General features: G+C 62.2%; 49 protein-coding genes and 1 tRNA gene (2 of these 50 cut by a window edge). 23 read left to right on the top strand and 27 right to left on the bottom strand.

Going from position 1 to position 57,671, the window contains the following annotated elements; all coding sequences use genetic code 11:
* Window positions 1–868, top strand: partial view of an acetyl-CoA carboxylase carboxyltransferase subunit alpha gene (locus BV071_RS05300; RefSeq protein WP_035603160.1) — the 3' portion only. Its footprint begins 86 nt before the window's first position; only the last 868 of its 954 coding nucleotides appear in the window; its start codon lies beyond the left edge, outside the window; the stop codon is at window positions 866–868.
* A gap of 266 nt (window positions 869–1,134) precedes the next feature.
* On the opposite strand, the gene BV071_RS05295 is transcribed toward BV071_RS05300, so the two are convergent.
* The gene (locus tag BV071_RS05295; RefSeq protein ID WP_052572922.1) at window positions 1,135–1,662 is read right to left on the bottom strand and encodes an NUDIX hydrolase; all 528 of its coding nucleotides are present in this window, start codon (window positions 1,660–1,662) and stop codon (window positions 1,135–1,137) included.
* Between the two features lie 63 nt (window positions 1,663–1,725).
* On the opposite strand from BV071_RS05295, the gene BV071_RS05290 reads away from it, so the two are divergent.
* Window positions 1,726–2,907, top strand: coding sequence for a 3-dehydroquinate synthase (locus BV071_RS05290; protein WP_035603156.1), 1,182 nt, complete (start codon window positions 1,726–1,728; stop codon window positions 2,905–2,907).
* A 61-nt stretch (window positions 2,908–2,968) separates the two neighbouring features.
* Here BV071_RS05290 and BV071_RS05285 read toward each other — a convergent pair whose 3' ends face one another.
* Together BV071_RS05285 and BV071_RS05280 are read right to left on the bottom strand one after the other, a co-directional pair.
* Window positions 2,969–4,558, bottom strand: coding sequence for a PDZ domain-containing protein (locus tag BV071_RS05285; RefSeq protein WP_035603154.1), 1,590 nt, complete (start codon window positions 4,556–4,558; stop codon window positions 2,969–2,971).
* Window positions 4,559–4,569: 11 nt separating this feature from the next.
* Window positions 4,570–6,057: a trypsin-like peptidase domain-containing protein gene (locus BV071_RS05280; RefSeq protein WP_035603153.1), complete on the bottom strand. Its 1,488-nt coding sequence runs from the start codon at window positions 6,055–6,057 to the stop codon at window positions 4,570–4,572.
* Between the two features lie 122 nt (window positions 6,058–6,179).
* Here BV071_RS05280 and BV071_RS05275 point away from each other — a divergent pair, with 122 nt between their 5' ends.
* The 5 genes from BV071_RS05275 (at window position 6,180) to BV071_RS05255 (ending at window position 10,587) form a co-directional block, all read left to right on the top strand.
* Complete coding sequence (locus BV071_RS05275) at window positions 6,180–6,692, top strand: hypothetical protein (protein WP_035603151.1); 513 nt, start codon at window positions 6,180–6,182, stop codon at window positions 6,690–6,692.
* 148 nt (window positions 6,693–6,840) lie between these two features.
* Window positions 6,841–7,107 (top strand): nickel-binding protein, encoded by a 267-nt coding sequence (locus BV071_RS05270; RefSeq protein ID WP_035603149.1) that lies wholly within the window; start codon window positions 6,841–6,843, stop codon window positions 7,105–7,107.
* Between the two features lie 192 nt (window positions 7,108–7,299).
* Window positions 7,300–9,006 (top strand): Hsp70 family protein, encoded by a 1,707-nt coding sequence (locus BV071_RS05265; protein WP_035603147.1) that lies wholly within the window; start codon window positions 7,300–7,302, stop codon window positions 9,004–9,006.
* A 16-nt stretch (window positions 9,007–9,022) separates the two neighbouring features.
* A complete protein-coding gene (locus BV071_RS05260) occupies window positions 9,023–10,354 on the top strand; it encodes a hypothetical protein (RefSeq protein ID WP_035603145.1) in 1,332 nt (443 codons plus the stop codon).
* A complete protein-coding gene (locus BV071_RS05255) occupies window positions 10,351–10,587 on the top strand; it encodes a hypothetical protein (protein ID WP_035603143.1) in 237 nt (78 codons plus the stop codon). Before BV071_RS05260 ends, BV071_RS05255 begins: the two co-directional genes overlap by 4 nt.
* A gap of 16 nt (window positions 10,588–10,603) precedes the next feature.
* Here the strand turns inward: BV071_RS05255 and BV071_RS05250 are convergent, their stop codons facing one another.
* The 3 genes from BV071_RS05250 to BV071_RS05240 are packed head-to-tail and all read right to left on the bottom strand — an operon-like array spanning window position 10,604 to window position 14,474.
* Entirely contained in the window at window positions 10,604–11,272 is a 669-nt protein-coding gene (locus BV071_RS05250) for a phytanoyl-CoA dioxygenase family protein (protein WP_035603142.1), read from the bottom strand.
* Window positions 11,266–12,291: a zinc-binding alcohol dehydrogenase family protein gene (locus tag BV071_RS05245; RefSeq protein ID WP_035603140.1), complete on the bottom strand. Its 1,026-nt coding sequence runs from the start codon at window positions 12,289–12,291 to the stop codon at window positions 11,266–11,268. Before BV071_RS05245 ends, BV071_RS05250 begins: the two co-directional genes overlap by 7 nt.
* Before the next feature lie 8 nt (window positions 12,292–12,299).
* Window positions 12,300–14,474, bottom strand: coding sequence for a sulfatase/phosphatase domain-containing protein (locus BV071_RS05240; protein WP_035603138.1), 2,175 nt, complete (start codon window positions 14,472–14,474; stop codon window positions 12,300–12,302).
* 130 nt (window positions 14,475–14,604) lie between these two features.
* Here BV071_RS05240 and BV071_RS05235 point away from each other — a divergent pair, with 130 nt between their 5' ends.
* Both BV071_RS05235 and BV071_RS05230 read left to right on the top strand, forming a co-directional pair.
* Window positions 14,605–15,042, top strand: coding sequence for a hypothetical protein (locus BV071_RS05235; protein WP_035603136.1), 438 nt, complete (start codon window positions 14,605–14,607; stop codon window positions 15,040–15,042).
* 37 nt (window positions 15,043–15,079) lie between these two features.
* A complete protein-coding gene (locus BV071_RS05230; RefSeq protein ID WP_035603134.1) occupies window positions 15,080–15,601 on the top strand; it encodes a hypothetical protein in 522 nt (173 codons plus the stop codon).
* A gap of 4 nt (window positions 15,602–15,605) precedes the next feature.
* Here BV071_RS05230 and BV071_RS05225 read toward each other — a convergent pair whose 3' ends face one another.
* The 6 genes from BV071_RS05225 to BV071_RS05200 are packed head-to-tail and all read right to left on the bottom strand — an operon-like array spanning window position 15,606 to window position 21,798.
* Window positions 15,606–16,847 (bottom strand): thymidine phosphorylase, encoded by a 1,242-nt coding sequence (locus BV071_RS05225; RefSeq protein ID WP_052572921.1) that lies wholly within the window; start codon window positions 16,845–16,847, stop codon window positions 15,606–15,608.
* Window positions 16,844–17,236, bottom strand: coding sequence for a type II toxin-antitoxin system death-on-curing family toxin (locus BV071_RS05220; protein ID WP_035603132.1), 393 nt, complete (start codon window positions 17,234–17,236; stop codon window positions 16,844–16,846). The genes BV071_RS05225 and BV071_RS05220 overlap by 4 nt, the downstream gene beginning before the upstream one ends.
* Before the next feature lie 2 nt (window positions 17,237–17,238).
* Window positions 17,239–17,466, bottom strand: coding sequence for a hypothetical protein (locus BV071_RS05215; protein WP_035603129.1), 228 nt, complete (start codon window positions 17,464–17,466; stop codon window positions 17,239–17,241).
* A 23-nt stretch (window positions 17,467–17,489) separates the two neighbouring features.
* Window positions 17,490–18,590: a phosphopentomutase gene (locus BV071_RS05210; protein ID WP_035603193.1), complete on the bottom strand. Its 1,101-nt coding sequence runs from the start codon at window positions 18,588–18,590 to the stop codon at window positions 17,490–17,492.
* Window positions 18,591–18,637: 47 nt separating this feature from the next.
* Window positions 18,638–19,780, bottom strand: a complete 1,143-nt coding sequence (locus BV071_RS05205; protein WP_035603127.1) for a hypothetical protein — start codon at window positions 19,778–19,780, stop codon at window positions 18,638–18,640.
* Complete coding sequence (locus BV071_RS05200) at window positions 19,777–21,798, bottom strand: sigma-70 family RNA polymerase sigma factor (protein WP_035603125.1); 2,022 nt, start codon at window positions 21,796–21,798, stop codon at window positions 19,777–19,779. Before BV071_RS05200 ends, BV071_RS05205 begins: the two co-directional genes overlap by 4 nt.
* 199 nt (window positions 21,799–21,997) lie before the next feature.
* Here BV071_RS05200 and clpB point away from each other — a divergent pair, with 199 nt between their 5' ends.
* The gene (gene clpB / locus BV071_RS05195; RefSeq protein WP_035603123.1) at window positions 21,998–24,574 is read left to right on the top strand and encodes an ATP-dependent chaperone ClpB; all 2,577 of its coding nucleotides are present in this window, start codon (window positions 21,998–22,000) and stop codon (window positions 24,572–24,574) included.
* 83 nt (window positions 24,575–24,657) lie between these two features.
* Here clpB and BV071_RS05190 read toward each other — a convergent pair whose 3' ends face one another.
* Together BV071_RS05190 and BV071_RS05180 are read right to left on the bottom strand one after the other, a co-directional pair.
* Window positions 24,658–28,701 (bottom strand): autotransporter-associated beta strand repeat-containing protein, encoded by a 4,044-nt coding sequence (locus tag BV071_RS05190; protein ID WP_035603120.1) that lies wholly within the window; start codon window positions 28,699–28,701, stop codon window positions 24,658–24,660.
* Between the two features lie 366 nt (window positions 28,702–29,067).
* Window positions 29,068–31,365 carry an exo-beta-N-acetylmuramidase NamZ domain-containing protein gene (locus BV071_RS05180; protein ID WP_265594097.1) on the bottom strand — a complete coding sequence of 766 codons (2,298 nt, stop codon included), beginning with the start codon at window positions 31,363–31,365 and terminating at the stop codon, window positions 29,068–29,070.
* A 329-nt stretch (window positions 31,366–31,694) separates the two neighbouring features.
* On the opposite strand from BV071_RS05180, the gene BV071_RS05175 reads away from it, so the two are divergent.
* Entirely contained in the window at window positions 31,695–32,798 is a 1,104-nt protein-coding gene (locus BV071_RS05175) for an acyltransferase (RefSeq protein ID WP_052572920.1), read from the top strand.
* 14 nt (window positions 32,799–32,812) lie between these two features.
* On the opposite strand, the gene BV071_RS05170 is transcribed toward BV071_RS05175, so the two are convergent.
* Window positions 32,813–33,430, bottom strand: coding sequence for a hypothetical protein (locus BV071_RS05170; RefSeq protein ID WP_035603116.1), 618 nt, complete (start codon window positions 33,428–33,430; stop codon window positions 32,813–32,815).
* Between the two features lie 320 nt (window positions 33,431–33,750).
* Between BV071_RS05170 and acpP the strand changes: the two genes are divergently transcribed.
* The gene (gene acpP, locus BV071_RS35180) at window positions 33,751–33,987 is read left to right on the top strand and encodes an acyl carrier protein (protein ID WP_035603190.1); all 237 of its coding nucleotides are present in this window, start codon (window positions 33,751–33,753) and stop codon (window positions 33,985–33,987) included.
* Window positions 33,988–33,997: 10 nt separating this feature from the next.
* Here the strand turns inward: acpP and purN are convergent, their stop codons facing one another.
* The 3 genes from purN to BV071_RS05150 form a co-directional block, all read right to left on the bottom strand.
* Window positions 33,998–34,618, bottom strand: a complete 621-nt coding sequence (purN, locus tag BV071_RS05160; RefSeq protein WP_052572919.1) for a phosphoribosylglycinamide formyltransferase — start codon at window positions 34,616–34,618, stop codon at window positions 33,998–34,000.
* The gene (locus BV071_RS05155) at window positions 34,591–35,631 is read right to left on the bottom strand and encodes a DUF4272 domain-containing protein (protein ID WP_265594096.1); all 1,041 of its coding nucleotides are present in this window, start codon (window positions 35,629–35,631) and stop codon (window positions 34,591–34,593) included. The genes purN and BV071_RS05155 overlap by 28 nt, the downstream gene beginning before the upstream one ends.
* A 68-nt stretch (window positions 35,632–35,699) precedes the next feature.
* A complete protein-coding gene (locus tag BV071_RS05150; protein ID WP_035603111.1) occupies window positions 35,700–36,494 on the bottom strand; it encodes a histidinol-phosphatase HisJ family protein in 795 nt (264 codons plus the stop codon).
* Between the two features lie 83 nt (window positions 36,495–36,577).
* Between BV071_RS05150 and BV071_RS05145 the strand changes: the two genes are divergently transcribed.
* The 3 genes from BV071_RS05145 (at window position 36,578) to BV071_RS05135 (ending at window position 39,763) form a co-directional block, all read left to right on the top strand.
* Window positions 36,578–37,654, top strand: a complete 1,077-nt coding sequence (locus BV071_RS05145; RefSeq protein WP_052572918.1) for a phosphate acyltransferase — start codon at window positions 36,578–36,580, stop codon at window positions 37,652–37,654.
* A gap of 182 nt (window positions 37,655–37,836) precedes the next feature.
* Window positions 37,837–39,579, top strand: coding sequence for a sulfite reductase subunit alpha (locus BV071_RS05140; protein WP_035603110.1), 1,743 nt, complete (start codon window positions 37,837–37,839; stop codon window positions 39,577–39,579).
* Between the two features lie 109 nt (window positions 39,580–39,688).
* A tRNA-Thr gene (locus BV071_RS05135) sits at window positions 39,689–39,763 on the top strand.
* Window positions 39,764–39,854: 91 nt separating this feature from the next.
* Here the strand turns inward: BV071_RS05135 and BV071_RS05130 are convergent.
* Complete coding sequence (locus BV071_RS05130) at window positions 39,855–41,264, bottom strand: tyrosine phenol-lyase (protein ID WP_035603109.1); 1,410 nt, start codon at window positions 41,262–41,264, stop codon at window positions 39,855–39,857.
* A 305-nt stretch (window positions 41,265–41,569) separates the two neighbouring features.
* On the opposite strand from BV071_RS05130, the gene BV071_RS05125 reads away from it, so the two are divergent.
* From BV071_RS05125 to BV071_RS05095, 7 genes are all read left to right on the top strand, one after another.
* A complete protein-coding gene (locus tag BV071_RS05125) occupies window positions 41,570–42,133 on the top strand; it encodes a CAP domain-containing protein (RefSeq protein ID WP_081885800.1) in 564 nt (187 codons plus the stop codon).
* 7 nt (window positions 42,134–42,140) lie between these two features.
* The gene (locus BV071_RS05120) at window positions 42,141–42,764 is read left to right on the top strand and encodes a ribonuclease HII (protein ID WP_035603108.1); all 624 of its coding nucleotides are present in this window, start codon (window positions 42,141–42,143) and stop codon (window positions 42,762–42,764) included.
* Between the two features lie 10 nt (window positions 42,765–42,774).
* Complete coding sequence (locus BV071_RS05115) at window positions 42,775–43,131, top strand: YraN family protein (RefSeq protein ID WP_035603106.1); 357 nt, start codon at window positions 42,775–42,777, stop codon at window positions 43,129–43,131.
* 229 nt (window positions 43,132–43,360) lie between these two features.
* Window positions 43,361–43,612 carry a hypothetical protein gene (locus BV071_RS05110; RefSeq protein WP_035603104.1) on the top strand — a complete coding sequence of 84 codons (252 nt, stop codon included), beginning with the start codon at window positions 43,361–43,363 and terminating at the stop codon, window positions 43,610–43,612.
* Between the two features lie 67 nt (window positions 43,613–43,679).
* The gene (locus tag BV071_RS05105; RefSeq protein ID WP_035603103.1) at window positions 43,680–44,249 is read left to right on the top strand and encodes a DUF1802 family protein; all 570 of its coding nucleotides are present in this window, start codon (window positions 43,680–43,682) and stop codon (window positions 44,247–44,249) included.
* A 56-nt stretch (window positions 44,250–44,305) separates the two neighbouring features.
* Window positions 44,306–45,043, top strand: coding sequence for a lectin-like protein (locus tag BV071_RS32525; protein ID WP_265594095.1), 738 nt, complete (start codon window positions 44,306–44,308; stop codon window positions 45,041–45,043).
* 508 nt (window positions 45,044–45,551) lie between these two features.
* Window positions 45,552–48,362: a hypothetical protein gene (locus tag BV071_RS05095; protein WP_265594094.1), complete on the top strand. Its 2,811-nt coding sequence runs from the start codon at window positions 45,552–45,554 to the stop codon at window positions 48,360–48,362.
* Between the two features lie 136 nt (window positions 48,363–48,498).
* Here BV071_RS05095 and sucD read toward each other — a convergent pair whose 3' ends face one another.
* From sucD to sucC, 3 genes are read right to left on the bottom strand one after another with little or no spacing between them, the layout of a single operon-like run.
* Window positions 48,499–49,395: a succinate--CoA ligase subunit alpha gene (gene sucD, locus BV071_RS05090; protein ID WP_035603096.1), complete on the bottom strand. Its 897-nt coding sequence runs from the start codon at window positions 49,393–49,395 to the stop codon at window positions 48,499–48,501.
* A gap of 37 nt (window positions 49,396–49,432) precedes the next feature.
* Window positions 49,433–49,834, bottom strand: a complete 402-nt coding sequence (locus tag BV071_RS05085) for a VOC family protein (RefSeq protein ID WP_035603095.1) — start codon at window positions 49,832–49,834, stop codon at window positions 49,433–49,435.
* Window positions 49,835–49,855: 21 nt separating this feature from the next.
* The gene (sucC, locus tag BV071_RS05080) at window positions 49,856–51,037 is read right to left on the bottom strand and encodes an ADP-forming succinate--CoA ligase subunit beta (protein WP_035603093.1); all 1,182 of its coding nucleotides are present in this window, start codon (window positions 51,035–51,037) and stop codon (window positions 49,856–49,858) included.
* Window positions 51,038–51,221: 184 nt separating this feature from the next.
* Here sucC and BV071_RS05075 point away from each other — a divergent pair, with 184 nt between their 5' ends.
* Window positions 51,222–51,596 carry a DUF2752 domain-containing protein gene (locus BV071_RS05075; RefSeq protein ID WP_052572915.1) on the top strand — a complete coding sequence of 125 codons (375 nt, stop codon included), beginning with the start codon at window positions 51,222–51,224 and terminating at the stop codon, window positions 51,594–51,596.
* 7 nt (window positions 51,597–51,603) lie between these two features.
* Here the strand turns inward: BV071_RS05075 and BV071_RS05070 are convergent, their stop codons facing one another.
* The 5 genes from BV071_RS05070 to BV071_RS05045 all read right to left on the bottom strand — a co-directional run.
* Complete coding sequence (locus BV071_RS05070; RefSeq protein WP_035603092.1) at window positions 51,604–52,494, bottom strand: hypothetical protein; 891 nt, start codon at window positions 52,492–52,494, stop codon at window positions 51,604–51,606.
* A complete protein-coding gene (locus BV071_RS05065; protein WP_081885799.1) occupies window positions 52,491–53,069 on the bottom strand; it encodes a DUF4339 domain-containing protein in 579 nt (192 codons plus the stop codon). Before BV071_RS05065 ends, BV071_RS05070 begins: the two co-directional genes overlap by 4 nt.
* Before the next feature lie 19 nt (window positions 53,070–53,088).
* A complete protein-coding gene (locus BV071_RS05060) occupies window positions 53,089–53,874 on the bottom strand; it encodes a type II CAAX endopeptidase family protein (RefSeq protein WP_035603087.1) in 786 nt (261 codons plus the stop codon).
* A 103-nt stretch (window positions 53,875–53,977) separates the two neighbouring features.
* Entirely contained in the window at window positions 53,978–55,348 is a 1,371-nt protein-coding gene (gene xseA, locus BV071_RS05055; RefSeq protein ID WP_052572925.1) for an exodeoxyribonuclease VII large subunit, read from the bottom strand.
* A 761-nt stretch (window positions 55,349–56,109) separates the two neighbouring features.
* Window positions 56,110–57,671, bottom strand: the 3' portion of a protein-coding gene (locus tag BV071_RS05045) for a hypothetical protein (RefSeq protein WP_035603084.1). 883 nt of this gene lie beyond the right edge of the window; 1,562 of the gene's 2,445 nt are visible here — the last part of the coding sequence; the start codon falls outside the window, past its right edge; the stop codon is at window positions 56,110–56,112.

The following is a 57,671-nucleotide window of genomic DNA, read 5'->3' as shown; positions in this document are numbered from 1 at the left end:
CGACATGTCGGAGGAGATCGCCAACATGGAGTCCAAGCTGGCGGATACCCGGCAGTATATCTACGACAACCTGACTCCTTGGCAGCGCGTGCAGATCGCCCGTCATACCCAGCGGCCATTCATGCTCGACTACCTGGTCCACGCCTTCACCGATTTTTGTGAACTGCACGGCGACCGGCGAATCGGGGACGATCACGCGATGCCCGGCGGCTTCGCTCGCATTGGCGGCCGTCGCGTGGTCGTGATCGGCCACCAGAAGGGCCGCGACACCAAGGAGAATCTCAAGCGCAACTTCGGCAGCGCCCATCCGGAAGGCTATCGCAAGGCCCTGCGCCTGATGAAGCTGGCGGAGAAGTTCGGCCTGCCGGTGATCACTTTGATCGACACTCCCGGAGCCTATCCCGGCATCGGTGCGGAGGAGCGCAACATCGCCGAGGCGATCGCCTTCAATCTGCGTGAGATGATGCTGCTCAAGGTCCCGGTGGTTGCCGTGGTCTTGGGCGAAGGTGGCTCGGGCGGTGCGCTGGGCATAGGCGTCGCGGACCGCGTGCTGATGTTAGAGAATGCCTACTACTCCGTGATCAGCCCGGAAGGCTGCGCCGCGATTCTCTGGAAGCACCGCAAGCACGCCCCGGAAGCCGCGGAAGCGATGAAGCTCGCCGCCCCGGATTTGCTCAAGCTCGGCCTGATCGACGGCTTCATCCCGGAGCCTGCCGGTGGTGCCCATCACGATCACCAGGGAACCGCCGCCGCGCTGAAGGAGACCATCCTCAAGCACCTCGACGAACTCGCGAAGCTCAGCACCGAGCAACTGCTGGAGGCGCGCTACCAGAAGTTCCGCGCGTTTGGCGAGTGGGAGGGGAAGTAGCCTTTGATCGCCTCCCTCTGACAACCTTGAAGAGGTTGCCTCATATAGCCCAAGGTTGACGCGCCGAAGGAGCGGCTACCTTGGGATAGTGCCGTAGCGAGAACGAACCTCGAAGAGGTTCCCTCGGGCCGGATTCAGTGAGGATTCCCCGCGACGAAAGGCCTGAGGCAACCTCGTTGAGGTTGGTCAGTCATTGGCCGACTACCCAAGGTAGGCCTCCTGCGTCGGCCAACCTTGGGCTATAGGAGGGAACAGCGTTGCCGTTCTCAGAGCCCAGCCGCCCACAAGCTCGCGTGGATCTTGAAGTCGATCAGGTGGCCCTCGGCCTCCTTCGCCTTCAGCCACGCCCGCAGCTCACTCCGCGGCACCAAATGCACCTTGATGTCCTCGTGCCCGGTGCCGCCGCCGGCTCCCACTTTCGTTAGATCCGTGGCCAGGAAAAGGTGGGTCAGCTCGGAGGTCATCCCGGCTGAGGTGGGGGTGGAAAGCAGTAGCTCGATCTTGCCCGGCTGGTAGCCGGTTTCCTCCACCAGTTCCCGCGCGGCGGTGCCATCCAGAGGCTCGTCGCGGAACTCCTCCTCATCGCCCACCAAACCCGCAGGGATCTCAACCACAGTGCGTTGCATCGGGTAGCGGTACTGCTCGATCAGCACCACCTCATCCTCCGGCGTCACGGCTAGTATTCCTACGCAGTGGTCGGAACTGGGGCGCTTGGCGAAGTCCCAGTGGCCCAAGCGGTAGAGACCGAGCCAGGGGCTCTGGTAGAGCGTTTCAATCTCAGGCTGCTGACTCATTGGCATGAAGAATGGTTGGCCAACGGGCGTATCAGGGCCACTCTTTCCCTGCACCCGCAAGCGATGTCGCGTCACGATTTCCAGATTCCGATTACCTTCAAGCACCGCGTTTGTTTCACCCGCAATGCCTTCGGTGCCACCAACACCCTGCTAGGGGAAATTCTCACCGAAGGCGAGGGCCGTCGCGTGCTGGTCGCGCTGGAGGACAGCGTGGCTAGGGCTTGGCCGGACCTGCCTCGTCAGATCGAGTGCTATTTCGCCGATCTCGGCTTTGACTGGCGCGGCCTGCAGATCCTCCCCGGCGGGGAGGCGGTGAAGCGCGACGACGCGCTGGTCCGGAAGATTTGGGAGACCATCGACCGCGAACACATCGACCGCCATTCCTACCTGCTGGTCATCGGCGGCGGGGCTTTCCTGGATGCGGTGGGCTATGCCGCGGCGACCGCCCACCGCGGGGTGCGCTTGGTGCGCTTCCCCACCACCACGCTCTCGCAGGATGACAGCGGGGTAGGGGTGAAGTGCGCAATCAACGGCTTGGGCAAGAAGAACTGGATCGGAGCCTTCGCGGTGCCCTTCGCGGTCATTAATGATTTCACCTTCCTCCACAGCCAGGACGAGGAGACCCGCCGTGCCGGCCTGATCGAGGCGGTGAAGGTCTCACTGGTGAAGGACGGCGACTTCTTCCGCTGGATCGAAAGCCAGGTCGAAAACCTCGCCGCGCTGCAAGCTCCCGCGCTGGAAGAATGCGTGGAGCGGAGCGCCCTCCAGCACGCCCGGCACATCGCGCAAGGCGGCGACCCCTTCGAAACCGGCAGCAGCCGCCCGCTCGACTTTGGTCACTGGTCGGCCCACAAGCTGGAGCAGCTGAGCGGCTTCACCCTCAGCCACGCCCATGCCGTGGCGATCGGTGCGGCGCTCGATACCCTTTACTCCGCCCGCTGCGGTTTGCTTCGCGATTGCGTCGCGGAGCGGGTGATCGATGTGATCACCGGCCTCAAGCTGCCGCTCTGGCACCCGGCGCTCGACCTGCGCGATGGCAACGGCCGTCGCCTCGTCCATGCCGGCTTGGAAGAATTCCGCGAGCACCTCGGCGGTGAGCTCACGGTGTTGCTCCTCCGCGACGCGGGAGTCGGCCAGGATGTCCATGCCCTCGATGAAGGCTTGGTCGATGCCTGCCTCGATTCACTGCGCGACCGGCAGGCTCTGTTAGATGGTGCCAAGCCCGCGCCGCGGAGCTGTTCGTAAGTTTGCCGCAAAAAAAGAGGCGGACGGCAAACTGCCGCCCGCCTCGGGTAAAACTCGCCGCTTACTCCGCCCTTGAGAGCGGGCTCAGGCCGCGCTTCACGAACTGCTCATCGACCATGTCGGAGGTGTTCTCGTCGAGGCTCAGGCTGAACTTCTCGTCATCCAGTTCGATGCGATGCATGCCATCGCCATTCGGTGCCCGGAAGGCCTCGATCAGGGACTTCATGTCCTTGATGTCCTTGCCGTTCACCTTGGTCACGATGATGTCGCGCAGGGTTTCGTAGCCCACGGTGGCGGGAGTCGGAATCACTCCGGTGAGGACCACGATACGGCGTCCGCGCGACTCGTACTTCTGGGGATTCTCATACACGTCCAGCAGCCCGAGCGGTGCTTGCGCCTGCCAGTTCTCGCCGTAGGTCTCCAGATAGGGGCGGGTCAGCTCCTGGAAGAGCAGGCCGCCCTTGACCAGATAGGCCGGACCCTTGCCGAAGGTGTAGGCCGGCACGAGCTGGTCCTTCTCATCGCGGCGGTCGAGCACGACTTCCAGCTTCTGCGGCTGGCCATCGCGGATGACGTTCATAGTGACCTTGTCGCCGCTGCTCTTCGCGCCGCGCACCAGATGGCTCCAGTAGAGGCGGCCATAGTGCTCGTCATCGAAGTAACCGAGTCGGTCGATGTCGTGGCCGTCGATCGAGTCAATCACATCGCCCTTCTTGAGGCCGGCCTTCTCGGCGGCGCTACCAGCGCGAACGCTCGAAAGATAAATGCCGCCGCCATCTTCCGGCAGCTTCAGCCAGGCGCGGAAGTTGGTGTCCTCGGTCCGGCTGATCGAAATCCCCAGCGAAGGGAAGCCCGCGTAATCGCCATCCGCCGCTTCGCGCACGAAGCGTTCGATGATGTCGGTGGCGGTCACATCGCTGATCTGGTCCTTGGCATCGTAGCTGGTCAGGATGCCGGCCAGCTTGTTGCCGCTCAGCACCGGCAGCGAGAAGCTGTTGGCCGCGCTCTGCATGGAGGCCTTCACCTCATAGGTCAGGAAAAACTGGCCCGGCAGGAAGTTCGATACCACATCAATGCTCTGGATTCCGCCGGTGGTCACCAGCGGGCTGCCATTCTCCTCGACCTGCAGGATGTCCAGCTTGTCACCTGGCTTCGGCCGCTGGGCGATCTGAAGCGGCTTGGCGCCAGCGAAAAACTTGTCGTTCGCCTCATCTTGCAAACCGAGCAGGGCGACATTCGCCTCATAGTCCACGGCCACCACCTTCGCCGGAGCGATGCGCTTGCCGTCGGGCGATTCGAGCTCGATGTAGGTCGCATCCACCGCCATCTCGGCGGTGGTCAGCACCTTGTTGCCATCCACGATCACGCCGAGCGAGCGGCGCTTGGTCGGCGACAGTTTTTCCCACGGCTGGCGCTGGTTCCAGGCCTGCTGTGTGGTGGTGATCCGGGCCACGGACTTGAGCAGCTCCTTCGGCGCCGGCACGGCATTGTCGGAGACCTCCACGATCACCTTGGCCTCTTCCTTTTCGGGCTTGGTGCCCTCCGGGGTAGTGCGCTCAGTCGTGGCTCGTTCGGGAGTGCTGGCCCTGGGTGCCCGCTCTTCCTGAGCGGTAGCGGCAAGGATCAGCGGGAGAAACAGCAGGGGACGCATGGCGGATGGCTTCACTCGGTGAGATTGGAAAGGCGTTCGATCGAATAGGTGCGGCGGACCCGCTCATTCGCGGCAGCCACGTCCTTGCCCGGGATCACAATCGGGCGGTTGGCTCCGAAGAGCTCGATCACGAAGTAGTCCGGCGCGGTCTCGGGATTCAGCAGCTCGTGCGCTTGCTTGAGGCTCTTCACCATCGTGCCGTTGATCTTGTCCACGGCCAGGCCGTCGAAGCCGCCGAGCTGGCTGTTGAGCGGATCACTCTCGATCCGGGTCAGCACCACGATGTCCTGGCGCTCGGTGAAGAGGCCCTTCGGCACGTAGTCGCTGTAGAGGCGGCGGACGTTCACGTCGTCGAACTTCGAAGCCGCGAAAAGATTCGTATCGAGCGGCTGGAACACCAGACCGGCGAAGACCGTGTAGCGCGGCTTCTTCTCATACTGGATCGCATACATCCGCGACGGCGGCAGGGTCTTGAGCGCGATCTCCTTCGCGATCACATTGCCAGCCCGCTGCCACTTGAGCGCCACAGTATCACCCGCGAACTTGCGCTCGACCACTTCGTTGAGATCCACCTTTTCGCCATCGAGCAAGATCTGGCCGCCGCTGTCCACGTCATGGCCGTCGATCGAAAGCAGCACGTCGCCGGGCTCCAGGGTGCCATCACAGGCACCGGTCTTGGTCACATCGGTGACGAGCACGCCCAGACCGTTGTCTTCCATCTTGAGCGATTTGCGCATCGCCGGATTGAAGAGCGGGAAGGTCGCCGCACCCAGGTCCACATACTGGTCATAGCTGCCGTCCTCGATGTCCTTGAGGAAGCGGCGGATCACCGGCGTGGGGATGATGTAGCCGGTGTTGTCGGCCTGGCGCAGCCCTTGGAAGGCGACCCCCACGACCTTGCCATCCTGCACCACCGGACCGCCGGAGTTGCCCGGGTTGATCGCCGCATCGATCTGCACGATCAGGTGCTGGTCGGCGCGCGAGTGAGAGTAGGACGAGAAGTCGATCCGCGAGACCACCCCGCGCGTCACCGAGAGCCGCTCGCCGCCGATCGGGTAGCCGATCACGCGGACCTGGCTTTCAAGCTGCGGCACATCGCCGAAGCTGAGTTTCGGGACCTTCTTGAAGTCGCTGAAGTCCTCAACCTCCAGCAGGGCCAGATCGCAGTCATGGGCCACGAACTTCACCCGTGCCGGGTATTTCTTCGAGCTGCCGTGGATCGTGATCAGCAGGCGGCGCTCGTTCGAAATTACGTGCGCGTTGGTCAGGAACTGGTTCTCCCCGATCAGGAAGCCGGTTCCGATGCCGCCGCCGAAGCGGCCGCTATTCCACGGCGTGGTGTAGTCCGGCACCTGCACCGCCGCTTCGATCCGCACCGCCGAGCGGTAGATGTCGGAGGGGGCACCGGCCGGGGTTTTCGGGATGGGAGGGGCTTCCGCCTGCGCCAGCAGCGATGCCGGGGCGGCGAGAGTGAGGGTGGCGATAAGTCGCGCGAGCATCGGAAATGAGGCTAGGAGGGAATGCGCCGCACGCAAGGGGAATGGAAGGCCGGGCCGTGGGGATTTCCGGGCTGTGATTGGAGGATTGAGCGCCCCCGGGAATCTGCTAGGGAAGGGGGGGAATGAACTCCGCCATCACCCGTCGCTGCCTGGTCCTGCTTCTCGGTCTCGCGGGTATGGCGGGAGCGGACGAGATCCGGATCTACCGCGTGAAGCTGAAGGGGCCGGCACCGGAACTCCCGCAACTGCGCGCCGGCCTGGATCCCAAGACCGCTTTTTCCGGCAGCATCGGCGCGGACGGCAAGTTCGACATCGACCAGACCGACCCGACTGTGGCCAGTCCCGACCCCGAGGCCAAGGAACCCCGTCGACTCGGAATCCGGATCACCGGCCAGCTTTCCGCGGTCGAGCAGGACCCTCCAAAGACCCGGATCCGCATGCGTTTCCGCGAGTGCCGGATCGTCCAGGACAAGTACGCGAAGGGCGACAAGTTGTGGTATCCGCGCTGGACCGAAAACATGCAGGAGGAACTGGGCCGCCTCGACGAAGATGGCTGGGTGCTCTTGGATTCGCTGGGTGAGGACGGCAAGGCGCGGGAGGCCTATGTGGTCGCGCTGCTGCGGGAGCCTCATTGAGGTGGTCGGGACATGAGTTGCCAGGGGCAGATGGCGTGACGTTTTCGTCTGGCACTCAGTCGGCGGACCGCTATGCTGGGCGGTTGCCGTCGGCCGTGTGTATCGGCGCTCACCCTCGTCCGGCATTTCCCCTGAACCCCAGAATGCCATGAAGAAGTACATGAGTAGTCATACCGTGCCCGCGGGCGCGATCTCCCCCGGCCAGATCGACCAGATCGCCGCAGCGGCGAAACAGGATCCGGTGGTGAAGCCCTACAAGAGCTTCATGAATCTCTCCGAAGGAAAGATCTTCTGTGTGATGGAGGCCCAGGATGAGGCCGCCCTCGCCGCGTGGTTCCAGAAGATGCAGATGCCCTGTGACTCGATCACCGCCGTGGAATATGAAGGCGAGTGCGGGATGGTGCACGGGGCTTGACGGCGCTGGCGGGGAGATCATCCACCTACGGATCTCAAGCAATCCTTGGTCATCGGGGCCGGACCGGGCATTCCGTAGCATTGCTCTATCTGGCAATGGACGACAGGAGACCCGCCGTGGCTGCCTGGCGGCTTCTGGGAGATAGGTGGACATGCTATTGTCATTTGATGCGGGCTCCGGCAGCCTCCGCTCGTGATCGGAATCGACCTTGGCACCACCAACAGCCTCGTGGCCGTGTTTGAAAACGGGCACCCTCGGGTGCTCGCAAACGAGCTCGGGGAGGAGTTGACTCCCAGTGTCGTTGCTGCGGCGGAGGACGGCCGCATTCTGGTTGGGCGGGCTGCGAAGGATCGCCTGATCGTCGATCCCGGCTCGGGCATGGCCTGTTTCAAGCGGGACATGGGGACGGCCGCTCGGTATCGCTTCGGTGGCAAGGACTGGAACCCGGTGACTTGCTCCGCGATGATCTTGGCGGAGATGAAGCGGATTGCCGAGATGCAGCTCGGCAGTGCGGTCACCGAGGCGGTGATCACGGTGCCGGCCTATTTCCACGATCAACAGCGGCAGGCGACGGTGGAGGCTGCGAAGATCGCAGGCCTCAAGGTGGAGCGCATCATCAACGAGCCGACCGCCGCCGCGCTGGCCTATGGATACCGCAATCCCGAGCAGGAGACGCAGGTGCTCGTTTTCGATCTGGGCGGAGGAACCTTCGACGTGACGCTGTTAGAAATCTTCGACGGTGTGGTGGAGGTGAAGTCCTCCGCTGGCGAGAGCCGCTTGGGCGGCGAGGACTATACCGATGCCCTCTGCGCTTGGCTGGAGAAGAAGCATGCCTGGAGCCCTGAGCGATCTCAGGCTGGCAACTGGCGCCAGCGCGTGGAGGTGGCCAAGCGCATGCTGGCCGTGCATGAGCTGACCCGTGTCTCAGTGAATGGGAGTCTGGTCGATGTGACCCGGGATGATTTCAAGGACGCGACTGCCTCCATCACCGCGCGCCTGCGGCCGGTGGTCACGCGATGTATGCGCGATGCCGGCATCGCTGCTTCTGATCTCAATGACGTGCTGCTTGTCGGTGGTGCCAGCCGCATGAGTGCGGTCCACGAGTTTATTCATGATCAGCTCAAACGGATTGCAACCGCCAAGCTGGATCCGGATCGCGTGGTCGCGCTCGGTGCGGCGGTGCAGGCCGGCCTGTGTGCCAATGATGCGGCGGTGGGGGATATCGTCCTAACAGACGTCTGCCCGCACACCCTGGGGATCGAGATGGCGAAGGAAGGGGGGAGCGGACGGCCGGAGTCCGGCTTCTTCGCGCCGATCATCGATCGCAATACCACTGTGCCCGTTAGCCGCAGCCGGGTCTTCAATACCATGCACCCGCAGCAGGATATCGTGGAGGTAGAAGTCTTCCAAGGTGAGGCGCGGATGACGAAGGATAACCAGAAGATTGGTCAGGTCGCGGTGAATGGTCTGCGCCATGTGCCGGGCCAGAAGCATCCGGGGGAGATCGACATCCGCTTCTCCTACGACATGAATGGTATCCTCGAGGTGGAGGTCACTGTGCTCTCCAGCGGCCAGAAGAAGCGACTGGTGATCGAGCAGCGCCCGGGCTCGCTTTCGAAGCGCGAGATCGAGGAGGCGATTGCCCGCATGCAGCCGCTGAAGCTTCATCCGCGCGACCTGCTGCCGAACCGCGCCCGACTGGAGCGCGCCAACCGCGTGTATGCCGAATTGGTCGGTCACGCACGCGATCACCTGGATTCGCTGACCAACCAATTCGAGGCCGCACTGGAATCCCAGGATCCGCATCTGATCAAACCCAGCGCCGCGGTTCTGGATAGCTTCCTGCGCAGCTACTTCGAGCATGAGGGCGAACGCCAGCCCGGATCCGCCGACGCCTAACAGAATACCCCGCGCCATGCCCTGGACCACTCTCGAACTCGATCCCGCGCAAGCCACCGAGCGCGACGTCAAGCGCGCGTATGCCAAGCGCCTGAAGAACTGCCGGCCCGACCAGGATCCGGAGGGCTTCCGCAAGCTGCACGACGCCTACACCGCCGCGCTCCAGGAACTCCAGTGGCGGGATCTAACAGGGCGGGTGCCGGCGGCGATCGACGATGCCGGTCTTGATACAGTGGAGGAAGACGCGTCGGCGGGGATTGAGGCTGCGATTCCTGTTGCTGAAGAGCTTCCGGCGGCGCAAGCCGTCGAGCTATCCCCGGGCCTGCAGGCGATCACGGCGGTATTCGACAGGATCGATGCGGCGATCAAGGACCAGCAGCCGGGCATCGCCAGCCTGATGCGCGAGGTGGAGGCTGCGCTCTACCTCCATCCCGCGGAGATCATGCGCTGGGGTGAGTTCATGCATGACTTGATCATCCGTCACTCCGATCATCCGGAGGTCCGCCTCAGGCCGGAGGCGATGCTCTTCGAGCTTGAGCATGGAGGGGCTGCCGCCACTGTCGCGATTGTCGATCGGCTCGACCGCCAGGGGAGTCCGCAGGGGATCTCGAACCTGGCGAACTTGCTCTTGCAGAACCAGCAGCGGATCGCGAATCCCGGGGCCGGCTATGTCGCGGCCCGGCTTGCGGGTGCCGCGGCATTCTGGGTGTCGCGGCATCAGGGACCGCTGGCCGACTTCGCCTATCAGCATTTGGCTCGTGGGGAACGCGACTACCACATGCAGTTCATCGACCGCCATGAAGCGATGGCGAAGCTGCTCTACTCTGTGCCTGACCGCTTCAAGTCGTACTGGCGCCAGCGGCTCATGAATACGCCGGGCAAGGATGCCTGGGCCGATGAGGAAAGCCGCGAAGCCCTGAGGTGGCTGAGCAATGGCCTCACGCGCGGCAGCCAGACCTTCCTGGTGCTCTTCTCGCTCTTGCCAGATGAGGTCGCGGCCAGCTTCGACTTCGAAGCGCCGCGTTCGCCCTTGATGACAGGTGATCCGGGCACTGCCTCCTCCGGCAGCGGCGAGACGATGGCTTGGACGCAGGGATCGGGAAGCTCTGGTTCGCGGTCTTCGGGCGGCTCGTCCTCGCGCCGCCGCAAGCTGGAGCACCCACAGTACGATGATCGGGCGCCCAAGAAAAAGCGCCGAGCTGAAACGGCGAGGTCCGGTGGCTCCTGGTGGTCCGGGCGACTTATTTGGATCCCGCTCTTTTTTGTGATCAGGTTCGCCATGATCACGGGCGCGAGTAATGATCCGCCCCCCCCGCCCGAGCGTACCCCCCCCTCTATACGCCCATGACCAAGGAGGAGCAGGAGGCGTTCGAACTCAAGGCGAAGGAAAGAATGAAGAAATTCGCTGAGGTCAAAGCCAAGCGCGACGCCCAGAAGCCTGGTGAGAAGATTCCTGGCCCCGTGATCTTGGAATCAGAGGAAGCGCCGGCCCCCGTGCCGGAGAATCCGATGCTCAAGGTTCTGGGAACTCCGGAAACGCGTCTTTCGCCACCCCCGCGTGTCGAGGACCCGGTGCGCTAGAAGCTTGCATTTCTTCTCACAGCTTCCGGTGCCAAGCTTCCGGAAGATCTTCGCCCGAATGATAGACGAGGTGAAGTACCCGCCGATGTCTCGGCCTGCTTGCCGGTGAGGACGCGTGAAGGAGCAAAGGGTGCATTAGCAATGCTTCGCCCTCCTTGGCCAGACAAGGGTGTTCGCCGAGTTCGGCGGCCTTCGTCGAGCAATCACGGGAAGGGATGAGTCCTTGGCGGTGGCTGCCTGGACTCACTCGCAGGGGACCGTTGGTCTCATCGCAATCGTCGAGGTGCAGGCGCACTGCCAAGAGTTGCTCCAGGACGGGTAGGGGAGGGCGGGCGAAGTCGACGCCATCCTTTTTTGACGGGAGGTCGTAGCCGGCAGCCTGAACGAGCCGGGCGAAGGGGAACATCAAGTCTTGGTGCCAGGCGACTTTCCAGTTCGTGTCGGGGGTCTTGTCGAAGGCGATGGCTTGGATGGCGACCGCGGCAGAAGGAAGAATTCCGGCGGTCACCAGTTCTGATCGCAGGTCCCGGGCTGCGGCCTGAACTTCGGGTAGATCGAGCAGACAGCGCGTGCCCGCGGCTCCCGGCGTGAAGATGGAGTCGCGAAGCAGGGCCAGAGTCGCCGCGGCGATTCCGCTGCGGTGGATGGCCCAGCCTTGCCGCTGGAGATGGTCCTTCGCTACCACGCGACTTCGAGCACCTGCTTGCCGATCACCTTGCCGCCTTCCTGCTCGCGGTGGGCGGTGGCCAGGGTTTCGGGGGATAGCACGCCGCCATTCACCTTCATCGTGCTGCGGATCCGCCCCGCATCCACCAGCATGGCGACCTCCTTGAGGATATCGTGCTGCGCCACTATGTCCGGCGTCTGGAACATCGAGCGGGTGAACATGAACTCCCAGATGAAGGCCACGCTCTTGCTCTTGAGCAGGCCGATGTCAGGGATCTCCGCGGACTCGACGATGGCGGTGATCTTGCCCTGTGGCACGATCGCCTGTGCCATCGACTTCCAGTGCGCGGTGGTATCCGCGAAGCAAGCGATGTAGTCGACCGTGGGGTAGCCGATCTTCGCCAGCTCCGCCGGCCAATCGCCGCTGTGGTCGATCACATGATGAGCGCCCATCTTGTAGCACCACTCGACCGTCTCAGGTCGCGAGGCAGTGGCGATGACCGTGAAGCCAGTAAGCACCGCCGCGAGTTGAATGCCGATCGAACCCACGCCGCCCGCACCGCTGAGAATCAGCAGGGTCTTGTCCTTGCCCTGTGCTAGGTCTCCCGGGATAAGTCCCAGTCGATCAAACAAGCATTCCCACGCCGTGACTGCCGTCAGCGGCAAGGCAGCAGCCGCCGCGAAGTCCAGGCTCTCCGGCTTCTTCGCCGCGATCCGCTCGTCGACCAGTTGCAGCTCGGCATTCGAGCCCGGGCGGGTCACGTCGCCGGAGTAATAGACCTCGTCGCCGCGGCGGAACATCCGCACGTCACTTCCCACGGCTTCCACAATGCCGCTGCCATCCCAGCCGAGGATCCGCGGTGCGGTGTCGCTTTCGCCGCGCGCCTTGCGCTGCTTGTAGTCCACGGGGTTGATGCCGATCGCCTTGACCCGCACCAGCAGGTCGCGCGGCCCTGGCTCCGGATCGGGCAGGTCGACGGTGACAAAGCAGGACGGATCTTCGAGCGGCAGCTTCTGGGTAATGGCAACGGCTTTCATGTGGAGAACTAGGGGATTTCAGCAGTTCCTGTGAGGGCCGCAATCTTGCTTTCCATCGCTTTTGCCCAGATCTCGTAGCCGGGACCCTGCGGGTGCAGGAAATCCGGCATCAGTTCCTTCGGCAGGGTGCCATCGGGGGCCAGGAAGCTGCCAGTCATATCGAGCCACTGCACCTTGTCGCTGTCCGCGAAGCCCTTGATCTTCTCGTTGATGCCCTGGTTGATCTGTCGGAGGGGGGCGTCGGGCTTCTCGGCGCGCGGGAAGACGGACAGCAGCAGAATCTTGGCATTCGGCTTACGGTCCTGAAGGAGTTCGATGATCAGCTTGATCGCTTCCGCCGTCTGCTCGGGCGGGTCCTGGCGGTGACCGGTATTGTTGGTGCCGATCATGATGACGAAGGCCTTGGGATCGACGTTCTCCAGTTCGCCGTTCATCAGACGCCACAGCACGTGCTCCGTGCGGTCGCCGGAGAATCCGAGGTTCAGTGCCTTGCGCCCGGCATAGTATTTGTCCCAGGTCGCCTTGCCATGGCCTTCCCAGCCCTGGGTGATCGAGTCGCCGATGAAGACGAGGTCATGGCCCCCCTGCTTGGCCAGTGCTGACTTCTGCTGGTGGCGCTGCTTCCACCACGGCTCGGTCCGGTTCCCAGGCAAGGTCGCGGCACTCATGTGATAGCGGGCCCGCTCCTCGGCGTAGCGCTTCTTCATGTCCTCGAAGACCGTGGCATAGGCCGGGTCATCATGGACGGATTTCATTTCGTCCGGGTCCTTCTGCAGATCGAAGAGGTTCCACTCCTTGGTGCCGGGGAAGTACATCAGCTTGTGGGTCTCCGTGCGGATGCCGTCGTGGGCCGCCACGTGGTGAGTCGCCTCGCCACTATAAAAGTAGTAGATTTCCTTCCGCCAGTCGGCCGGCTTCTGGCCCTTCAGCACCGGCAGCAGGCTCTTGCCCTGCACCGTCGCCGGGATCGGCTGCCCCGCCGCCTCTAGGAAGGTCGGCGCGTAGTCGATGTTCTGCACCAGCGCGTCGTTCTTCACCCCGGCGGGAGCCACGCCCGGCCAGCGGACCAGGAAGGGCATCGACAGGCTCTGCTCGAACATCCAACGCTTGTCGAACCAGCCGTGCTCGCCCAGGTAGAAGCCCTGATCGGAGGCGTAGACCACGAGCGTGTTCTTGGTCAGGTCGTTCTTGTCCAGATAGTCGAGCATGCGCCCCACATTCTCGTCCACCGCCCGCACGCAGCGCAGGTAGTCCCTCATGTAGCGCTGGTACTTCCAGCGGGTGATGTCCTTGCCGGCGATCTTCCCGGACTTCACATCCTCGATGAAGGCGGCGTTCTCAGCGTCATGCGCCGCATCCCAAGTTGCCTGCTGCTCCGGCGTCATCCGCAGATACTCGCCGTTCTTGCCCTCATTGGTGAAGTTGTCGGGGAAAAGGTTCTCGCCCTTGAATTTCATGTCCGCGGCCCAGGAGAAGTTCTTGGCGATACTCATCTCCTGCTCCTTCAGCGTCCCGCTGCGGTTCGCGTAGTCGTCGAAGAGCGTGGCTGGTTCCGGAAAGGTCACATCCTTGAACAGCTCCAGGTGCCGCGGGGCAGGGGCCCAGTTGCGGTGCGGCGCCTTGTGCTGGCACATCAGCAGGAAGGGCTTGCTCTTGTCCCGGCCATCCAGCCAGGCGATGGCCTTGTCCGTGATGATATCCGTGCAATAGCCTTCCACCCGGCTCTTGCCTTTCGCGGAGAGGAAATCCGGATTGTAGTAGGTGCCTTGGTCCAAGAGGACTTCCCAGTTGTCAAAGCCCGTGGGCTCGCTGACGAGGTGCCACTTGCCGATCATGGAGGTCTGGTAGCCGGCCTTCTGCAGCAGCTTGGGGAAGGTGGTCTGGCTTCCGTCGAAGCGGGCGTTGTTGTTGTCCAGAAAGCCGTTGATGTGGCTATGCTTTCCGGTCAGGATTGTCGCCCGGGAGGGCCCGCAGATGGAATTCCCGCAGTAGGAGCGGGTGAAGATCTCGCCCTCCTTGGCGATCCGGTCGATGTTAGGCGTCGGTGCCAGATCCTTGAGGGGCCCCCCATAGGCCGAAATCGCGTTCAACGCGTGGTCATCCGAGAACAAAAACAGGATATTCGGCCTATCTTGTGCAGACAAGTGGGGCACCAGCAGAGCGAGGAGCAGAATCGGGCGCATGCACCCAGCATACGCGCTCCCCGCCCGTCCCTTGCAAGGACAAGCGCCATGATTATACCGTTCAAAAGCGTCAATATTGTTCCAGCCTCCAATTGACGCCAGCCGGGAAAGCGGGTCTGCTTCTCAAACTATGAAAATCGTTCCTCTCATCAGTTCCGGCACCGCCGGCCCGCTCGGCGTCCTCCACCTGCCGCGCCTTTGGCTCAAGGCCTCCCTGGAAGCCCGTGGCCAGCTGGCCGATGGCTATCCCGGTGCAGGCCAGGGCTACGACCAGATGGTGATCGATGGCCTCGGCCTGAAGCGGGACGCGGTGCTCGACTACATCGCCACCAGCCGCCCGACCTACCCCGAATTCGAAGCGTGGGTAAAGGCCAACGGGACCTCCGTGGATGCCGCCTCCATCGCCAAGCTGAACGCCGCGATCACCGGCTACATCCACAGCGATGCCACCCGCCAGTCCGTGCTCTCCGCCTGCGGATTGCCGGATGACGACTGTGCCTGCAAGGACGCGGTGAACCTGAACAATCTGGACGATTGGTACGAGTTCCACGCTGCGGTATTGAAGTAAGCACCGCTTTCCGCTTCACCCGGACAAGCGGGAGACGATGGATCAGGAGCCGGACGAAATACAAGAGGCACCCGGCGGGAGAATTCCGCTGGGTGCCCGGCTGAGCTTGGGGTTTCTCCATGCTATCACCATCATCCTCACCTTGCCGACCGCTGGTGTGGCTATGGTCTGTCTGATTGGAACCTTCAAAACGGCGGCAATCGGCGAAGAACCTGGTGCAGTGCTTGCGGGCATTGCGGCTTCCTTGGTGATGCTGGGTGCCTTCTGCGCCTTGTTCGCGATCTTGCTTGGCGCCGGCTGGATGATTCAACTTACACGTGCGCCTCATGATGATCCCAGGCGTGCCCGCTGGCCGGATCATCCCTTGCGTGTCGTTGCGAAGCCCTTGCTCGTTGTCGGACAGGCCTATTCAGTCTTCGCGATCGGGGCTTGGCTCACTATGCTAATGGTTGGAGTGGGCGCTTGGAGTTCTTGGGCTTGGTGCTGTTTCTGGGGGGCTTTCGGGATCGTCTGCTATTTCCTATCGAGCAAGATTGACCGCTTTCAAAGCGCTCCCTGATGCTCTAAGGCTCGATCCGGATGGCCTTCTCCAGCATCGCCTCTGCGATCTCGAAGTCCACCGCAGTGCGGGCATGGATCCGGCATAGTGCGTGGCCTTGGTGAATATGCTCACCGACCTTCACCAGGCTGTCGAAGCCGACGGCGTGATCGACTCCGTCGGTGGCGCGCGCGCGACCGGCACCAAGTTGGACTGCGGCTTGGCCGACCATTCCGGCATCGGCACGAGTCACGGTGCCCGTGTTGGGAGCGGGGAACTCGCGGATGATCGGCGTGTGATGGATGCTTCCGAGCTTTGGCAGATCGGAGGGCTTGCCGCCGTGGGCTTTCACGATCTCGTCGAACTTCTTCCGTGCCGAGCCGTCGTCTAGCAGCTTTTCCAGCTCGCCGCGGGAGACGGGGCTGATCTTCTCGGCGAGGTCGAGCACCAGCTTGCGCAGGTCTTCAGGGCCGCCGCCTTCGAGACACTCGAGCGACTCGATGACTTCGAGCGAATTGCCGACCGCCCGGCCGAGCGGCTCGCTCATGGGATTGAGGATGGCATGCACCTCCACGCCCATTTCATGGCCGACCGCGATCATCGAGTCCGCCAGCACGCGGGCCTCCTTCTCGGTCTTCATAAAGGCACCACTGCCGAACTTCACGTCCAGCACCAGCTTGTCGAGCGACTCGGACAGCTTCTTGGACATGATCGAGGCGGTGATCAACGGGATCGAAGGCACCGTGCCGGTCACGTCGCGCAGGGCATAGAGCTTCTTGTCGGCCGGGCAGAAGCGGTCGGTCTGGCCCATCATCACCACGCCGATTTTCTCCAAAAGGTTCTGCGCCTCCGGAATGGTGATCCCGACCTTGAAGCCGGGGATTGACTCCAGCTTGTCGAGCGTTCCTCCGGTGATGCCAAGGCCGCGGCCGGAGACCATGGGCACCCAGACTCCGGTGCAGGCCACCAGCGGGGCGAGGATCAGGGAGACCTTGTCGCCGATGCCGCCGGTGGAATGCTTGTCCACCACCTGCGGATGCCCGTCGCGGTGGTGGAAGACATCGCCACTCGCCATCATCGCCTTGGTCAGTGCTGCCGTCTCCACGGCATCCATCCCCTTGAAAAAGACCGCCATCGCGAAGGCTGACATCTGGTAGTCGGGGATTTCGCCAGAAGTGTAGCCTTCGATGAGCAGCTTGATCTCCGCCGGATCGAGCGTTTCGCCTTCGCGCTTGCGGGCGATGAGAGTGGGGACGTGAAGCTTCATGAAATGGGTGCGGTGTTCGCGCGAAGCCAGGTGGCGAATGCTTCTTCCTCCAGTTCGCCGGCGGCGAGGCCGAGGGCGGTGGAATAGCGGTCGTCTTGTTGCGCGGTGGCGGTGATGCCATTGCGCAGGAGGAAGAGCCGGTAAACGACGAAGGCGGTGCGCTTGTTGCCGTCGATGAAGGGGTGATTCTTGGCCAGGCCCTTGGCGTAGGAGGCTGCGAGGGCACAGAGGTCTGCCGAGGAGTCGTAGGTATAGCGTTGCTGCGGGCGGGCGAGAGCCGACTCTAACAGGGTCTCATCGCGGATGCCGGCATCGCCACCGTGTTCCTCGACCTGGCGTTGGTGCAGCGCGAGAACAACCTCCTTGGGAATCCAGACGGGCATGTTCATGGCTACTGGGCGAGAAGGTGGAGTACGTCGCGGTCTTCACGCATGATCTCCTCCGCCAATCTCATCTGGCGGGAAAACTCGTCCTCTGCGGCGGAGAGCGCGAATCCGCGGGCGGTTTCAGTGAGTGTCAGCGAGTCGCCGAGCACGAGTCCGAGCTTCTCCAAAAGAGAGTCGGGCAAGACGATCCCGAGCCCGCTCTCCACCTCGACTACTTTCAACTCCGTGCTCACGTTCTAACGCTATTCCGAATCACTCAGGCGTCCAACCCGAAGTGAGCTGCGACAAGCCTCGCAACCTGGGTGAAGTCATCACTTGCAACAAGAGGCCGGGGCGCATTCAAGGTCAGCAGCGGAACCTGCTCGCGGGTGTGGTCGGTACCGCTGTGGTAGGGGTCGTTCCCGTGGTCGGCGGTGATTAGAAGGAAATCCCCGCCGACCTGCGGCAAGAAATCCCCGAGCCATGCATCGAACTCCCGCAGGCAGTTCGCGTAGCCGGCCGGATCCCGTCGATGGCCATAGAGCATGTCGAAATCCACTAGATTCGCGAAGATCAGATGCGGCCTCTTTCGCGGGTCGGCCCATAGCTTTCCGATCGTCGCCATCCCATCCGCATTCGACTTCGTCGGATGCGATTCCGAGATTCCGGAGCCGGCGAAGATGTCCGAGATCTTGCCCACGCCGAGGGTCTCCAGGCCCGCGGTTTGCAAGCGGTTGAGCACGGTCTCCGGAGGCATCAGCGAGTAGTCGTGGCGGTTTGATGTCCGCTTGAAGGTCGTCGCTGAGTCGCCGAGGAAGGGGCGGGCGATCACCCGGCCGATGCGGATGCCGCGGCGGTCCAAGACTTCGCGAGCACGCTTACAGAGAGCCCAGAGTTTCTCCAGGCCGTAGCGCTCTTCGTGGGCCGCGATCTGCAGCACGGAGTCCGCGCTAGTGTAAACGATCGGATATCCCGTCAGGAGGTGCTCCTCGCCGAGTTGCTCAAGGATCTCCGTGCCCGAAGCGGCGAAGTTGCCCAGGAAGGGGCCGCCGATCTCATCTAACAAATCCTGAGGGAAACTGGTGAAAGTATCGAAGGGCTGAGGCAACACGCAGCCCGCCAGTTCCCAGTGGCCGGTGCTGGTGTCCTTACCTACCGACTTCTCGCTCATTTTGGCCCAGGCTGCACCGGGGAGGGTAGAGGTGGGGCCGCGGTCGAGCACTTCGAGGAGCCCGAGCTTGGCCAGATTTGGCAGCTCCAGTAGCTCGCGTTCGAAGAGATGCCCCAAGGTGTCCGCCCCGGCATCGCCGAAGTCAGCAGCATCCGGCGCGCCCCCACATCCCACCGAATCCAAGACAATCACCAAGGCCCGTTTCACCGCGCCAGCCTCGCCGAATCCCCCGCCTCCGCCCAATCAAAATCGTGCTACCATGGCCGCGCTTTCTTGGGCGGCGGATGCGCCCGTGCATCTTCGTAGGCCTCCTTCGCCAGTTTCCGATCTGCTCCCTCCGGTAGCTGCTCGATCCATGCGGCGGCAGAGTGTGGATTCTCCTGCGTCCACGAGCTCACGATCCTCTGTAAGCCCTCGCCCCGCAGGGCCGGATCAGTGGCCTTCAGATACCACTTCATTGCGCCCGGCAAATCACCGGGCTGAAGTTCACTCAGGGCCAGCTCCGCTGCTCGTGTGAATGTCGCCGGGGGCAGAGAGGCGCTCGTTAGATACTCCCTGGCCAGGGCCGGTTCGGGGTGTTGCTTGATGGCCATCTCCACCAGGTCCTCGCGGCCGCACTCCGCGAGGCGCTTCAGCAGTAGCGGCAGGCGATCCGGCGGCAGCACGTGGAGCAGGTCATCCAAGCTCGCCTTCAGCTTCGATCCGTCCAGCTTGGTCAAGACTTCAAGATCCGCGGTGGCTGGTGCCGCGGCGATGCTCGCCGCGAGTTGGAGGCCCGGCACATACAGCTCTTCTGGATGGGAGTAGTAGGTGCGGAAGGTCTTCTCGTTCAGGGGTGGCTCCGCTTGGGTTTTCATCTTCAACCACTCTCCCGCGGCCTGCGGGTCGCGGGCTATCCAGCTTCTGACAACGAGGGTGAAGTTCTCAATATCGCCACCCTTCATGGAAAACTCGCAGGCACGGAGCGGATCCTTGTCGAGAAGGCGGGGCGAGGCGCTTTCGTAGATCAGACTCCAGAATTCCTCGGGAATTCCAGACTCGTGGAGCTGGTCCAGAAGTTGCAGGAGGTCCTCGGTAGTTGCATCCAAGAGGTCGTGCTGAACGAAGTCATCTTCACCGAAGTTCGGCTCGCGCACCATGGCCATCAGGATCAGCGCCCTGCACTTGGCGATGTAGGCCGTGGCATTGAACTTGCCCTGTGCCTGGCGCTCGATCTTCGCTGCAACTGCGGAGCCGCTCGTGGCAAGCGTTGATGCTTCACCTGATGTCTCCCCAGCTCTAGTCTTGCCAATCGCGCTCAATTCCTTCTCCTGCGCCGCAAGCCGCAGGGATTCCCGGCCTTGCTGGAAACCTAACAGGATCGCCGCGGCGATGATGGCAAAAAGCAGTAATCTCATCGGAAGAGTTCGGTTGGAAGTTCGGCCTCTTCGAGGTCCTTGGCGGGGACGCCTTCCCGGTTCATCTTCGCAAGCACCTCTTGTCCGGCAGGGGTTTTGAGAAGTTCGCGGAGCAGTTCTTCCCGGTTTTCACGATCCTCAAGCTGGCGATAGCGATCGAGTGCGTCGATGACCCCGGGGAAGCTCGCTCCCGCGTGGCGGAAGTATGCCTCCAGCATCTCCTGGTCGGGATGGCGCTCCCACTCCGCCGTCAGAGCTTCCCGGGTTTGTTCCGGCGCAGAGGTCATGCTGCTGGCCAAGAAAATCCCAATGGCTGCAGATGACTCTCCGCCCATCGCTGGATCGTGCAGCCAGGCGATCCGCTCGGCGATCTGGTCGGTTTTCATTCCACTGTAGTACTGCACGCCTCCATCCTCTCGGTAGGGATCGCCTTCCGCTGCGGCTGCGAGTAGTGCCGCCGCATCAGTTCCGGATACTCCCGCGCGGTCCACCCATGCCCGCACTTCCGCCGGAGACTTGTCCTTCGTTCCATACTGGAACTTCGTCAGCAGCGGAACTTGGCGCTTCGCGGGGTCTTCAAACTTCGCTGCCAGGTCCAGGAGTTCCTCTGGTGTTCCAGAGCGCTTGAATAGCTGGATCACCGGAATCCTCTCATCTTCCGTGAGCGTGGCGTAGAAGTCCTCTGCCGCCTGCGGATCGGCCTTGCGCAGGCTGGCGTAGAGTTCGCCCGGAATGAGGAGGTTCAGGCGCGTGAAGTCGAACCGCCCTGATTTGACCTCGCTGCGATACCAGGCCACCGCCTTTTCCGGATCCTCCTCGACCCACTTCTTGATCGAGCGGTCGGAATAGGCCCAGACCAATTCTTGCCCCTTCGTATCCAAATGATCGGCCAAGAGAGCGAGGGTCTCCAAGAAACGCTCCGGCGGAAGCGGTGAAGTCGTGGAGAAAGTCGTTTGGTTCAGGACTTGGCCAAGGAGGCTTTGGAGAGTGGTGGAGGGGAGATTGACCGCGATCGCTTCGCGCAAGAGCTGGTCCAGCTCTTCGGCATTCAAGCTCCGCAGCATTCTCTTCACTGCGGCGCCCGACTGGCGCGAGCCTGAGCCCTTCGAGATCTGATCGGCGAGCCAGAGGATGCTCTGCTTGCTGACCTTGGCGGTAGCGGCCGGGGCAATGCCCCGCGCGACGCTCGCTTGGCCTGTGGCACGACCCTGGCCGGCTTCCAGCAGGGCGATCCGGTCCCGGGCCGCTGCATTGGCAAAAGCCTGCACGCTCAGTGGCAGCGCGGTGAGGAGCAAGGTCACGATCACGGCGGTCGCGGGATGGAGTTTCATGAGATGCAGGGAATGCGAGGCGAGGGTGGTCCAGGAAAGCGCCGCCGCTCCCGCAGCGGGCGATGCCGTCAGGGTGGCCATTACAGCGGGCGGGGCCGCTTGTGAGAGGCTGGTGCCCAGCCCGGTAACCAAGGCCGAGCCGCTCAACGCCACACCGCGCTTCGTCAGCGCCAGCCGCAGCTTCTCCATCGCCCGCGAGCTGCGCTTCCGCCACGCGGTGGATTCACCACCGCAGCGCTGCGCGATTTCCTCAAAGCTTAGATTTTGGAAGAAGCGCAGGAAGATCAGGTCACGGTCCTTCGGTGGAAGGCTGTCCAGAGCTTGGTCCAGCAAGGGCGCTGCCTCCAGCCACCCATGTTCGCCGTCGTCGGGACTATCGGGAACGGGCATTTGTTTCATGCGGGCGTCGTGCCGGCGCTCCCGGCGCAGGAGTTTGGCGGCTTCGTAGCAGGCGGTTCGGTGCAGCCATCCGGCAAGACTCGGCACCTCGCCCAGCCCCTTCGCCTTGCGAGCCAGGATCAGCAGCGCATTTTGTGCGGCCTCTTGAGCCAGATCGCCGCGTCCAGTTTGTCGCAGGGATGCGTGGTAGATCAGGCCGCCATAGCGCCGTGCCAGCTCCGCGAAGGCCTTCTCCGAGCCCTCGGTGGACCAGCTTTGGAGCAAATCGGCGTCGCTGCGTTCCGTCATTTTGCCCCTATTCCTCCGGTGCCGCGGGAACTGTGACAGGAAAAATCCCGGCAATCTTCCGGGTGCGGATCATAGCAAGAATCCGGAACAAAACGTTTGCTTAAATTCACTCCGATGCGACCGGTCCAAAAGAAACGCAAGCGGGCTCTGGCATGAGGCCGGACCTCCTTCTAAATTGCCCTTCGCAACCCCGACTCCCATGGGACTCGACAAGCTCACCAACAAACTTCAAGAGGCGCTCCAAGCCGCCCAACGACTTGCCTCCAAGTCGGCTCACCCCGAACTCAAAGGCACCCATCTTCTCCTCGCCCTGCTCCAGCAGGAGGGCGGCATTCTCGTGCCGATCCTGCAAGGTGCAGGCATCGACGTCACGCGCCTGAAGGCCGCCGTGGCCTCTGCGCTCACCCGCGAGCCCAGCCAGCAGGGCGGAACCACTCAGCCGCAGATCAGCTACGGTCTGCGCGCCACGCTCGACGCCGCGGACGAGATCCGCGAGGCGATGGGCGATGATTTTCTCAGCGTTGAGCACGTCTTGCTGGGTGCGCTCAAGGCCGACGCTCCGGAAGGAAAACTTCTCAAGGAAGCCGGCCTTGATGAGAAGAAGGCCCGCAAGGCAATCGAATCCATTCGCGGGCCGCAGAAGGTGGTGGATCAAGATCCCGAGGGCAAATACCAGACCCTTGAGAAATACGGAACCGACCTCACTGCCCGCGCCCGCGAAGGCAAGATCGATCCGGTGATCGGTCGCGACAATGAGATCCGCCGCGTGATGCAGGTGCTCTCACGCCGCACCAAGAATAATCCGGTGCTGATCGGCGAGCCCGGGGTCGGCAAGACCGCCATCGTCGAAGGCCTCGCGCGCCGCATCGTCTCCGGTGACGTGCCAGACTCGATGAAGGACAAGCGCATCATCGTGATGGACGTGGGTGGCATGCTCGCCGGTGCGAAGTATCGCGGCGAATTCGAGGAGCGCCTGAAGGCCTTCCTCAAGGAAGTCACGGAGTCCGCAGGCGAGATCATCCTCTTCATCGACGAGCTCCACACCATCGTAGGCGCGGGTGCCAGTGAGGGCGCGGTGGACGCCGCGAACCTGCTCAAGCCCCAGCTTGCCCGCGGTGAACTCCGCACCATCGGCGCGACCACGCTCGATGAATACCGCAAGTACATCGAGAAGGATGCCGCGCTTGAGCGTCGCTTCCAGCCGGTGATGGTCGGTGAGCCCTCGGTGGAAGACACCATCGCGATCCTGCGTGGCCTGAAGGAGCGCTACGAAGTCCATCACGGCGTCCGCATCCAGGACGGCGCGCTGGTCTCCGCCGCGATGCTTTCGGACCGCTACATTTCCGACCGCTTCCTGCCGGACAAAGCCGTCGACCTCGTCGATGAGGCTGGTGCCCGCCTCAAGATCGAGCTCGACTCCATGCCCACGGAGATCGACCAGATCGAGCGTGAGGTGCTCCAACTCGAGATGGAGAAGAAGGCTCTGGAGAAGGAATCCGACAAGGCCAGCCAGGCTCGCCTGGAGAAGGTCAAGGAGGAGCAGGCGAACCTGAAGGAGAAGTCCGCCGCACTCATGGGCCAATGGCGCAACGAGAAGGATATCATCGACCAGGTACGCAGCGCCCAGGAGCAGATCGATGCGCTCAAGACCGAGGCCGAACAGGCCCAGCGGATTGGCGACCTTAGCCGTGCTTCGGAAATTACTTACGGGCGCATTCCGGAGGCACACCGGGATCTGGATGCGGCCAAGGAACACCTGACCGAACTCCAGAAATCCGGCGCGATTCTCAAAGAGGAAGTCACCGAGGAAGACATCGCTCGCGTCGTTTCCTCGTGGACCGGCATCCCTGTCTCGCGCTTGCAAGAGGGCGAGAAGGAGAAGCTCGTCCACATGGAACAACGTCTCGGCGAGCGGGTGATCGGCCAGAAGAAGGCGATCAAGGCAGTATCGAATGCTGTCCGCCGCGCCCGTGCCGGCCTCCAGGACGAGAACCGTCCAATCGGCTCCTTTCTTTTCCTCGGTCCCACCGGGGTGGGGAAGACCGAGCTCTCGAAGGCCTTGGCCGAGTTCCTCTTCGACGACGAGCACGCGATGGTCCGCATCGACATGTCCGAGTACATGGAGAAGCACAGCGTCTCGCGTTTGATTGGCGCGCCCCCGGGCTACGTCGGCTACGATCAAGGCGGCCAGCTCTCCGAGCACGTGCGGCGCAAGCCTTACTCGGTAGTGCTCTTCGATGAGATCGAGAAGGCTCACCCGGATGTCTTCAATGTCCTGCTCCAAGTGCTCGACGACGGCCGGATTACCGATGGCCAGGGCCGCACGGTGGACTTCCGCAACACGGTCCTGATCATGACCTCGAACATCGGCAGCCAGTATATCCTCGATGAGGAGAATGCCGAGCAGCGCGAGGCCAAGGTCACCGAGGCACTGCGGCAGTACTTCCGCCCCGAGTTCCTGAATCGCATCGACGAGACCATCATCTTCGACCGCCTCAAGCGCGAGGAGCTGACCACCATCGTCGATATCCAGCTCGACCGCGTGCGCAAGCGCCTGGCCAAGCAAGGGCTCGCGCTTGCACTCACAGAGAAGGCCAAGGAATACATCGGCAATCAAGGCTACGACCCGGTCTATGGCGCCCGCCCGCTCAAGCGCTCGATCCAGCATCATCTGCTCGATCCGCTCTCGCTCGACCTGCTCGATGGCAAGTTCAAGGAAGGCGATGTCATCACCGCGGATGTGGATCACGGTACTGTGATCTTCCGTACGGAGTGACACTTGCCAGCGGAACAAAAAAAGCACCCGGCCCTATGCAGGGCCGGGTGCTTGCCGATTTCTTTGTTACCCACCCAGAAGGCTTAGTCCACGCGCACGCGGATGAAGTCGCTCGGATCTCCCGTGATCGCTCCCGGGCTGCGGAAGGTCCGGTAGGTCCAGCCAGCACCGCTCAGGGCCGGCAGGCCCGCTTGGATTGCCGTGGCGTCGGCACCGGTCACTTCATCGATGTCCAGTGTCCAAGAGGACGCGCCGAGTGTATCGCTACCCTCGATGGTGCAGGTGACCCCATCGCCGGTAGCGCTGAGTGCGGTGGCGCCCGCGAAGGTACCCACGCCGGTGCGCACCGGCAGCGTCAGGGTCAGCGCCTGGACTCCGCCCACGCTGGCCACCTTCACAACGACCTTGCCGCTGGCTTTGCCGGACAGCGGATCGCCGTCGATGGCGAACTCGGTCAGGTTGTTGTACTTGTCCTGATCCGGATTGGCGGTCGGGGCATTGTTGGCACCGGTCAGGCCCTTGTCCGTGGCCCAGGACGAGTAGGGAGTGCTCGATCCATCGCTGGTCACGGTCAATGTCCCGGTGCCAGTGATGAGGGGTGTTTCGAACTGTGCCCCGGATCCCGTGGCCCCATACACGCCCGGGGCCTTGGCTGCTCCGTTAAGGGTCAGCTTCAAGACCGTGTCGGTTCCCACATGGGTAAGGTCGAGCTTCCCGGTTCCCGAGATCGAGATCCCCGCCGTATCGGCGAAGTTCGCGTTTGGATGAGTGAGGATGCCATTCGTGATGATGGTGTCACCGGTGTAGGTGTTGGCTCCGCTCAGGATCGTATTGGCCGGTCCGGAGTGGGTGAGGGTGCCGGTGCCGGAGATGTTGTTGGCGAAGGTGAACGGAGTGATCTCATCGATCTGGCTGCGATTGATCACCAGCGAGGCGTTGTTGATCACAGCGGTGGAGCTGAGGGTGCCGGTGGTGCCGCCGTTGCCCACCTGCAGGATACCAGCGGTGATGGTATTGGTCTGGAGGTAGTTGTTGTCGTTGCTGAAGATCAGCAGACCCGGGCCGTCCTTGGTTAGGGTGCTGGTCGATGCCCCGCCTGTGATAAATCCGCTGAATTCGGTAACAGCGTTCTGGACGGTGAAGGCTTTTGCACCGCCACCAACGTTCGTTCCGCCGGTGAACAGCAGGTTGCCGGTGGTGGCCGAGCCGAGGGTCATATTGGCGCTGTAGGAGACCGAGTTGCTGATGGTCCGCGCGGTCGCGTCCGAGGCGCGGACCGTGCCGGCGCGCAGATCCAGCAGGCCGGTGCCGAAGACAGTGTCGTTCGAGCCGATTGCAACCGCTCCTCCATCGATGCGCGTGGCACCGGTATAGGTGCTGGCGCCGGTGAGTGTGAGAGTGCCGGTTCCGTACTTGGTCAAGGCCGCCGGATTGGAGGCATTGGCCGCCGGGCCCAAGCCCGTGATCACGTTGGGAATCGTCACATCATCCGAACGGTTGATGATCAGACCGGAGGTCGCCGAAACGAGGTCCACCGGGTTGGTGTTGATCGAGCCGGTGGTGCCGCCGTTGCCGATCTGGAGCCAGCCATTGGTGATCGAGGTATTGCCCGTGTTGGCTGCGGTGCCGCTGATGATGAGCGTGGCGAGGGTTGCTCCGGTATTGCCCTTGGTCAGCACTCGGGCGCCGCCGGTTTCGGCAATCGTCCCGGCCATGATAATGTTTGTGCCATTCGTATCGAAGGCAGTGCCAGTGCCTGCCAGCGTGATGGTGCCGGTCCAAGTGCCAACGCCACCGCCTTGGTTGTGCAGGGTGCCATTGGTGTTCAATGTCACGGGAGTAGCGATACTCCGGACTCCATAGGTGCCGGCCTTGGCACCGGCATTCACCGTGACCGTGCCGGTGGTCCCACCGTAGGCATTGTTGTTGTCCTCCGCATAGATGGTGCCGGCATTGGCGACGATGTTGATCGGGGTGGCACTCGCGTCGCCACGGAAGTCCACGGCGCCGGTATTGGTGACCGTCAGGGTGTGGCCGTTGCCAGTGATGGTGCCGAATCCACCCAGACCGGCATAGCCGATGTCAAAGCGGCCTACGCCACCAAGGGTTGCGTCCGCGGCGAGAATCAGGTTTTTCACGCCGGCATTCTCGTTGACCGCCACACCGTTGTTGACCAGCGCGCCGGCATTCGCGGGCGCAGGGCCAGTGCCGGAGATCGTGTAGGTGTAGCCACCGGTGGCAACAGTGCCCGGGGTCTGTCCGTTGATGTCGATTTGTCCGCCGCTGGCAATCGTGATGCCGGAGTTGAGGCCGAAGGCATCACGGCTGCCCATGCGCAGAGTCCCGGCATTGACGTTGATCGGGCCGGTGTAGTTTTGGCCGTTGGCTCCGCCAAGCTGGGTCACTCCGCCACCGTTCTTGGTGATCGAGGTGGTGCCGGTAATGAAGGCGGTCCCGGGGGATGAAAGTGCATAGTCGTTTCCGAGTTCGTTCTCGAAGGTAATGCTCCGCGGGGTGACCGTGGTGACGATGGAGATCAGCTTGTTCGACGCCACGGAGGGGAAGGTCACCGCATCCACCTGGAAGAACTTGTCGGAGCTCCCGCTCCAGTTTGCGGAGGTGTTGATATCCCAGTTGGCATTCGCGGCACCTGTCCATGTCACGGCCCCGGCGTTTACACTCAGGTCGATGCTCTTGGCGGCGGTGTTGTTGGTGAATGTGAATCCCCGGTAGGCATTTGCGCCGCCAGCCAAGGTGAAATTGGTTTCATCACCGATGATGCTGCCGTCATAGGACAGCACTTTGAATGGCGTGGCCAGTGGGATGCCTCCCGACAGGGCTACTGTCACCGTTCCGTTGATGACCACGTCGAAGGGGGTATGCAGCACTGCCGGGGTGGAGCCATTGATCCCGAGGGTGGAATTGGTGAATTCCAGGCTTCCCCCCACATTGCTCTCACTGTTCAGGGTTGCATTCGTGACCGTGACGTTTCCGTCTGCAGGGCCGGTGAGGTTCAGGGTGCCCCCCGTGGCGGTCACGTTGGTGGAGACACCACCCGCCAAAGTGAGCGTGCCGCCGGTGACAGAGGCGGTACCTTGGAGCAGGCCATTGACCGTGGTAGAGCCACCGGTGGTCTGCTGCAGGGTGCCCGGGAAGGCGTTCGCGATAGTCAGGGTGCCGGCGGTGTTGATCAGGGTGCCGTTGAAACCGCTGATGTTGCCGGTGAGGTTGAGAATACTGCCGCCCGTGCGCGTGATTGCCGAGGAGGCGGTAGTGATCGCGCCGGTGAGCGTGAAGTTTCGCGAGACGTTGACGGTGTGGGTGCCGTTGAAGGTGAAGTCGGACCCGAAAGTGGTGTTGTCCGTGTTACCGCCGAAAACGAGCCCCGCGCTGTTGTTGAGGATGATCGGGCGGGTGACGTTGAAGGTTCCCGAGTTGCGGGAGATCAGCAACGAGGCTGAGTTGTTCACCGTGACATTGGCGCTCCCGTTTGCGAGCAGCGTGAATGCTTGGTTGCCCCCTGCGTTGAATTTCAGCGCGCCTGCGTTTGCGATCAGGCTGCCCGGACCGGTGATGCTGGACCCGATGATGCAGAGTTGTCCGATACCTTCCTTGGTGAGAGTCCCGTTCAGGGCGATATTGCCGTTTGAAGGCGTGGTGGCCACGTCGGTCAGGCCGCGGATCAGCAGTCCGGCATCGGTAGTAACGTTGCCTGCCGTACCCGCGATCGTGAAGGTCTGGTTGTTGGCGATGTTGAAGTTGCCGCGGAAGGTCGGCCCCACACCGGTGAAAGCACCGTTGGCGGTCAGACCGCTGTTGATGGTCAGGGTGTTCGCCGCCTGGGTGTTCAGGGTGAAGCCACTAACCCGGAGAGGTTCCACCGAGCCGTAGGTCAGAGTCCCGATGGTATGGTTGGCATCAAGTGTCAGACCGTTGGTGGTCGTGTTATTGATGATGATGTTGGAACTCTCGGCGGGAATACCCGGGCTCCAGTTGCCGGCGAGATTCCAAGCGGTGCTGGTGGTGCCGTTCCAAGTGGATTGGGCATGGGCCACCACGGGGGTGAGCGCACATCCGGCAGGGAGGGTCAGGGCCAGCAGGTGCTGGCGGAGTCTGTGGGAAGTCATGGGTTACTCAAACGGGTTACGATTTCCCCGGGCAGGGTTAAGATTCGGGTTCCCGGGGATTCCGAAAGTAGTCTGACAAATTTGACGTCCGGTCAAGTAGCATGAGCGAATTGCGTCTATTTGTATTACAGAATGGGAAATGAAGCCGATTTTGGAAATGCGCAAAGGTGCCATCGGCTGCCGCGGGGCGACCCTCAGTCCTTTGTTTCTCCGTCCCGCCCGGAAAACCGGGGAACGCCAGTCTTTCTTCGAAAGCGAGGAGACCGGCACTCAAGGTGAAATCTTGAGTCCGCGTGCCTCCGCCGGATTCCCAAGCTTCCAAGTCCACCTGAGCTTCTGGGTTCCAGCGTGGGAGGTATTCCCGGTTTATCGCGGGTAGAGCAGGAAGGGCTTCCTGCGTGTCAGGAAGTCCGCCACGCCGCGGTCGCGGAGCTTGCGAATCGCGTCGGGCGCCTGCTGTTGAATTAACGCATCCAAGGTCGCCGGATCACCGATGAGCTTCGCCATTTTCCCAAGCTCCACTTTGTCCCCGTAGAGCCGCTGCAATGTGGCTGCCAGCACCATCCCCAAATCCGCGGCACGGAAACTCTCACGATCGGTCAGCAGGATTCTCACCCCGCGGCACTCCAGATCCTTGAAGACGCTCGCCACTGGCGTGAAGCGCGTCGGCACGAAACGCACTCCCGGCAGGCCGACTTGATTCAGATCAGCGGCAAAGCGGAGTTCGTCGATGTACGGAGCACCTAGTAATTCAAAAGGCGTGTCGGTACCGCGGCCCACGCTCAGCTTGCAGAATTCCAGCATCCCCACGCCGGGGTAGAGGATCGCCGCGGTAGGCCCGCGCATGTTGGGGGAGGGGTTCTGCCACGGCTGCCCGCTGCCATCAAACCACTGCAGCGCCGGTCCGCCCTCGCAGCGGATCACCTCCGGCTGCGCACCGAACTTCCGCTCCGCGTCGATCATCCGCGCCAGCTCGCCCACCGTCATGCCGTGGCGCAACGGAATCTCGTGTGCGGCTACGAAGCTCCTTTCCGCGCTGAGGACCGGCCCCTCAACGATCGGGCCGATCGGATTGACCCGGTCCAGCACGACGAAGCGCAACTTCGCCCTGCCCGCTGCTTCCATGCAATTCGTCATGGTCGAGATGTAGGTGTAGAAGCGGCAGCCGATGTCCTGGATGTCGAATACCAGCGTGTCGATCCCCGCGAGCTGCTCTGCTGTTGGGCTGCGGCGCTCCCCGTAGAGGCTGCAAACCGGCAGGCCGGTCTTCTCGTCGGTGGTGTCACCGATTCCCTCGCGATCCAGATCCCCGCGGATTCCGTGCTCGGGGCTGAACAGTGCCACCAGCTTCAAGCCGGGGGCCTTTTGCAGCAGGTCGATCGTGGTATTCCGCTCGCGGTCGATTCCGGTCTGGTTGGTGATCAGCCCGACCTTGCAGCCGCGGAGCTGGCGGAAGTCCTCGCGCTTCAGCACGTCGATGCCATTCAGGACGGGCCCGCTGGGAGCGGGCGGTTTGGCCGCGACGGCTTTTGCCGGTTCCGCTTCCAAGGCTCCCGGCACATGCTGGAAATTGAAATCCGGGATCGCCTCCGCGGCCAGGGTTCCCAACTGGCCCTGCAGCTTCACCACTCCGCCCTTTTCATCCGGATGGTTCCGGTTGGAGAGGAAGATGACTGAAGTCTTCGAGAAGGGATCGATCCATAAGCGGGTGCCGGTCCAGCCGGTGTGGCCGTAGCTGCCGATCGGGAAAATCTCTCCCCGCGGTCCGGCATGGGGCGAGTCGATATCCCAGCCGAAGCCACGCCGCGGCAGCCCTTCCGGCGATTGTATGTGGGTCATGGCCTCCACGGTTTCCGGCCGGAAGATCCGCACGCCGTCGAGTTCGCCGCCACCCAGCAGCATCCGCGCGAAGCGCCCGAGATCCTCCACCGTGAGGAAGAGCCCCGCGTGGCCGGCTACACCTCCCATCCGCCGCGAAGTCGGATCATGCACCACGCCGCGCAGGACTACCTTGCCAATCATCTCCGTGGGGGCGATCCGGCCGGTGTCCGCCGGCTGGGGCAGGGGATTCACCTTGGGATCGAAGGGGCGGAACCCGCTGTCCTTCATTCCGAGTGGCTGGAAGATCTCCTCGGCACAAAAGGCATCCAGGGTTTTGCCTGAGACCCGCTCCACAATGAAACCGAGCGTGATGAAATTGATGTCGCTATAGAGGTAGGATGTTCCCGGATCTTTGGTGGGTGCCTCCTGACAGACCCGCTTGAGCGCCTCCTCCTTGCCCTTCCAATCGCCATTGGGTGAGAGCCCTGCCCGCAGACCGGAGCTATGGGTCAACAGGTGCCGCAGGGTGATCCGCTCCTTTCCCAGCGTGCCGAACTCCGGCAGGTAGCGGCTCGCTGGTGCCTCGGGGTCCAGTTTCCCGGCCTCCACCAGCTTCATGACCGCGGAGGTCGTCGCGATCACCTTGGTCAGCGAGGCCGCATCGAAGATCGTGTCCTCGCTCATGGGCTCCCGCTCCGGGACGATGGCGCGGCTGCCGTAGGCCCGTTGGTAAACCACGCCCTCCCTCTCCAAGCGGAACACTGCGCCCGGCGTCCGCGCATCGGTAATCGCCTGCTGGATCGCGTCGTCGATCGCCCGCAGGCGATCCTCGCGGAATGGCATGGCAGCGCATGCAGTTCCGATCAGAAGGAATACGAGGAAGAGCCGGGACCACATGCGATTGGGGACAGACTACGGCAGGTGTCGAGATTCCCTAGCAGATTGGACCAAAGCTCGGTGGCTTTTGTTAGGAGGAGCTGTGAATAACTTTGGCGATGCAGCCTGTAAGCCGCTGATGCCTGCGATCTGGAGTGTGAATTGTTTGGGAATAAAAGCGCTTCAATGGAAAGATTGAAGCGATTGATTCGAGGTGTCACGAGTCCCGTCTTGCCGCCCCTGCCGAGTGCTGCCAGAAGCGGGCCATCGACCTCCCGCTCCGCACTCCCGAACCCGTGACCCGCGAGCGGCACTTGCCCTACCTCGACGGGTTGCGGGCTTTGGCTGCGCTCTTCGTCGTCTTGCATCATGCGGTCCTGCAGGTGGATTTCTCCCGCCAGCCGCTTACCGGGCCGCTGCGGATGGTCCTGCGGCCGCTCTACTTCGGCCACTATGCCGTGGTCCTCTTCATCGTGCTTTCCGGCTTTTGCTTGATGCTCCCGGTTTTGCGCAGCGGGGGAACCCTGCGCGGTGGCTACCTCAATTTCCTCAAGCGCCGTGCCTGGCGCATCCTGCCGCCTTACTACTTCGCCGTGGGCCTGTCCTTGCTGCTAATCTGGACTCTGATCGGCCAGAAAACCGGCACTCATTGGGATGTAAGCCTGCCAGTGAAGGTCCGGAGCCTCTGGACCCACCTCGTGATGCTGCATGATGCGACCGGCGAGGATCTCAGTATCAACCATGTCTTGTGGTCCATCGCGGTGGAGTGGCGGATCTACCTGCTCTTCCCGCTGCCCCTGTGGCTGTGGCGGAAGCTTGGGCCACTAGCTGCGACCCTCGTCCTCACCGTCGTCTCTTACCTCCTCTTCGGGCTCGGCGAATGGGCGATCCATGCCTCGCTCCATGCGCACTATCTTGGCTTCTTCGGCATGGGCATGCTGGCCGCGACCTTGGCCTGTTCGAAGGATGGTGCGCCCAGCGGAATGAGGCGCTGGCCTTGGTCCCTGATCACTCTGGGTGCCGCGATCCTGCTGGCAGCGGTCTCAGTGGCCAGTCTGCCCGGCGGAGCTGCCATTCCCTACCAATTCCGCGATGCCTTTGCCGGCCTGGCCTCCATGGCCCTGCTGATCACGGTTTCGCGCGATGAGAGCTTCTGGCTCACCCGTTTCCTCGCGTGGCGGCCCTTGGTCTTCATTGGTACCTTTGCCTATAGCGTCTATCTGATTCACGCTCCGCTCTTGCAGGTGCTATGGCAATATCCTCTGGCCTCCCTCCAGGAAAGACCTTTGGCAATGTTCCTTAGTCTCGCGACGCTTGGCTCCGCGCTAATCCTGGTGGCCTCGTACCTGTTCTTCCTGGTTTGCGAGCGGCCCTTCCTGAGGCTGCGCAAGCGGGATTGATTCCTAGCCGCAGCTCATTTCCCTAGCAGCTTCTCGTAGTAGGCGGCGTCCGGATCCGGATCGTAGATGAGCTCCATCTCTTTGCGGAGCTTCTTCCACTTCTCGTTGCTGGCATCCACGCCGTAGTCCATGAAGGTGTAGTCTCCCATCTTCCAGACCCGGATGTAGTCGGCCTTCACGGTTGGCACTTTGTCCTTTTCCTCGGTCACCGTGCCGATCACCCGAACTAGCGCGAGGCGCTTGATCTCGCCCCTGGGATCCTTTGCCTCCACGTGGAAATCGCCGGCTCCGTAGAGCGATGCGAGCTGGATGTGGTCGTCATTCAAGCCGTCGAAATACTTGTGCTCGATCAGGTAGGTCCCGCCGTCCTTGCCGGGCAGCTCACGCACGATGCCAAACCACGAGACCAGCTTGCCCTTGACTCCCAGCAGGCTGTCCGCCTTCGTGCTCCCGAAACCGCTTTCCGTGGTGATCGGCTTCTTGGCCTCGAACTTCTTCTCCTCCGGGCTCGCCTCGTAGCCTCCGGTGGAATCCTGCGTGTGCGGCCGCCGTTTCGGTCCCGGTTCGATCAGTTGGGCGGAGGCGACCGGGATCATTCCGGCGGCAAGTGCGATCAGGAGAGCTCGCTTCATCCCACGAAGTTCCTACCTCTCCGGATGGAATGTCACGCTGAATCGGAACCCTTGCCGCACCTTGACCGCCGCGCCATTCCGGCAGAACAATGGTCCCGCGCGCGACCTTTGCCATGAAGAAGCAACTCCCGATAATTCTGTCCCTTGGTGCCCTGAGCTTGGGGGCTTGCAAGCGCGCCCCGGAAAAGGCACCCGAGCCTGCGCCGAAGGCGGAAGCTCCGGCGGCTCAGGAAAAGCCAGCGCCCAAGGTGGAGAAGAGCCCTATCCTCTCCACCGATGTCCCGACTCCCAAGGAGGTGCTGGGCAGTGATCCGCGGGTCATCAAAGTCGAGGCCAGGCTGAAGAAGATCATCGTCGATCAACTGGGCGTAACGGCGGACAAGGTCGTCCTCACCGCCGACCTCTTCAAAGACCTCGGCGCGGACAGCCTCGATGCCGTGGAGTTGGTGATGGCCTGTGAAGAAGAGTTCAACCTGAGCATCCGCGATGAGGATGCGGCGAAGATCAGGACCGTGGGAGATACCTTGAAGACCCTCATCGAGCTTGGTGCCCGCTGAGGGCATGGGCTCAAAGCTGAAGCTCGCCCTCTGCAATCTTTGCCAGCGTCTCGACGAAGAACTGGTGCTCCCGCACCAGCACCCGTGCGGCCAAGCTCTCCACGCTATCGCCCGGTAGCACCGGCACCTCGCTCTGCGCGAGGATCCGGCCTTCGTCGTAGTGGTCGTTCACGAGATGGATGGTGACGCCGGTGACGGTTTCGCCCGCCTCCAGCACCGCACGGTGCACATGCTGGCCGAACATCCCTTGGCCACCGAACTTCGGTAGCAGGGCGGGGTGGATGTTGAGAATGCGGCCTTCGTAGGCAGCCAGCACCTTCGGGCCGATCTTCTTCATGTAGCCGGCGAGGATGATCAGATCGATCTGGTGCTCGCGCAGTGCATCCAGCATCGCTTGATCGAGCGCGTCGGAATCGGCGTGCGTGACGGAGTTCATCACTTGGAAGGGCATGCCCTCCTGCTCCGCCCGTGCCGTCGCTTGCGAGTTGCGGTTGTTGGAGATCAGCAGGGCGGGACGCGCCTTCAGCTTGCCAGCTTTGGTGGCATCGATGATGGCCTGCATGTTCGAGCCGCCGTGTGATGCGAAGAAGCCGAGGTTCATGTTCAAGTTCCAGTGCTTGTGTAGTCCCATTCCGAATCCAGGTTGCGGAATCCGGTTAGCCAGTTGAGAGCACGGTGGCGTTCCCGGATCACATCGGGAAGCAGGCCGTCTGGAGGTGACTGGTTGTCCAGATTGGCCCGCTTGATGATCCAATGAAGGCGATAGTGAAGATCGAGCTGATCCAGAATCTCTGACAGCGGACGAAACTCGGGCGGGTAGTCTTCAGGGCCTTCCATCGCCGCTTCGAGCTTTGTGACGACCTTTTCAAGGTCGCAGTATTCAATGGGAAAGGCGAACTCTGCTTCTATCCCCAAGGCCCATGCCAGGACATTCACGGCTTCAAAGCGCCACACGAAATCAAGCATGTCCTGCTCGGAGGGTTGATCATTCGTTATGAAAGCCAGCTCTTCTCGCGTCAGGTCATCCCGGCGCGATGGGCATAGCAAAAATTCCCTGATCGAGGCAGCGTGGTCAGCCTCGCCCTTCAACATGTGATTGGCTTGAGTTGCCGTAGTCAGTAGCGCGAACAGGCGCAATGCGGTTTCTTCTTCCGACCTTAATAGGACCTCCGCCTCTCCGAGAACGGGAGGGAGGGCTGCCTGCACCTTCCAGCCACGCCGGGCGAAATCCTCCATGTGTCGTTCCTTTCGTTTCACGGCATCATCGGGAAAAGGCACTTGGGCGTCGTCCTCTTCTGGGGCACCTTCGGGGAGCAGGAACGTATACCCGCGGGGATCCAGAAATAAACTTGGCTCGATATAAAGTAGCCCGTTGACGGAAACCGCCCAATCGCTGAAAGCATCCACGTCCTCGTCTTGAATTGTAAGGCAGATGTGGTGACGGGCCCGGACAAGGTGCTGGACCAGGTAAAACTTGAGATAGTTCATCTTGCGGCCTCCGCGACTCGCCGCGCGACTCCAGACCTCTTTGAGATGCTCGGCCATCTCGGGGTGATCGCGATCCCGTTCTGAGTGGTGGCTATGCGGAAAGTTCTTGGCCGGTAATTGGACAACCGTGGCGTAAACGTTGATCAAGTAGGGCACAGGCTAACTATGCTTGGAACAGCTTCGCTGATCCAAGGTCAAATCTCATCTGCTTGGCGTGGGAGTGCTCAGGGAATAGCCTCACGGGTCCGCACCCGCTTCTCAAACAAAGCTGTCTCCTGATACCCCGCCGACTTCGCCCATTCGATCGCCTTCGGGAAATCCCGCGCCACTTCGCCCGGTGCATGCGCGTCCGACGAAATCACCAGCGGGATACCGGCCTGATACGCCAGCTCCAGAAAGCGCGGATGCGGATAAGCCTCGGCACAGGGCTTGTGCCAGCCCGCCGTGTTCAGCTCGATCGCGCTGCCGGACTCGGCAATCGCTGCAATGGCAGGCTCATAGAAGCGCGCGAGGTCGCCCTCCGGCCGGAAGGAGAACTTCTTCACCAGATCCGGGTGGCCCATGATGTCGAAAAGCTGGCTCTTCGCCATCGCCGCGTAGGTCTGCCAGTAGTGCGCCCAGACCTGTTCCACGTCCTCCTCGCCCCAGCGGCCGAGCCACTTCGGGTTGTCGAAATCCCAAGCCCCGAGGTAGTGGACGGAGCCGATCAGGTAGTCCCAAGGGTAGCGTCCGGCCAGATCCTCGATCCAGCTTTCGCAGCCCGCCAACCAGTCGCATTCCAGCCCGGCGCGGATGGGCAGGGGACCGGCGGCGGCCCGGGCCCGGGCGATCCACTCGAAATATTGGGGCAATTCCGCCTCCGCCATCCGCCAATCGTCGAAGGGCTCAGGGCGGGCCGGGGCATGGTCGGAAATCCCGTATTCCGTCAGCCCGGCAGCGCGGGCGGCGGCCACGTATTCTTCCGGGCTGCCAATGGCGTGTTTACAGAGAGGGGTGTGGGAATGGTAGTCGGCTGGCACGAACCGGGCGGGGTTTCGGGTTGCTTGATTTTCGTTAGGGATACTAGAGTCCGGGACACGCGCAAGCACCGCCGGGATTTCCGATGTCGAACGATCTTTCCAGCCCTTCTCCAGGCAGCAATCCATTCACCGACTACCAGATCGGGAAACTCAAGAATCACCCGAAGCGGATTGTTTTCACCGAGGGTGAAGATCTCCGTGTGCTGCGCGCCGCCGCACGGCTGGTGGCGGAGGAAGCCGCGGTCCCGGTGCTACTCGGCAACCGCCAGGCAATCCGCGATCTGGCAGGCGAGAACGGCATCAGCCTGAAATTCGTCAACGTCATCGAGCCCGCCAAATCCTCCGATTTCGGGCTCTTTTGCCAGCGTTTCGCCAAGGTCGAGCGCTATCGCAAGCTTTCCGCCGCCGATCCCGCCGACGTGGTGGCCCGCCCGCACTATTTCGGGGCGATGATGGTCCAATACGGCCAGGCCGACGCCCTGGTGGGGGGCAATCAGACCCTGCCGGCGACCCTGTTCCGGGCCCTGCTGCACACCATCCAGCCTCTTCCCGAGGTGCCGAAGATGTTCGGCATGATGGTCCTCGTCGCGCCGCACCTGCAGCATTTCGGCAGCGATGGCATCCTTTTCCTGGCCGATTGCGGTCTGATTCCGCAGCCGAGCGTGGACCAATTGGCCGCGATCGCCATCGAAACGGGCAAGCTGGCTAAGCACTTCCTCGGCCGCGAGCCGCGGATTGCCCTGCTCAGCCACTCGACCAAGGGCTCCGCCGGCACGGATGAGGCCCGCAAGATGGCCGCCGCCACCGCCCTCGCCGTGGAAAAGGCCAAGTCCGCCTACCTCGATTTCGAAATCAGCGGTGAGATCCAGGCCGACGTCGCCCTTGATCCAGCCGCCGCGGAAATCAAGCTGCCGAACTCGGGCATCCGCGAAGCTGCGGACGTGCTGGTCTTCCCGAACTTGGATGCGGCGCACATTTCCCTGAAGCTGCTCCAGCACTGCGCTGGCGCGATCAACTACGGCCAGATTCTGGCCGGTTTGGCCCGCCCCTGCGCCCAAGTCCCGCGGACGGCCTCCGAGGAAACAATTTTCGGCACCGCTGCCGCAGTTGGGGTGGAGGCGATCAAGTACCACCAGCTCTACCCTGACGGGGAGGTGTAGGTCCTATACGACCTATAAAACCTATTTCCCGAGGTATCACGCGCTCCCTTCCATGAGCGCCGTTCACCCCGCCGTTTCATAGAAGGAATCGTGCGGATCGCCCGGTGGCATGAAACGCGCTTGAACGGCATCGCCCAAGCCATATGTTCCCGCCCCCCGGGCCCGGGGGGCCTTTCGTTTCAATGTCCTCTTTCATCCAGATCCCCGAAGACGCACCCTTTTCGGCCGAGCAGCGTGTCTGGCTTGGCCAATTCCTTTCCAATCTCCTCACCGGTGCCGCTTCCGCCGCCGCAGCAGCCCCATCGGGGCCTGCCGTGCCAGTGACCATCCTCTGGGGCTCCCAGACCGGCAATGCCGAGGGGCTCTCCAAGAAACTCGTCAAAACCCTCAAGAAGGGCAATTTCGAGCCGGAAGTCTTCGACATGGCCGCCTACGACCGTGGCCGTCTCGCGCAGGAGAAGAACCTGCTGATCATCACTTCCACCTACGGTGACGGAGAGCCGCCCGACAATGCGACGGAGCTCTACAACTGGATCCGTAGCGACGCCGCCCCGCGTTTGGAAGGCGTGAAATTCTCCGTGCTCGCGCTGGGTGACACGAACTATCCGGACTACTGCAAGTGCGGGATCGATTTCGATGCCCGCCTTGAGCAGCTCGGCGCCAGCCGCTTCTTCCAGCGGATCGATAGCGACGTCGACTACGACGGTCCCTTCAAGCAGTGGTCGGATGGCATCATTTCTGTCCTCGCTCCCGCGGGTGCCGCGTCCTCGAATGGCGCTGCCGCGGCGGTGGAGCAGGTGGACACAGGCTTCTCGAAGAAGAACCCGTTCCCCTCGGACATTCTTGCGAATTTCAACCTCAACGGCCCGGGCGACAAGCAGACCCACCACATATCGCTTTCGCTTGATGGCTCCGGACTCGAATACGAAGTGGGCGATGCCCTCGGTGTGTTCCCGGAAAACCCGTCGGAAGTGGTGGACGAGATCCTCGCCGCGCTGCCCTTCAATACCAAGGTCTTTGTGCCCCTGCCGGACGGTGGTGAGGTGACCCTGCGCGAGGCGCTGATAAGCTCCTACGACATCGGCAATCTCAACAAGTCCCTGATCCAGAAGTGGCAGGCTCGCAGCGGCTCGCCTTTCCTGCGCTCCCTCGTGGCGGCGGATGACAAGAAGGCTTGGGATGATTTCTGCTGGGGCCGCGACCTGATCGATCTGGTGGTTGATCATCCCGCCGATTTCACCGATGCGGAAGACTTCGTGGGCGTGCTGAAGAAGCTCCAGCCGCGCCTCTACTCGATCGCCTCCAGCCCGAAGGCCCACCCCGGTGAGGTCCACCTCTGCATCGGCATCGTCCGCTACAATACTTACGGCCGTAAGCGCGGCGGGATTTGCTCGACCTTCCTCGCCGACCGCGCGGAGGGCCTGAAGCCCGGCGTTTTCGTCCACTCGAACAAGGCCTTCCGTCTGCCGGAGAACGGCGACACGCCGGTCATCATGGTCGGTCCCGGCACCGGTATCGCTCCCTTCCGCGCCTTCCTCGAAGAGCGCAAGCTGACCGGAGCGAAGGGTGCCAATTGGCTCTTCTTTGGCAATCCCTACCAAGCCACGGACTTCCTCTATGCGGATGAGCTGACCGCCTTCCAGAACGAGGGTGCGCTGCAGCGCCTCGATCTCGCTTGGTCCCGCGACCAGAAGGAGAAGATCTACGTCCAGAACCTGATGCTCCAGAATGGGGCTGAGCTCTGGAAGTGGTTCCAGGACGGTGCCGCCTTCTATGTCTGCGGCGATGCCTCCCGCATGGCAAAGGACGTCGACGCCGCTCTCCACACCATCGCCGAGCAGCACGGCGGCCTTTCCAAGGACGATGCCGCCGCCTTCATCGCGCAGCTCAAGAAGGACAAGCGCTACCTGCGCGACGTCTATTGAGTGGAGCGACTCCGGACGCCGCTGGGGATTTTGTGGGGGCGAGCCCCCGCAAATCCTCTTGCCGGAAGCGCTCTGGTCTGATTCATTCCCGCCCGCTTCGCAAGAAGACGCCGCTGTAGCTCAGGGGTAGAGCAGCTCATTCGTAATGAGCAGGTCGTCGGTTCAAATCCGACCAGCGGCTCCAGCTTCTCTTTCGAGGAGTTTACTGAGAAAGCCAGCTTTCCGGGACGAAGCCGGCTTTGTTAACGCGCTTTCCGAAAGCAAGCGGCCTCAGCTCATAGCGGCTCGAACCTCGCTTGGAAGAAGCGTAGGGCTTCCGGTTCATAGACCATCTTCATGCCGGCGGGCTTGTTGGGGTTCTGATAGACTGCTTGCACGCTTTCCGCGACGACGTCCATGTGGGCTTGGGTATAGACGCGGCGGGGGAGGGTGAGGCGCACCATTTCCAGTTTCGGGTAGTAGTGGTCGCCGGTTTTCTGATTGCGGCCGGCGGAGACGATGCCGCGCTCCATCGCGCGGACGCCTGAGTCAAGATAGAGTTCTGCCGCGAGGGTCTGCGCTGGGAAGGAGGTCTGCGGCATCTCGGGATAGAAGCGCCGCGCATCCAGATAGATGGCGTGGCCACCCACTGGCAGGACGATGGGGATGCCCCAGTCCTGTAGGAGTTCGCCGAGATACTCCACCTGACCGATGCGCGCGCGAATGTGGTCATCCTGCACTGCTTCCTCAATACCGCGGGCCATCGCTTCCATGTCGCGGCCGGCCATGCCGCCGTAGGTGTGTAGGCCTTCATAGACCACCACGAGGTTGCGCGCCTGCTCTGCGATCTTGTCGTCGTTCACGCTGAGCCAGCCGCCAATGTTCACCAGCGGGTCCTTCTTGCCGCTCATGGTGGCGCCATCGGTCAGGCTGCAGAACTCGCGGAGGATCTCGTCGACTGGCTTGTCCTTATAGCCGTCCTCGCGCTGCTGGATGAAGTAGGCATTTTCCACGGCGCGCGTGGCATCGCACATCACCGGCACATGATGGCGTGAGCAGAGTTCCTTCACCGCGCGAGCATTGGCCATACTCACCGGTTGGCCGCCCGCCATGTTCACGGTCGCGGCCAGGCAGACATAGGGGACCTTGCCGGGATTCTCCGTTAGCACTCGCTCCAGCTTGGCCAAGTCCACGTTGCCCTTGAAGGGCAGGATCACCGCGGGATCATGCGCTTCATCGATGATCACATCCACGAAGCTGGCGCCGGCATGCTCCTGGTGGAATCGGGTGGTGGTGAAGTACATGTTCCCCGGCACCACATCGCCCGGCTTGATCATGATCTGGCTCAGGAGGTGCTCGGCACCGCGCCCTTGATGAGTCGGAATGACATGCCGGTGGGTGTAGTGCTTCCGTACCGCAGCCTCCAGATTGTAGAAGTTCTTTGAGCCCGCGTAGGCCTCATCACCGAGCATCATCCCGGCCCACTGCCAGTCGCTCATCGCACTGGTGCCGGAGTCCGTGAGCAGGTCGATGTACACTTCCTCGCTCTTCAGCAGGAAGGTATTGTAGCCCGCCTCTCGCATCGCCGCCTCTCGCTCCGGCCGGGACATCATCCGGATCGGCTCGACCATCTTGATCTTGTAGGGCTCCGCCCAGGAGCGGCGGCGGTATTGTTGTCCGACGGTTTGGATGGGTTCGTGGCTCATGCGGAAAGGAAGGGATAGGGCATTGGAGCCTTATCCCAAGGCCTTCAGCCGCTGCCAACAGGTGTCTCCAGATATTTTCCGGTAGATCCTGCTCAGGGTCTCTGGTCCGGGGGCGTGGACAAAAGCCGCGGGAAAATGGGCCCTTTCGATAGGATAACTGGCCTGCGTAAATCCCGCCCAACCGTTAGCCACCGTGAGTTTGCCCTCGGTAAAAACTTCGGGCATGCTGATCCAAAACCAGAGGGAAATATAAAATTTCCTTTAAAGTCGGCAGAAATTTTGCTACCCGGCCGGTGCTGCCCCACATGAAAACCACACCTAGTCGCCTCGTGGTGGCTGCGGTCGGAGGGATGCTGTTCGCATCCTGCGGCCCTCAGCTCACCACCACTACCACCACCGTGCCGATGTCCACCGCGTCGGCCGCCGTAAAGTCCGACGGCACCCTGGACGGGTCGATTTATTCCCAAGTGAATTTCTATCGGGCTTCCAAGGGGAAAAGCCAGCTTCCGCGCCACCCGGGCCTCGACAAGATGGCCCGCGAGCACTCCGAGTACATGCTCAGGAACAGCAAGTCCGGCATCAGCCACTTCGGCTTTGAGGAGCGCGCCCTCAAGGCCCAGCGCCTGATGAGCATGAGCGACGTCTCCGAGAACGTCGCCACCTGCCGCGGCCAAGGCAAGAATGCAGCCTCGGTCCTAGTGGAGGCTTGGAAGAAGTCCTCCGGCCACGAGATGAACATGCGCGGCATCTTCAATGCCACCGGCATCGGCGTCGCGGTGGGCGAGGATGGCACGGTCTACGCGACCCAGATTTTCGGCCTCGAGGATCATTCTAGCCTGACAATGCCCCAGCGGATGCGGCAGTTCTGAGGGCGCAATGCCCAACCTTTCGCTGGAGAAAGCCCTCCGGGTCCGCGGACTGACGATCATCGCAGGAGTAGACGAGGCCGGCCGGGGACCACTGGCAGGCCCGGTTTCTGCCGCCGCGGTGGTCGTGCCGGAGCGCTGGCGCTGCAAAGGCTTGGATGACTCCAAGAAACTCTCTCCGGCCGCGCGCGAGGGGCTCTACGCGAAAATCACCGAGGACCCGAAGGTGGTCTGGTGCGTCGCCTTCGCCGAGGTAGAGGAGATCGACCGCATCAATATCCTCCGCGCCACCCACCAAGCCATGGCCCGCGCGGTGCAGGGCTTGGCGGCCGAGGTGCAGCACTGCCTGATCGATGGCCTGCGCGTCCCCAATTTCCCTTGGGCCCACGATGGGGTGGTGAAGGGCGATGGCATTTCCCTGTCCATCGCCGCGGCCAGTGTGCTGGCCAAGGTTACGCGCGACCGTCTGATGCTGGAGCACGCCCGGGAGTTTCCGCATTACGGCTTTGAGAGCCACATGGGCTATGGTACTCCCCAGCATCTCAAAGCGCTCCGCAACCATGGGCCTTGCCGCATTCATCGCCGCTCGTTTCAGCCCGTCGCTCAATTGGCGTTGCCGCTTGAGGACTGCTAGGGGCGGGGAGATGGACTCCGGCGCTCTGGGCCGCTTCGGAGAGCGCATTGCCCGCGCCTATCTCCGCTCTCAGGGTGCCAAGGTGCTCTACGCCAACTTCAGAGCTCCACGTGGCGGGGAAGTGGATGTCGTCGCGCGCGAGGGCAAGCTGCTGGTCTTTGCCGAGGTCAAGACCCGCCGCGCCGGTGGCATGGGCCGCCCTCTGGACGCCGTGGACCGTGAGAAGCAGCGCCTGATCGAGCGCGGCGCGAATGAGTGGCTCCGCCAACTAGGCACCCGGGAGATTCCGTGGCGCTTCGATGTCATCGAGGTGATCCTGACCCATGGCGAGAAGCCCTTGGTGCGGAGGGTGGAGAATGCTTTTTGATTCATCCACCAGGCTGGAAGCACATTTGGATGGCATAACTCCGCCTCTGGACCTATGGGGGTATAGGACCGTCAAAGGCGGGGTCTCCGTCTTTGACGGCACCATTCCCCCCTTGGCGAAATCCTCCCGTGTTTTGGCGCTCCCCCCTGCGCGTTGCGTTGGTAGCGGCCTGGACCTGGAGGACCGGCAAGGACCATCCAACACCAACAACGACGGAAGGACCAAAGCCATGTTATTCCACATCACCCAGGCCCACAGCGCCGACCTCTGCCCGAAAGATGAGGGCGGATCAAAGACCCTCTACAATCCGGCTGCCGAGGGCGTGAAGCTCGTGGCCATGTACGGGGCCTTTCCGGAGCACGTCATTTACTACATCGTGGAGGCCGAAAAGGCAGATGCGCTGGAAGCATTCCTGCTGCCCGGCTTCAAGCGCTGCACCAGCAGGATCACGCCGGTCAGCGATGTGCCGATCGTGAAGTGAAGCCGTCTCCGGCGCGATCTCGATCCTTCTCCTTGAAAGTCCGCTTGCCACGCCGTACCCAAGCGCCATGGCAAGTGGCTTCAAGGAATGGCAGGTGGTGTGCGACGCTCTGGCGAGCGGGCGGCAATCGATCATCCTGCGCAAGGGCGGCATCCATGAAGGCCGTGCTGGTTTCTCCTTTGCCGAGGAGTCATTCTTCCTCTTCCCGACCCGCTTCCACAACCAGGACCAGTTCGTCCGCGAGGGCACGGTGAATACCCAGCCCGAGTGGACCGTGGGCGAGACCATCCGCATCACGCACTACTGCGAGGCGCTGTGGGCCAAGACCCTTACCGATTGGGAGCAGGTGGCGGCCCTCAAACCGTATCACATCTGGACCGAGGAGACCATCCGCCAGCGCTTCGATTGGGAAGGGAAGGGAATGAGCAGCGGCAGCATCCACGTCGCATTGATCCGCGTGGAGGCGCTCGCGCAGCCATGGGAGTTTCCCTATGAGGCAAAGTACGGTGGATGTCGTAGCTGGGTCACGCTGCCCGAGCCGCCGGAGGGCACCCGCACCGGCGCCGTGCCGGTGACGGGGGATGACGAGTTCTCCACCTTGTTCGCGAAGCTGGGGCAGATCTTCCCGGCCGGCTAGAATCCCCGGCCACTGCGGCTTGAAAAGGACGATTAAAAAAGCTAACAGCATGTCCCATGAGATCGCCTCGATGGATTCCCGCCTGTGGAATGGGTATTTTCGCGCTCGCCATGCCTGTTGCAAAGGCCGATCCGGTCTTCTTCGCCGCCACGGGCCATTACTATGAGGCGGTCCGGGCACCCAATGGAATCACCCGCGATGATGCCGGTCTGGCGGCAATTGCAAAGGGTGGCTATCTGGCAACCATCTCCAATGCGGCGGAGAATGACTTCGTTTACTCACTCGTGAACGACCTGTCGTGGTTCACGGGTCCCAGCATGTTCGGTGACCGTCTCGGACCTTGGCTCGGCGGGATCAGGACCTCCGCAGGCTGGCAATGGACCACCGGCGAGCCTTTCACTTACACGAATTGGAAGTCGGGGCAGCCGGACGGCTACGCGGGCTCCTATCAATACCTGCAATTCTACGATGGCGCCGCAGTTGGCTCCTCTTGGGGGGACCACCCGGGAGGCGTGATTACCGGCTTCGAGCTGCCTAAGGGCTATGTGATCGAATACAACACGGCACCTACGGCCGTGGTGAGCTCACCTCCGCGCCTGAAGATCGAGAATACCGCAGCACTGGAGGTCACGCTCTCTTGGCCTGGTGATCTCACGGGTTGGACACTGGAGTATTCCGACATCCTCATCTCTGGCTGGATACCTTTCCCCGCTGCACCGGTCATTAGCGATGGTATGTTCAAGGTGCCGGATCAGATTACCGTGCCGAAGCGCTTCTATCGCCTCAGGAAATAGGAGGCCGATCACGGCTTCATGGATCTCCTGCAAGCCGTTAGGTTCAGGCGATAGCTGCAAGCACGACGAAAGTTCCGAGCCGAAGCGGGGAGTCTCGCAGTTGTCCTGTTAGAGAGGATGCGGTTGCTTTCCGAGCTAGCGTAGCGTTTCTCGCGCAGTAGCAGAGTCATGAAATCAGCCCGGTATATTTTGCACGCGTAGTGGCGATATCGTGCAAATGTGCGTTTTAAGTGGGAGTGTAGGTTCACTCGTTTTGGTGGGCGTAAGGAAAAATTTTTGCAGCAAACGTGTTTGATTGTTGAGGGGGTTAGATCGTGTTCAACGCGATCTAACACGATGTGTCAGACAACTGTGATTCTGGCTTTGGCGGAATCATACCGGCGTGTCCCGGTTCATACTAGAACCCGGAGTGTTATCTTCGGCCTCAATCGGAAACCGGAGAATCCAAGCGCGTCGCTCCAGCGGCAAGCTCTCCGGTAGCTCCGCGAACCCGACCCAAGGAACCCAAATGAACCCCGTCCACTCCTCCGTGAGACAATCGCTGCTTCGGTTCTTGCCGCTGCTTGCGACGACCGCACCACTCCAACTGCATGCGGATACCATCGCCTATTGGCGATTCGAAGGCGAAGGCGCAACCGTCCCAACGGATGGTGCCTTCGTGCAAGATACCAACGGTCGCGCCGCGATCCAGCCCGTCGGCATTCCGGTGCCGGATGTGTCTGGCAATGGCAACCGCTTGCTGACTTGGGATGACAATGGCTCCGGACACATCCATCGTCCGGCCACTGTCGGTGCTCCTTTCACCGCCGTGCCGCAGACCGGTGCTGCCAACGGCTGGTTCATCGAGAACTCCGGCGGCTTTCCGGCCAGCTTCACGTGGTCCGCCCAGACCGTGCCCACTGGAGTGAATCTGGACACATGGACCTCCCTGACCTGGACCATCGAAGCATCCTGCTACACCGATGTCCTCGGCGGCTACCGCACCGTGGTGGGCCGCGAGGGGAATGGCGTGGCAGCCGAAGCGGGCTTGGCCCCCATCTATTTTCAAAAGACGGCAGCCGATTTCTTCCGCGTGCTCTACGTCGACGCCGCTGGCTTGCCTCACGAGGCCATCGATACCACGACCATGGCCACCGGCACTTGGTATCACTTTGCCGCCACCTGTGACGGCACCACCCTGAAGCTCTTTAAGAAGATCGGCAGCACGGGCTCCTACACCATGGTTGCTTCGACCACGGTCAGTGGGAGTGCCAATCCAGCCCTGATCAATCCCGGCAATGACGCGAATGGCAGCCCGTGGGGCTGGGCCGTTGGCCGTGGCCGCTATGGCACCAATGACGATCCCACCCAAGACCACGTCGATCGCTGGGACGGCGGGATCGATGAAATACGCATCAGCAATGTCGCGCTGGATCCCTCACTATTCATTGCCTCCTTCAGTGCCGCGGACGCCGATGGTGATGGCCTGCCCACCGCTTGGGAAAGCGAGCACGGCCTGGATCCGAATGACAATGGCCTGAACCCTAACAACAATGGCGTGGCCGGCAATCCAGCCAACGGCAAGGACGGCGACCCGGACGGGGACAACTACAAGAACTTCGCCGAGTTCACTGCCGGCTCCGATCCGCAGCTCGCGACTTCCATGCCGGGAGACATCGACGGCGATACCCTGCCGGATTCGTGGGAGATCGCCCACTTCACCAATCTGCTCCAAGGCGCATTCGGCGATCCTGACAACGACTACACCTACAACGACGAGGAGTATGCGGCGAACACCGACCCGATGTCGCGTCTGTCCTTCCCGGAAACGGAAACGCCGCCCGATGGCATGCCGGACGGTTGGGAGACCGCCAACTTCGGTGATACGAGCCGCAACGGCACCGGCGACTTCGACCTAGATGGCGTGACCGACCTGCAGGAGTACCTCGACGGCACCAACCCCGCGGATCCGGCTTCCGCCAACAATCCGGCAGGTGATGCGGATGGCGACGGCCTCGACGACGCCTGGGAGGTGAAGTTCTTCGGCAACGTCACCTCACAGAATGCCGCCGGCGATCCGGATGGCGATGGCGCCAACAACCTCCAGGAATATCAGGCGACCTCCGATCCAAAGCTGGCCTCATCCAAGCCCTCAGACGTGAATGGCGATGGTGTCACCGATACCGTGAGGTTCATGGACTTCAAGGCCGTGGGTGCCGCGACCACGATTGTTGATACCGATGGGCAGGCCACCGGCTTGGTCCGCTTGGGCAATACCGGAACGAATCCTGCGTGGGTGCCGAATGATCCCAATGTCAATCTGGACACCACCGGCACGGGCTCGCTGAGTTTCCTTACGCAGACCACCGATTTCAATGGCCAGCTCAATATGGCCAACCAAGTTGCGCTCGGGATCCCGCTATCGTCGCTCGGCTTTACAGGGCAGGATGACTTCAAGGTGCGAGTGAAATTCGTGGGCACGCCGGCTATGGCGGGCGCGGACCAGATCGGCATCTTCGCCGGGGCCAGTGCCACTCAGTTGATCCGCGGCGGCCGCATTGGCACGCGTGCCGGGCTCGGAGTGAATACCAATGGCAACAACGATAGCGATGCCAACTTCCCCGGTGATCAGAATGTCCTGGCAACGGGGCGGGCGATCACGGTGGAGTTGTCCCGTGTCGGAGGCACTTGGGCCATGTCGGCTGAGGGGATCAATGTCACGCCGGGTGTCCAGCCTGCCTTCCTCAACAGCTTGTCCGATTTGACCGTAGGTTTCTTCGGCATCGATCTCTTCTCCGGGGATACTCACAAGACCGTGAAGGTGGAGAGCCTGACCGTGGTCCGCATGGGCAGCTCCGGCGGTGGTGGCGATGCCGACAACGACGGCATGCTCGATTCCTGGGAAACCGTGAAGCTAGGCGGCACCGGTCAATCCGGAGCGGACGATGCTGACAAGGATGGGATCACCAATCTAGAGGAGTTCGCCTTCAACGGCAACCCGCAGAGCGGTTCCAGCTTGGGAGGCGTTACCTCCGCCCTCGCGGATACAAACGCGAACGGCACCCGCGAGCTCACTCTAACAATTCCGGTGCGCACTGGCGCCACCTTCGCCACCCAAGGCGATGGCAGCCAGTCCGCGACTGTGGCTGGCCTCACTTACACGGTCAAAGGCTCCCTGAATCTCGCCGCCTATACTTCTGCGGTTGCCTGGGTGTCGTCCACCGCTTCAGCGGATCCGGACTACCAGCTCCACACCTTCCGCTTGGTGGCCTCGGAGGGATTGGCAAACGGCAGCAAGGGCTTCCTGCGAGCCGGCGTGAAGAAGGCTGGCAGCCCCTGATCTCCGGTTGATGTGATGGAATGCAGGGCCGTGTCCGCTCCGGGTTTGCGGGCACGGCCTTTTTTCTGCTGCCGACAAAGAAAAAGGCCGCCGGTGCGAACCGACGGCCTCTTCAATAAATCGTTCTAGCAGGAGATTACTTTCCCCAGAGCTCCAGGAGCGTCTTAGCCATGTCGCTTGGCGTTTCGGCCACCGCGATGCCGCACTCGGCAAGGATCCGCTTCTTCGCTTGCGCGGTATCTTCCTCGCCGCCGACGATCGCACCGGCGTGGCCCATGCGGCGTCCCGGAGGCGCGGTCGCACCGGCGATGAAGCCAGCGATCGGCTTCTTGCAATTCTCCTTGGCCCAGCGTGCGGCTTCCACCTCAGCGGTGCCACCGATCTCACCGATCATGATGATCGCTTCGGTCTCGGGATCTTCGTTGAACATCTGCAGCACGTCGAGGTGGCTGGTGCCGTTGATCGGGTCACCGCCAATGCCCACGCAGGTGCTCTGGCCATAGCCGAGCTGGGTGAGCTGCCACACCGCCTCATAGGTCAGCGTGCCGGAGCGGGAAACCACGCCGACATTGCCGCGCTTGTGAATGTAGCCGGGAGCGATGCCGATGCGGCAGCCGCCGTGCGACTTCTCACCACGACCGGGAGTCACGAGGCCGGGGCAGTTCGGGCCGATGAGGCGGGACTTGGAGCCCTTCATCGCTTCCTTTACCCGCATCATGTCCATGACGGGAATGCCTTCCGTGATCGCCACCACCAGCTCCACACCGGCGTCCACGCACTCGAGGATCGCATCCGCCGCGAAGGGTGGGGGAACGAAGATCGCGGATGCCGTGGCACCCGTTTCATTCACCGCCTGCGCCACCGTGTCGAAGATCGGCACGAAGTCCGCGAACTTCTGACCGCCCTTGCCGGGAGTCACGCCGGCCACCAGCTTGGTGCCGTAGTCGAGCGAGAGGGAAGCGTGCCGCGCACCGAAACTGCCGGTGATGCCTTGCACGAGGAGCTTGGTGTTTTCGTCAACGAGGATGGCCATGGTGTGAAACGGGGAAGGTGAGTGTGGGGAAATCAGGTCAATGCGAACACTCTGGATGGTTCGGCTTCTTCTGGTGCAGCGCCACGGTATTGCCGTCAGGATCGGCAATCAGCGCCATGCGGCAGACCGGGAATTCTTGCGGCGGGAGTACGATTTTGACCCCGGCGTCTTGGAGCGTGCGGATCGCAGCATCTAGGTCTTCGAGCTCAAAGCAGAGCCCGCCGCCATTCGGATTCGGCTGCCACTGCTCGTTCGCTTGCGCGATTGCGAGCGTGTGGCCGCCGGGAATCTCGAATTCGACCCAACCGACTTGGTCTTCGTGTTCGAAGACCATGCCTTCCTTCAGGCCGAGGATCTCGCCGTAGAACTTGCGTGTCCGCGCGATGTCAGTCGCCGGATATCCCGTGAAGGCCGCTTCTTTGATGCCGATTCCTTTCATAGCGGGATACCCGTAAGCGCATCAGGCGACGGCCGCCACGATCTTTTGTGCGCCGTCGGACATCGTGTCAGCGGAGACGATGTTCAGGCCGCTGGCCTTGAGGGTCGCCTTGCCCATCTCCACGTTGTTGCCCTCGAGGCGCACCACCAGCGGGATCGGCAGGCCGGTTTCCTTGGCTGCTGCGATCACGCCTTCGGCGATCACGTTGCAGTCCATGATGCCACCGAAGATGTTGATCAGGATGCCCTTCACGTTCGGGTCACCGAGGATGATCTTGAAGGCCGCCGTGACTTGCTCCTTCGAGGCGCCACCGCCCACGTCCAGGAAGTTCGCCGGCTCGCCGCCGTAGTGCTTGATGATGTCCATCGTGGCCATCGCCAGACCAGCACCGTTCACCAAGCAGGCGATGTTGCCGTCCAGGCCGATGTAGTTGAGATCATACTCGGAAGCGGCGACCTCGCGTGGATCCTCTTCTTCCTTGTCGCGCATCGCGACGATCTCCGGGTGGCGGAACAGCGAGTTGTCGTCGAAGCCGAACTTCGCATCCAGAGCCAGCACACGGCCATCCGGCGTGGTCACCAGCGGGTTGATCTCCAGCATCGAGCAATCGAGCGAGATGAAGAGCTTGTAGAGGTTCGAGAGCAGCTTGCCGAATTGTTTGGCCAGATCGCCATGGAGATTCAGCGCTGCAGCCAGCTTGCGGATCTCGTAAGCCTGCAGTCCCAGAATCGGGTGCACAAACTGGCGGATGATCTTCTCCGGCGTGTTGTGGGCCACGTCCTCGATGCTCATGCCGCCTTCAGTCGAGGCGACGATCACCGGGCGGGAAGTGCTGCGGTCCATCAGGATCGCGAGATAGTATTCGTGGGTGATGTCCACCGCCTCGGCCACCATCACCTTGCGGACCACCTTGCCGGCCTCGCCGGTCTGCACGGTCACCAAGGTTTCATTGAGCATCTTGCCAGCGAATTCGGCGGCTTGCTCCGGGGACTCGATCAGGTGCACCCCGCCTTGGAAGCCATTCTTGAAGTGGCCCTTGCCACGGCCGCCGGCATGCACCTGGGCCTTGATCACCAGCTTCGCCCCGGCGAATTCCTTCGCGGCTGCGGCCGCTTCCTCGGGGGTGGAGGCCACCTTGCCGATCGGGCTGGGGACTTGGAATCGGTCAAAAAGCTCCTTTGCCTGATATTCGTGGATGTTCATGGGGCCGTCGGAAAATCGCGGCGACGCTAAGGGACGGGCCGGAGGGGTCAAGGAAAAGGCCGGAACAAAGCGACTTGTGACCGATTCTGGCAGATTTTGGCGGGGGAATGATCAGTTGGGCGCATGGCCGCCATGAGCCGCGATTCGCTTTGACTCGGAGCGGCCCCGATTTACAAGCCAGCCGATGTCCCGCGGGCTGGTCGTGCTGCTTCTTGTGCTGGGCGCTCTTGTCCTCGCTTGGGAGCTGCCATTTGCCCGCAATGGTTGCGTGATCCGCAACTTGAGCGGCGCCTGCTGCCCGGGCTGCGGGGGCACGCGGGCCGTCTCGCTGCTGCTAGAGGGCCGTTGGGCGGAAGCGGCCCAGAGCAATCTGCTAGTCTATCCGGTCGCCGCAGGAGTCCTCTGGAGTGGTGTCGCCCTCGTTGCCAACCGCTGGGGCGGACGCCGCTGGCCGCTGCCACTGAGCGTCTCCCGGCGGGGAATGTGGGGGCTGCTCGCCATCGTGGCCGCCTTCACCCTGCTGCGGAATCTGCCGTGGGCGGAATTCCTCCGCCCCTGATCGCGCATCACGGGCGGAATACCACCCTGGCCAGTCGGCCGCTCAAGGCCGGGACGATGACGACCTCCGCTGATTCCTTGTCGTGGAGCGTCCCCAGCCCAAGTTCACCCGAGCCGATCAGCGCCCCATCTTTGTCCTGGAACTCGATCCGCAGGCGTCGCTGCTGGATCGCCTGGCGGATCAGGAAGAGCGGCCAATCCGCGCTGCTGTCGCCAGGCTTCGACTGGATCGCCTGCTCCCATTGCGGGCCACGCTTGAGCCCGAAGACCAAGCCGTTCCGGCCCTTGTCGATGCCTTTGATCTCAGCCTCGATGCAGTCGCGGAGTGGCCCCTTGTCCAGAGTGATCCCTTCCGCGGTGACCGGGCTCATCTGCTCGCGGGCATCACGGAAGAGCTTCCGGTAGTCGATGAAAAATGAGGAGATGAAGAGGCCCGCCAGTACGAGGATCAGCGCCAGCGGGATCGCGCGCCGCAGTGAGGTGGGGCTGATCTCCACGGGCGCAGCCTTCGTCTGGAGGTCCACGGTCCTCTGCTCCGCCGCAACCATCCCCGGCGAGCGGATCACGTAAAGAGTCTGGATCGCCTTGCCCGGGAGAAATTCCTCCGAACGCACGGTGGAAAAGGCGAGGCTTTGGCCGGCCTCCGGAAGCAGGGTGAGAAGGCTTTCCAAGGCCGCGACCAGATGCTGCGACAGATCCTGCGTCCGCAGAGTGGAGATCCGCTGAACCGCCGGGTCGGCCACGATCGAGAAGCCGCCGCCCTCGATCGCGAGATGGAAGTGAAGCCCGGCCGACTTCGCCGTGGCTGTCCAAGCGCGCAGATCCCCCTCGCTGGGCGGGACTGGCCCCTGGAGCATGCCGTCGAGACGGTAGGTGCCCGCAACGGGTGCCTCGCTCACGCTTGGAAGAGGTTGGGGATCGAGTGGGCGGTTTGCCATCCCTGCATGCCTTCCACCCACACCAGCGTGGAGGCATCCAGGCTACCCTGCCGCGCCCGTCGCTGGAGCAGGGCGAAGCTATAGGGGCCGCGCTGCTCGCCATCCTCATGCGTGAACCAATGGTGCGCGGGTAGTCCCGGCGGCGGGGTGGGATCGATGGGGCCCACGGAGATCGCTTGCGGACGGGCCGCTGGCAAGGACACGGGCTCGGTCTGCCGAGTATCGACACCGAGCCGCTGGTCATGTGCGTCCAGGCGGGCGGCGGTGTGCTTCCGGTAGGCCTCGTTCTTCATTTGCTCCTGCCGGAGCTGCTCGCGCAGGCGGCGCTGCTCGACGTTGTTGGCATCCCATCTGGCCTGGTCCTCCTTGAGGTTTGAGAGACAGAGGATGATGATAAGTCCGATACAACCGAAGAAGAAGCCGATGAAGAACCAGCCCGTGGCATTCCGGCCCTTCGATGAAGCCACGCCCGCCGTGATCGCCCCGAAGACGATCATGATCAAAATCCTGAGTAGTAGTGCCTCGTCACTTCCCATACTGCGTCGAAGCTAGATTTCAGGTGACGGAAACCACAACGAAATTGTGGAGGAAATGGACCAGCATCGAAGGATAGAGACTGCCTGTCTTCCACTTCATCCAGCCGAGCAAGGCCCCCATCAGCGCGAGATAGGGGGCTGAGAGGATATTGAAGTGGGCGGCGGAGAATGCCAGTGATGCCACGCCGATGGCAACTCCCGGTGAGACAACCCGCTCAAACTGATCCTGGATGATGCCGCGGAAGCCGATTTCTTCGACGATCGCAGGCAGCACGCAAATGAAGAGCACCGGTCCCCACTTGTTCGGAAAGTAGTCGAGATGGCTTGCCTTATCGAGGTGGAACATCTCGATCAGCAGCCGGTGGAAGCCGAAGTTCAACAGCAGCATTGGCAGCAGCAGCACCAAGCCCAGCCAAGCTTCCGGGCGGATGAATCCGGGATTCGCGAGCAGCGGACTGACATTGCCCCAGTAGCGGATCGCGAAGACGAGCGTCGTGAGCACCAGCGCGAATTCCACCAACAGGATCGCGGCTGTCTGGTTGTCGAAGCCCCAGATCGCGAGCGCCAGCATGGAGCCTACCAGGATGACGCTCAGGAAGGTGAAGAAGACCGTCCACGCCGGACCGGCCTTGGTCCGGAGCTTGGTCTCATTGTCCTCATAAACGGGCAGCGAGGCCGGCAACAATTCCTCGACCGGCCGGTGCGGCTTCGCGCAGCGCGGACAGAAGTAGAAGCGCGAGTCCAGAGGCCCGTCACAATAGTCGCAACGGCGGTTGTCACTCGGTCTGGAGAGCTGATCGGGCACGGGAGATGGCTAGGCCTTTGCCTGCAAGCGCTAGCAGCCAAGCAGACAGCCCCGGGGATTTCGATTACGAAAGCGCGGCCTATTTCCCGCGCTTAAGCTTTCGTTACTCCACCCGGCTCCGGATCTCCCCATCTTTTACCTTCGTCCGGATCTCTTCCCCCGCCGCCACATCCGCCTTCGATCGGATGATTCGACCGTAAGAATCCATCGCGATCGAAAAGCCGCGCTCGAATGCCGACTCCGGCCCCAAGGTCCGCAGCAGCGAACGCAGTCGGCTGAGCTGATCGCCCAAGCCATCCAGCCTCCGTCGCGCCGCGCGCTCCAGCCGCTCCCCGGTCCGCGCCAGATGTTCCAGCCGCAATTCCACCTGCCGCGCCGGATGATGTGCTGCCAAGGTCCGGCTCAATTCCTTCAACCGCTGCTCACGGTCCTTCAGCTCCGCCTGCATGGCCACCCCGAGGCGTGCCCGCACCGAATCCACCCGCATCGCCGGCTCCCGCAGAAGACGCTCGCCGCCACGAGACAGGACCCCGCGGCGCAGGCTCTCCAAGTTGTGGGCCAATCGCTCCAAACGCTCTTCCGTCCGTCGCGACAGACGCCGCTTGAGGATGCCCAGCCGGTTCTTGAGTTCCGCGCCGTCCGGCACCGCCAGCTCCGCCGCCGCGCTTGGCGTCGGTGCCCGCAGGTCCGCCACGAAGTCGGCGATGGTGAAGTCGATCTCATGCCCCACGGCAGAGATGATCGGAATCGGGCAGGCCGCGATTGCCCGCGCGACGATCTCCTCATTGAAATTCCACAAGTCCTCAATCGAACCACCGCCGCGACCGACGATCAGCACCTCGCAGCGCGGCAGGCCGAAGCGCTCCGGATTTCCCATTCGCTCAATTGCCCGCGCGATCTCGATCTCCGCGCCCTTGCCCTGCACCCGCACCGGATAGAGCACCGGCTGCACCCAGGGCGCCCGTCGTTCGAGAATGTTCAGGATATCCCGGATCGCCGCACCCGTGTCCGAGGTCACGATACCTACGCGGCTCGGGAAAAAAGGAATTCGCTTCTTCCGCTCCGCATCGAAGAGACCCTCGCCTTGCAGCTTTCGCTTCAGCGCCTCGAAGCGCGCCTGCAGCTCTCCCAAGCCCGCGCGCTCCACCCGCTGCACAATGATCTGCAAGGTCCCCCGCGCCTCATACACACTCGGCTCCGCGAAGACCCGCACCTTCACCCCATCCTGCAAGGCCTCCGAGCCCGCCTTCTTCTTCGCCCCGAAGATCGCACATTGAATCTGCGCCCCCTCGTCCTTCAGCGAGAAATACCAATGCCCGCTCGCCTGCTTCTTCAGGTTCGAGACCTCACCCTCCACCCACAGCTCGCCCATCTCCACCTCCAGCAGATTCTTCATCCGCCGGACCAGTTGCGTCACCGACAGCGCCTTCGGCGCCGGGGCAGGGGATGGCTTGGGTGCGAAGAGGTCGTCCACGCGTCCAGCGTAGGCGCGCTGGTGACCGCGCGGGAGGAAAATCAACCATCATCTTCCAGATGGGCTGGAACCATTGGCAGCCCAAAAATTATTTGCTCACATCTTTAGCTGGAATCGGATTCATCCGAAGATATCCGCCGAAGCCATTCTTGAGGATTTGTAACGAATTTGAATGCCCCGGACTCTTTTGCCGCTTCGAGAACGGGAAGCATTTCGGGCTCGATTACGTCTCCATTCTTCCCCACAGCTAACATGCATTCAAACTTTCGGGCCAATCGAAGGACCGCCTCCAAGATCTCCAAATCGGGACGCCGCAAATCGAAATCAAATAGAACCCAGTCTTCCCAGAAATCCATTCGATTGCCGCTCTTGGTCTTAATCCACTTCCGGAAGTGGCAGACTCATCAGGGAGGATTCGTTTTCCTTCAGGAAGGACCTCTCCGAGGACATCAACGCCTTCCCAGTAATCGAACGATGGTAGAGCATCGAGATCAGTATCCAAGGTCATCTCGGAGCACTCCGGAAGCTTGGATGGAATTTCGCCATGGGCAGCCCTCAAGCCACGCGCCGGGATGATAGATATTTCAAAATGCCAAATGGCCACGATTCTTGGTGGGCTTTGCACCCAAGATGATGGGTTTGAAGGGGGCGGGTCATGAAAGCGCCTTGGGTGCCGGGGCGGGGGAGGGCTTTTGGGGAAAAGTCGTCTATGCGTCCCGATCTCGCAATCCGGCAATCCAGACTTTGTCCGCCGCCAAGCGCTACTTTGAATAGAAGCACGAACTCACCACGAAGACCCTGTATTGCGGTATCAGCAGCTCTTCGGGAAGGCAGTAGCTGGTCTGCATTTTCAAGTCCTTTCCATCCACCAATAGCTCGGTGTTGTGGGGAAAGTCCACGTGCAGGCGCCCGCTGCTGTTGACGCCATCGATGAGCGCCCAGCGGATGGGCGTGTTCCCTTCCTGATCGTAGGAGAATACGATCATGACCGGATGGCTTTGCGCCAGGTCTTTGCGTATGAGATCGGTCACTTGCTTCACGTTGTCCGGGCCGAGGACGCTGAGCACGGGTTTGCTGCGGATGCCGGTAAGTTTGACGATGTTGCCGACGAAGTCTTTGCCGGGCTTCGAATCGTGGAGCTTCAGCGCCAGTCCCTCATCGTAGACATGCTGGAAAAACCGGTCGATTTCGACCAGGCGCGGAGGGTTGTCATCCGCTCCCGGGTTCCAGCTCAGGTGGTTGAAGTCCACGGCTTCCGCTCCCTTGCCCTTGCCGACCTCGAATTTCGCTGGGCGATAGTAGGCGATCAGCTTGGCCAAGACGCAGGTGGGACTGTATCCGATGAAGGTCTCGCTGGTCTCCTTGGTTTCGTTGCTGAATTCGGAGTAGAGATAGTCATTGTCGGAGAAAGAGTCGGCCAGCAGGGGCTTGATGCTCTCGGTAGCCGACCTGATGTCCGGGGTTTTGATGGTCTTTTCCTCATCGCTGTAGCGGACGCCCAGGCCGTTGGTCGCGAAGCCGCGGACGTAGTAGGTGGTGTTGGGCGTCAGGTTGATGGCATGCCCGCGATACCATTCGCGGTGAGCCAGAACAAAGGTGCCGTCGCGGACGGTGGGGTTCTTGGAGGTGGACCAACAGAAGCCGTAGTCGGTGATGATCGGCTCACCGCGGAACTTGATGGTGCAGCCCGCCGTGAAGCTGGTGGGTTGGATGTCGCTGATCTCATCCAGCCGGATCTGCGGCAGCATCGAGAGGGTGTAGGCGCTGCCGGTGACCTGCTGGTGGTCGACGACCAAATCAAAGGTGAGGGTGTCGCCGTGTTCCTCGATGTTCTTGAAGGAAACCCCGCCATCGAGAAGATTGGGCAATCGTGACGATGGCTCGGTCGTCATGTTGAACTCCGTGCGCTTCTGGGCTTTCCCGAACAGGCAATTGGCGGTGTCGCCCTTGCCCGCGAAGAAGGGATCATTGGGCCGGTAGACGTAGAAGTAGTCCGGTGCGCCGAGGTAGTTCTCACGTCCGAGATTCACCACGGAAATGAGCATACCCTCCCGGCGGGGGCCTACGCCGACCGTCGCGTTCTCATTGTGGATGTACTCCACCTGATAGAAGTAGTGCGGATGATTGCTCGGGATCAGGTAGCCGACCGCCTCATCGCCCTGCGGATCGATGTGGCGGGGATGCAGCGTGTAGGTGCCGGAGGTCTTGATGGTGGGATGGTTCTTCTCCTTGATGAAACCGTGGTGGTAGAAGCGGCTGAAGGCATTGGCCGTGGGACCATAGGAGAGCAGGCAGGCTTCGCCGCTGATGCCATCGTTGTAGC

The organism is Haloferula sp. BvORR071 (genome assembly GCF_000739615.1).
GTDB lineage: Bacteria > Verrucomicrobiota > Verrucomicrobiia > Verrucomicrobiales > Akkermansiaceae > Haloferula.
This window is presented reverse-complemented; position numbering and strand designations above follow the sequence as displayed.

Bases quoted from the DNA above. Each gene is read 5' to 3' on its own strand.
- BV071_RS05295 (WP_052572922.1), bottom strand. From the start codon at position 1,662: ATGAGTCAGCAGCCTGAGATTGAAACGCTCTACCAGAGCCCCTGGCTC.
- BV071_RS05290 (WP_035603156.1), top strand. From the start codon at position 1,726: ATGTCGCGTCACGATTTCCAGATTCCGATTACCTTCAAGCACCGCGTT.
- BV071_RS05285 (WP_035603154.1), bottom strand. From the start codon at position 4,558: ATGCGTCCCCTGCTGTTTCTCCCGCTGATCCTTGCCGCTACCGCTCAG.
- BV071_RS05280 (WP_035603153.1), bottom strand. From the start codon at position 6,057: ATGCTCGCGCGACTTATCGCCACCCTCACTCTCGCCGCCCCGGCATCG.
- BV071_RS05275 (WP_035603151.1), top strand. From the start codon at position 6,180: ATGAACTCCGCCATCACCCGTCGCTGCCTGGTCCTGCTTCTCGGTCTC.
- BV071_RS05270 (WP_035603149.1), top strand. From the start codon at position 6,841: ATGAAGAAGTACATGAGTAGTCATACCGTGCCCGCGGGCGCGATCTCC.
- BV071_RS05260 (WP_035603145.1), top strand. From the start codon at position 9,023: ATGCCCTGGACCACTCTCGAACTCGATCCCGCGCAAGCCACCGAGCGC.
- BV071_RS05255 (WP_035603143.1), top strand. From the start codon at position 10,351: ATGACCAAGGAGGAGCAGGAGGCGTTCGAACTCAAGGCGAAGGAAAGA.
- BV071_RS05245 (WP_035603140.1), bottom strand. From the start codon at position 12,291: ATGAAAGCCGTTGCCATTACCCAGAAGCTGCCGCTCGAAGATCCGTCC.
- BV071_RS05240 (WP_035603138.1), bottom strand. From the start codon at position 14,474: ATGCGCCCGATTCTGCTCCTCGCTCTGCTGGTGCCCCACTTGTCTGCA.
- BV071_RS05235 (WP_035603136.1), top strand. From the start codon at position 14,605: ATGAAAATCGTTCCTCTCATCAGTTCCGGCACCGCCGGCCCGCTCGGC.
- BV071_RS05230 (WP_035603134.1), top strand. From the start codon at position 15,080: ATGGATCAGGAGCCGGACGAAATACAAGAGGCACCCGGCGGGAGAATT.
- BV071_RS05225 (WP_052572921.1), bottom strand. From the start codon at position 16,847: ATGAAGCTTCACGTCCCCACTCTCATCGCCCGCAAGCGCGAAGGCGAA.
- BV071_RS05220 (WP_035603132.1), bottom strand. From the start codon at position 17,236: ATGAACATGCCCGTCTGGATTCCCAAGGAGGTTGTTCTCGCGCTGCAC.
- BV071_RS05205 (WP_035603127.1), bottom strand. From the start codon at position 19,780: ATGAGATTACTGCTTTTTGCCATCATCGCCGCGGCGATCCTGTTAGGT.
- BV071_RS05200 (WP_035603125.1), bottom strand. From the start codon at position 21,798: ATGACGGAACGCAGCGACGCCGATTTGCTCCAAAGCTGGTCCACCGAG.
- clpB (WP_035603123.1), top strand. From the start codon at position 21,998: ATGGGACTCGACAAGCTCACCAACAAACTTCAAGAGGCGCTCCAAGCC.
- BV071_RS05190 (WP_035603120.1), bottom strand. From the start codon at position 28,701: ATGACTTCCCACAGACTCCGCCAGCACCTGCTGGCCCTGACCCTCCCT.
- BV071_RS05180 (WP_265594097.1), bottom strand. From the start codon at position 31,365: ATGCCATTCCGCGAGGATCGCCTGCGGGCGATCGACGACGCGATCCAG.
- BV071_RS05170 (WP_035603116.1), bottom strand. From the start codon at position 33,430: ATGAAGCGAGCTCTCCTGATCGCACTTGCCGCCGGAATGATCCCGGTC.
- purN (WP_052572919.1), bottom strand. From the start codon at position 34,618: ATGGGACTACACAAGCACTGGAACTTGAACATGAACCTCGGCTTCTTC.
- BV071_RS05145 (WP_052572918.1), top strand. From the start codon at position 36,578: ATGTCGAACGATCTTTCCAGCCCTTCTCCAGGCAGCAATCCATTCACC.
- BV071_RS05140 (WP_035603110.1), top strand. From the start codon at position 37,837: ATGTCCTCTTTCATCCAGATCCCCGAAGACGCACCCTTTTCGGCCGAG.
- BV071_RS05130 (WP_035603109.1), bottom strand. From the start codon at position 41,264: ATGAGCCACGAACCCATCCAAACCGTCGGACAACAATACCGCCGCCGC.
- BV071_RS05125 (WP_081885800.1), top strand. From the start codon at position 41,570: ATGAAAACCACACCTAGTCGCCTCGTGGTGGCTGCGGTCGGAGGGATG.
- BV071_RS05120 (WP_035603108.1), top strand. From the start codon at position 42,141: ATGCCCAACCTTTCGCTGGAGAAAGCCCTCCGGGTCCGCGGACTGACG.
- BV071_RS05115 (WP_035603106.1), top strand. From the start codon at position 42,775: ATGGACTCCGGCGCTCTGGGCCGCTTCGGAGAGCGCATTGCCCGCGCC.
- BV071_RS05110 (WP_035603104.1), top strand. From the start codon at position 43,361: ATGTTATTCCACATCACCCAGGCCCACAGCGCCGACCTCTGCCCGAAA.
- BV071_RS05105 (WP_035603103.1), top strand. From the start codon at position 43,680: ATGGCAAGTGGCTTCAAGGAATGGCAGGTGGTGTGCGACGCTCTGGCG.
- BV071_RS32525 (WP_265594095.1), top strand. From the start codon at position 44,306: ATGAGATCGCCTCGATGGATTCCCGCCTGTGGAATGGGTATTTTCGCG.
- BV071_RS05095 (WP_265594094.1), top strand. From the start codon at position 45,552: ATGAACCCCGTCCACTCCTCCGTGAGACAATCGCTGCTTCGGTTCTTG.
- sucD (WP_035603096.1), bottom strand. From the start codon at position 49,395: ATGGCCATCCTCGTTGACGAAAACACCAAGCTCCTCGTGCAAGGCATC.
- BV071_RS05085 (WP_035603095.1), bottom strand. From the start codon at position 49,834: ATGAAAGGAATCGGCATCAAAGAAGCGGCCTTCACGGGATATCCGGCG.
- sucC (WP_035603093.1), bottom strand. From the start codon at position 51,037: ATGAACATCCACGAATATCAGGCAAAGGAGCTTTTTGACCGATTCCAA.
- BV071_RS05075 (WP_052572915.1), top strand. From the start codon at position 51,222: ATGTCCCGCGGGCTGGTCGTGCTGCTTCTTGTGCTGGGCGCTCTTGTC.
- BV071_RS05065 (WP_081885799.1), bottom strand. From the start codon at position 53,069: ATGGGAAGTGACGAGGCACTACTACTCAGGATTTTGATCATGATCGTC.